At 55.7% G+C, this 54,774-nt stretch carries 57 protein-coding genes and 1 pseudogene (1 of these 58 only partly in view); 23 read left to right on the top strand and 35 right to left on the bottom strand.

What is annotated here, in order from left to right; translation table 11 throughout:
- The 11 genes in view from paaK to paaA are tightly spaced (at most 23 nt apart) and all read right to left on the bottom strand, a layout consistent with a single transcriptional unit that may run on beyond the window.
- Positions 1-1,289, bottom strand: partial view of a phenylacetate--CoA ligase PaaK gene (gene paaK, locus B9Y90_RS06980; protein ID WP_085540718.1) — the 5' portion only. 28 nt of this gene lie to the left of the window's left edge; only the first 1,289 of its 1,317 coding nucleotides appear in the window; it begins with the start codon at positions 1,287-1,289; its stop codon lies off the left edge, out of view.
- A gap of 23 nt (positions 1,290-1,312) precedes the next feature.
- Positions 1,313-2,521, bottom strand: a complete 1,209-nt coding sequence (pcaF, locus tag B9Y90_RS06975) for a 3-oxoadipyl-CoA thiolase (RefSeq protein ID WP_085540717.1) — start codon at positions 2,519-2,521, stop codon at positions 1,313-1,315.
- Complete coding sequence (gene paaI, locus B9Y90_RS06970; RefSeq protein WP_039293238.1) at positions 2,518-2,943, bottom strand: hydroxyphenylacetyl-CoA thioesterase PaaI; 426 nt, start codon at positions 2,941-2,943, stop codon at positions 2,518-2,520. Before paaI ends, pcaF begins: the two co-directional genes overlap by 4 nt.
- Complete coding sequence (locus B9Y90_RS06965) at positions 2,933-4,357, bottom strand: 3-hydroxyacyl-CoA dehydrogenase (RefSeq protein ID WP_085540716.1); 1,425 nt, start codon at positions 4,355-4,357, stop codon at positions 2,933-2,935. Before B9Y90_RS06965 ends, paaI begins: the two co-directional genes overlap by 11 nt.
- 2 nt (positions 4,358-4,359) lie before the next feature.
- A complete protein-coding gene (gene paaG, locus B9Y90_RS06960) occupies positions 4,360-5,148 on the bottom strand; it encodes a 2-(1,2-epoxy-1,2-dihydrophenyl)acetyl-CoA isomerase PaaG (RefSeq protein WP_085540715.1) in 789 nt (262 codons plus the stop codon).
- Positions 5,148-5,915 carry a 2,3-dehydroadipyl-CoA hydratase PaaF gene (paaF, locus tag B9Y90_RS06955; RefSeq protein ID WP_085540714.1) on the bottom strand — a complete coding sequence of 256 codons (768 nt, stop codon included), beginning with the start codon at positions 5,913-5,915 and terminating at the stop codon, positions 5,148-5,150. The genes paaG and paaF overlap by 1 nt, the downstream gene beginning before the upstream one ends.
- Positions 5,915-6,982, bottom strand: a complete 1,068-nt coding sequence (paaE, locus tag B9Y90_RS06950) for a 1,2-phenylacetyl-CoA epoxidase subunit PaaE (protein WP_085540713.1) — start codon at positions 6,980-6,982, stop codon at positions 5,915-5,917. The genes paaF and paaE overlap by 1 nt, the downstream gene beginning before the upstream one ends.
- 7 nt (positions 6,983-6,989) lie before the next feature.
- The gene (gene paaD / locus B9Y90_RS06945) at positions 6,990-7,484 is read right to left on the bottom strand and encodes a 1,2-phenylacetyl-CoA epoxidase subunit PaaD (RefSeq protein ID WP_085540712.1); all 495 of its coding nucleotides are present in this window, start codon (positions 7,482-7,484) and stop codon (positions 6,990-6,992) included.
- A gap of 10 nt (positions 7,485-7,494) precedes the next feature.
- The gene (gene paaC, locus B9Y90_RS06940; protein ID WP_085540711.1) at positions 7,495-8,250 is read right to left on the bottom strand and encodes a 1,2-phenylacetyl-CoA epoxidase subunit PaaC; all 756 of its coding nucleotides are present in this window, start codon (positions 8,248-8,250) and stop codon (positions 7,495-7,497) included.
- Between the two features lie 8 nt (positions 8,251-8,258).
- The gene (gene paaB, locus B9Y90_RS06935) at positions 8,259-8,546 is read right to left on the bottom strand and encodes a 1,2-phenylacetyl-CoA epoxidase subunit PaaB (RefSeq protein ID WP_008461407.1); all 288 of its coding nucleotides are present in this window, start codon (positions 8,544-8,546) and stop codon (positions 8,259-8,261) included.
- 11 nt (positions 8,547-8,557) lie between these two features.
- Complete coding sequence (gene paaA, locus B9Y90_RS06930) at positions 8,558-9,487, bottom strand: 1,2-phenylacetyl-CoA epoxidase subunit PaaA (protein WP_085540710.1); 930 nt, start codon at positions 9,485-9,487, stop codon at positions 8,558-8,560.
- Between the two features lie 284 nt (positions 9,488-9,771).
- Between paaA and paaZ the strand changes: the two genes are divergently transcribed.
- Positions 9,772-11,817: a phenylacetic acid degradation bifunctional protein PaaZ gene (paaZ, locus tag B9Y90_RS06925; protein WP_085540709.1), complete on the top strand. Its 2,046-nt coding sequence runs from the start codon at positions 9,772-9,774 to the stop codon at positions 11,815-11,817.
- Between the two features lie 402 nt (positions 11,818-12,219).
- Positions 12,220-14,493 carry a primary-amine oxidase gene (gene tynA / locus B9Y90_RS06920; protein WP_085540708.1) on the top strand — a complete coding sequence of 758 codons (2,274 nt, stop codon included), beginning with the start codon at positions 12,220-12,222 and terminating at the stop codon, positions 14,491-14,493.
- Between the two features lie 42 nt (positions 14,494-14,535).
- Here the strand turns inward: tynA and B9Y90_RS06915 are convergent, their stop codons facing one another.
- From B9Y90_RS06915 to B9Y90_RS06900, 3 genes and pseudogenes are all read right to left on the bottom strand, one after another.
- Positions 14,536-15,225 carry a class I SAM-dependent methyltransferase gene (locus B9Y90_RS06915; protein WP_085540707.1) on the bottom strand — a complete coding sequence of 230 codons (690 nt, stop codon included), beginning with the start codon at positions 15,223-15,225 and terminating at the stop codon, positions 14,536-14,538.
- 121 nt (positions 15,226-15,346) lie between these two features.
- Positions 15,347-15,637, bottom strand: a pseudogene (locus B9Y90_RS06910) (transposase); the annotation flags it as partial.
- A gap of 906 nt (positions 15,638-16,543) precedes the next feature.
- Complete coding sequence (locus tag B9Y90_RS06900; protein WP_085540706.1) at positions 16,544-18,046, bottom strand: aldehyde dehydrogenase family protein; 1,503 nt, start codon at positions 18,044-18,046, stop codon at positions 16,544-16,546.
- Between the two features lie 189 nt (positions 18,047-18,235).
- On the opposite strand from B9Y90_RS06900, the gene feaR reads away from it, so the two are divergent.
- Entirely contained in the window at positions 18,236-19,150 is a 915-nt protein-coding gene (feaR, locus tag B9Y90_RS06895) for a transcriptional regulator FeaR (RefSeq protein WP_085540705.1), read from the top strand.
- Positions 19,151-19,405: 255 nt separating this feature from the next.
- The gene (locus B9Y90_RS06890; RefSeq protein ID WP_085540704.1) at positions 19,406-20,365 is read left to right on the top strand and encodes an IS110 family RNA-guided transposase; all 960 of its coding nucleotides are present in this window, start codon (positions 19,406-19,408) and stop codon (positions 20,363-20,365) included.
- A gap of 92 nt (positions 20,366-20,457) precedes the next feature.
- On the opposite strand, the gene B9Y90_RS06885 is transcribed toward B9Y90_RS06890, so the two are convergent.
- The 3 genes from B9Y90_RS06885 to B9Y90_RS06875 are packed head-to-tail and all read right to left on the bottom strand — an operon-like array spanning position 20,458 to position 23,629.
- A complete protein-coding gene (locus B9Y90_RS06885; protein WP_085540703.1) occupies positions 20,458-20,781 on the bottom strand; it encodes a YdbL family probable chaperone protein in 324 nt (107 codons plus the stop codon).
- A 14-nt stretch (positions 20,782-20,795) separates the two neighbouring features.
- Positions 20,796-20,987 carry a YnbE family lipoprotein gene (locus tag B9Y90_RS06880; RefSeq protein WP_085540702.1) on the bottom strand — a complete coding sequence of 64 codons (192 nt, stop codon included), beginning with the start codon at positions 20,985-20,987 and terminating at the stop codon, positions 20,796-20,798.
- Positions 20,984-23,629 carry a YdbH family protein gene (locus B9Y90_RS06875; protein WP_085540701.1) on the bottom strand — a complete coding sequence of 882 codons (2,646 nt, stop codon included), beginning with the start codon at positions 23,627-23,629 and terminating at the stop codon, positions 20,984-20,986. Before B9Y90_RS06875 ends, B9Y90_RS06880 begins: the two co-directional genes overlap by 4 nt.
- Positions 23,630-23,841: 212 nt before the next feature.
- Here B9Y90_RS06875 and B9Y90_RS06870 point away from each other — a divergent pair, with 212 nt between their 5' ends.
- The gene (locus B9Y90_RS06870) at positions 23,842-24,831 is read left to right on the top strand and encodes a 2-hydroxyacid dehydrogenase (protein WP_085540700.1); all 990 of its coding nucleotides are present in this window, start codon (positions 23,842-23,844) and stop codon (positions 24,829-24,831) included.
- A gap of 121 nt (positions 24,832-24,952) precedes the next feature.
- On the top strand, positions 24,953-25,384 hold the full coding sequence (gene hslJ / locus B9Y90_RS06865) for a heat shock protein HslJ (protein WP_085540699.1): 432 nt from the start codon (positions 24,953-24,955) through the stop codon (positions 25,382-25,384).
- Here the strand turns inward: hslJ and B9Y90_RS06860 are convergent, their stop codons facing one another.
- Together B9Y90_RS06860 and B9Y90_RS06855 are read right to left on the bottom strand one after the other, a co-directional pair.
- Positions 25,385-25,651 carry a putative hemolysin gene (locus tag B9Y90_RS06860; RefSeq protein WP_008461385.1) on the bottom strand — a complete coding sequence of 89 codons (267 nt, stop codon included), beginning with the start codon at positions 25,649-25,651 and terminating at the stop codon, positions 25,385-25,387.
- A gap of 152 nt (positions 25,652-25,803) precedes the next feature.
- Entirely contained in the window at positions 25,804-26,145 is a 342-nt protein-coding gene (locus B9Y90_RS06855; RefSeq protein WP_254902667.1) for a cupin domain-containing protein, read from the bottom strand.
- 212 nt (positions 26,146-26,357) lie between these two features.
- On the opposite strand from B9Y90_RS06855, the gene nifJ reads away from it, so the two are divergent.
- Positions 26,358-29,885 (top strand): pyruvate:ferredoxin (flavodoxin) oxidoreductase, encoded by a 3,528-nt coding sequence (gene nifJ / locus B9Y90_RS06850; protein ID WP_085540698.1) that lies wholly within the window; start codon positions 26,358-26,360, stop codon positions 29,883-29,885.
- Between the two features lie 154 nt (positions 29,886-30,039).
- Here the strand turns inward: nifJ and B9Y90_RS06845 are convergent, their stop codons facing one another.
- Entirely contained in the window at positions 30,040-30,720 is a 681-nt protein-coding gene (locus B9Y90_RS06845) for an ArsR/SmtB family transcription factor (RefSeq protein WP_085540697.1), read from the bottom strand.
- A 75-nt stretch (positions 30,721-30,795) separates the two neighbouring features.
- On the opposite strand from B9Y90_RS06845, the gene B9Y90_RS06840 reads away from it, so the two are divergent.
- Together B9Y90_RS06840 and B9Y90_RS06835 are read left to right on the top strand one after the other, a co-directional pair.
- A complete protein-coding gene (locus tag B9Y90_RS06840) occupies positions 30,796-31,155 on the top strand; it encodes an antibiotic biosynthesis monooxygenase family protein (RefSeq protein ID WP_085540696.1) in 360 nt (119 codons plus the stop codon).
- On the top strand, positions 31,148-31,891 hold the full coding sequence (locus B9Y90_RS06835; RefSeq protein WP_085540695.1) for a sulfite exporter TauE/SafE family protein: 744 nt from the start codon (positions 31,148-31,150) through the stop codon (positions 31,889-31,891). The genes B9Y90_RS06840 and B9Y90_RS06835 overlap by 8 nt, the downstream gene beginning before the upstream one ends.
- Here the strand turns inward: B9Y90_RS06835 and B9Y90_RS06830 are convergent.
- Positions 31,888-32,277 carry a rhodanese-like domain-containing protein gene (locus B9Y90_RS06830; RefSeq protein WP_085540694.1) on the bottom strand — a complete coding sequence of 130 codons (390 nt, stop codon included), beginning with the start codon at positions 32,275-32,277 and terminating at the stop codon, positions 31,888-31,890. The two genes, B9Y90_RS06835 and B9Y90_RS06830, sit on opposite strands and share 4 nt — an antisense overlap.
- A 65-nt stretch (positions 32,278-32,342) precedes the next feature.
- Between B9Y90_RS06830 and ftrA the strand changes: the two genes are divergently transcribed.
- The 3 genes from ftrA to B9Y90_RS06820 all read left to right on the top strand — a co-directional run bounded on the left by ftrA (position 32,343) and on the right by B9Y90_RS06820 (position 34,116).
- On the top strand, positions 32,343-33,347 hold the full coding sequence (gene ftrA, locus B9Y90_RS06825) for a transcriptional regulator FtrA (RefSeq protein WP_085540693.1): 1,005 nt from the start codon (positions 32,343-32,345) through the stop codon (positions 33,345-33,347).
- 121 nt (positions 33,348-33,468) lie between these two features.
- Positions 33,469-33,564, top strand: a complete 96-nt coding sequence (gene mgtS, locus B9Y90_RS26375) for a protein MgtS (protein ID WP_008459108.1) — start codon at positions 33,469-33,471, stop codon at positions 33,562-33,564.
- 192 nt (positions 33,565-33,756) lie between these two features.
- Complete coding sequence (locus tag B9Y90_RS06820; protein WP_008459111.1) at positions 33,757-34,116, top strand: RcnB family protein; 360 nt, start codon at positions 33,757-33,759, stop codon at positions 34,114-34,116.
- Between the two features lie 45 nt (positions 34,117-34,161).
- Here the strand turns inward: B9Y90_RS06820 and B9Y90_RS06815 are convergent, their stop codons facing one another.
- Positions 34,162-34,419 carry a MafI family immunity protein gene (locus B9Y90_RS06815; RefSeq protein WP_039293162.1) on the bottom strand — a complete coding sequence of 86 codons (258 nt, stop codon included), beginning with the start codon at positions 34,417-34,419 and terminating at the stop codon, positions 34,162-34,164.
- A 147-nt stretch (positions 34,420-34,566) separates the two neighbouring features.
- Positions 34,567-35,469 (bottom strand): alpha/beta hydrolase, encoded by a 903-nt coding sequence (locus B9Y90_RS06810; RefSeq protein ID WP_085540692.1) that lies wholly within the window; start codon positions 35,467-35,469, stop codon positions 34,567-34,569.
- Positions 35,470-35,739: 270 nt separating this feature from the next.
- Between B9Y90_RS06810 and ydfZ the strand changes: the two genes are divergently transcribed.
- The gene (gene ydfZ, locus B9Y90_RS06805) at positions 35,740-35,943 is read left to right on the top strand and encodes a putative selenium delivery protein YdfZ (protein ID WP_039296773.1); all 204 of its coding nucleotides are present in this window, start codon (positions 35,740-35,742) and stop codon (positions 35,941-35,943) included.
- Positions 35,944-35,982: 39 nt separating this feature from the next.
- Here the strand turns inward: ydfZ and B9Y90_RS06800 are convergent, their stop codons facing one another.
- Complete coding sequence (locus B9Y90_RS06800) at positions 35,983-36,273, bottom strand: hypothetical protein (protein ID WP_039293158.1); 291 nt, start codon at positions 36,271-36,273, stop codon at positions 35,983-35,985.
- A 66-nt stretch (positions 36,274-36,339) separates the two neighbouring features.
- Between B9Y90_RS06800 and tam the strand changes: the two genes are divergently transcribed.
- On the top strand, positions 36,340-37,098 hold the full coding sequence (tam, locus tag B9Y90_RS06795) for a trans-aconitate 2-methyltransferase (RefSeq protein WP_085540691.1): 759 nt from the start codon (positions 36,340-36,342) through the stop codon (positions 37,096-37,098).
- Here tam and B9Y90_RS06790 read toward each other — a convergent pair.
- The 3 genes from B9Y90_RS06790 to B9Y90_RS06780 all read right to left on the bottom strand — a co-directional run bounded on the left by B9Y90_RS06790 (position 37,095) and on the right by B9Y90_RS06780 (position 39,999).
- Positions 37,095-38,024, bottom strand: coding sequence for an AraC family transcriptional regulator (locus B9Y90_RS06790; RefSeq protein ID WP_085540690.1), 930 nt, complete (start codon positions 38,022-38,024; stop codon positions 37,095-37,097). The two genes, tam and B9Y90_RS06790, sit on opposite strands and share 4 nt — an antisense overlap.
- 1 nt (position 38,025) lies before the next feature.
- Positions 38,026-39,444 carry an aldehyde dehydrogenase family protein gene (locus tag B9Y90_RS06785; protein WP_085540689.1) on the bottom strand — a complete coding sequence of 473 codons (1,419 nt, stop codon included), beginning with the start codon at positions 39,442-39,444 and terminating at the stop codon, positions 38,026-38,028.
- 99 nt (positions 39,445-39,543) lie between these two features.
- Positions 39,544-39,999, bottom strand: a complete 456-nt coding sequence (locus B9Y90_RS06780) for a multidrug/biocide efflux PACE transporter (RefSeq protein ID WP_085540688.1) — start codon at positions 39,997-39,999, stop codon at positions 39,544-39,546.
- An 88-nt stretch (positions 40,000-40,087) separates the two neighbouring features.
- Here B9Y90_RS06780 and B9Y90_RS06775 point away from each other — a divergent pair, with 88 nt between their 5' ends.
- Positions 40,088-40,951 (top strand): LysR family transcriptional regulator, encoded by an 864-nt coding sequence (locus B9Y90_RS06775; protein WP_085540687.1) that lies wholly within the window; start codon positions 40,088-40,090, stop codon positions 40,949-40,951.
- Between the two features lie 80 nt (positions 40,952-41,031).
- The gene (locus B9Y90_RS06770; protein ID WP_085540686.1) at positions 41,032-41,655 is read left to right on the top strand and encodes a LysE family translocator; all 624 of its coding nucleotides are present in this window, start codon (positions 41,032-41,034) and stop codon (positions 41,653-41,655) included.
- 56 nt (positions 41,656-41,711) lie between these two features.
- Here B9Y90_RS06770 and B9Y90_RS06765 read toward each other — a convergent pair whose 3' ends face one another.
- Positions 41,712-41,900 (bottom strand): YdiH family protein, encoded by a 189-nt coding sequence (locus B9Y90_RS06765; RefSeq protein WP_008459131.1) that lies wholly within the window; start codon positions 41,898-41,900, stop codon positions 41,712-41,714.
- Positions 41,901-42,017: 117 nt separating this feature from the next.
- On the opposite strand from B9Y90_RS06765, the gene B9Y90_RS06760 reads away from it, so the two are divergent.
- Positions 42,018-42,407 (top strand): acyl-CoA thioesterase, encoded by a 390-nt coding sequence (locus tag B9Y90_RS06760; RefSeq protein ID WP_008459134.1) that lies wholly within the window; start codon positions 42,018-42,020, stop codon positions 42,405-42,407.
- Between the two features lie 31 nt (positions 42,408-42,438).
- On the opposite strand, the gene B9Y90_RS06755 is transcribed toward B9Y90_RS06760, so the two are convergent.
- Positions 42,439-42,990, bottom strand: a complete 552-nt coding sequence (locus B9Y90_RS06755; protein WP_085540782.1) for an AAA family ATPase — start codon at positions 42,988-42,990, stop codon at positions 42,439-42,441.
- A gap of 103 nt (positions 42,991-43,093) precedes the next feature.
- Here B9Y90_RS06755 and B9Y90_RS06750 point away from each other — a divergent pair, with 103 nt between their 5' ends.
- Positions 43,094-43,762, top strand: coding sequence for an epoxyqueuosine reductase QueH (locus B9Y90_RS06750; protein ID WP_039302893.1), 669 nt, complete (start codon positions 43,094-43,096; stop codon positions 43,760-43,762).
- Between the two features lie 239 nt (positions 43,763-44,001).
- Here B9Y90_RS06750 and dcp read toward each other — a convergent pair whose 3' ends face one another.
- Positions 44,002-46,050 (bottom strand): peptidyl-dipeptidase Dcp, encoded by a 2,049-nt coding sequence (dcp, locus tag B9Y90_RS06745; protein WP_085540685.1) that lies wholly within the window; start codon positions 46,048-46,050, stop codon positions 44,002-44,004.
- 135 nt (positions 46,051-46,185) lie between these two features.
- Here dcp and ydfG point away from each other — a divergent pair, with 135 nt between their 5' ends.
- A complete protein-coding gene (ydfG, locus tag B9Y90_RS06740; protein ID WP_039302884.1) occupies positions 46,186-46,935 on the top strand; it encodes a bifunctional NADP-dependent 3-hydroxy acid dehydrogenase/3-hydroxypropionate dehydrogenase YdfG in 750 nt (249 codons plus the stop codon).
- Between the two features lie 66 nt (positions 46,936-47,001).
- Here the strand turns inward: ydfG and B9Y90_RS06735 are convergent, their stop codons facing one another.
- A complete protein-coding gene (locus B9Y90_RS06735; protein WP_008459149.1) occupies positions 47,002-47,328 on the bottom strand; it encodes a YnfA family protein in 327 nt (108 codons plus the stop codon).
- Positions 47,329-47,431: 103 nt separating this feature from the next.
- On the opposite strand from B9Y90_RS06735, the gene B9Y90_RS06730 reads away from it, so the two are divergent.
- The 3 genes from B9Y90_RS06730 (at position 47,432) to katG (ending at position 50,892) form a co-directional block, all read left to right on the top strand.
- Positions 47,432-47,830, top strand: coding sequence for a DUF1283 domain-containing protein (locus B9Y90_RS06730; protein ID WP_008459153.1), 399 nt, complete (start codon positions 47,432-47,434; stop codon positions 47,828-47,830).
- 65 nt (positions 47,831-47,895) lie between these two features.
- Positions 47,896-48,453: a spermidine N1-acetyltransferase gene (speG, locus tag B9Y90_RS06725; RefSeq protein WP_085540684.1), complete on the top strand. Its 558-nt coding sequence runs from the start codon at positions 47,896-47,898 to the stop codon at positions 48,451-48,453.
- Positions 48,454-48,717: 264 nt separating this feature from the next.
- Entirely contained in the window at positions 48,718-50,892 is a 2,175-nt protein-coding gene (gene katG, locus B9Y90_RS06720) for a catalase/peroxidase HPI (protein ID WP_085540683.1), read from the top strand.
- 73 nt (positions 50,893-50,965) lie between these two features.
- Here the strand turns inward: katG and B9Y90_RS06715 are convergent, their stop codons facing one another.
- Together B9Y90_RS06715 and B9Y90_RS06710 are read right to left on the bottom strand one after the other, a co-directional pair.
- Complete coding sequence (locus B9Y90_RS06715) at positions 50,966-52,084, bottom strand: S-(hydroxymethyl)glutathione dehydrogenase/class III alcohol dehydrogenase (RefSeq protein ID WP_085540682.1); 1,119 nt, start codon at positions 52,082-52,084, stop codon at positions 50,966-50,968.
- A 28-nt stretch (positions 52,085-52,112) separates the two neighbouring features.
- Complete coding sequence (locus B9Y90_RS06710; protein WP_038472613.1) at positions 52,113-52,388, bottom strand: metal/formaldehyde-sensitive transcriptional repressor; 276 nt, start codon at positions 52,386-52,388, stop codon at positions 52,113-52,115.
- Positions 52,389-52,931: 543 nt separating this feature from the next.
- On the opposite strand from B9Y90_RS06710, the gene B9Y90_RS06705 reads away from it, so the two are divergent.
- Positions 52,932-53,690 carry a hypothetical protein gene (locus tag B9Y90_RS06705; protein WP_085540681.1) on the top strand — a complete coding sequence of 253 codons (759 nt, stop codon included), beginning with the start codon at positions 52,932-52,934 and terminating at the stop codon, positions 53,688-53,690.
- A 218-nt stretch (positions 53,691-53,908) separates the two neighbouring features.
- Here B9Y90_RS06705 and B9Y90_RS06700 read toward each other — a convergent pair whose 3' ends face one another.
- Both B9Y90_RS06700 and B9Y90_RS26370 read right to left on the bottom strand, forming a co-directional pair.
- Positions 53,909-54,259, bottom strand: a complete 351-nt coding sequence (locus B9Y90_RS06700) for a hypothetical protein (protein ID WP_085540680.1) — start codon at positions 54,257-54,259, stop codon at positions 53,909-53,911.
- The gene (locus B9Y90_RS26370) at positions 54,237-54,770 is read right to left on the bottom strand and encodes a hypothetical protein (protein WP_139827358.1); all 534 of its coding nucleotides are present in this window, start codon (positions 54,768-54,770) and stop codon (positions 54,237-54,239) included. Before B9Y90_RS26370 ends, B9Y90_RS06700 begins: the two co-directional genes overlap by 23 nt.
- Positions 54,771-54,774 lie beyond the last annotated feature (4 nt).

The following is a 54,774-nucleotide window of genomic DNA, read 5'->3' as shown; positions in this document are numbered from 1 at the left end:
CAAACCCGGATAGCTTTCCCTTCGGAGCGCGGCAGACTGCCGCAGTTCACAATGGTGATATACGTTGAAATCCCCACCATCGACTTAATGCGGTGCCGCAGTTCGTGGCAAACTGCGCAGCGCTGTTCGTGGCTGAGATACAGGCTACTTTCCTTCAGTTCCACCTTGATCGCCAGGGTATCCAGGTGACCGCGACGATGCACCTCTAGCTGATAATGCGGTGCCAGGTGCTGGAACTTCAGGATCTCCTCTTCCAGCTGGGACGGGAACACATTCACGCCCCGGATAATCAGCATATCGTCTGAACGCCCCGTAATCTGATCCATACGGCGCATGGTACGAGCGCTGCCCGGCAGCAGCCGCGTTAAATCTCGGGTACGGTAGCGGATCACCGGCAGCGCCTCTTTGGTCAGCGTAGTGAACAGCAGTTCGCCTTGCTCGCCGTCGTCCAGCGGGACGCCGCTCTGTGGATCAACGATTTCCGGGTAGAAATGGTCTTCCCAAATCGTCGGGCCATCGCGCGACTCCAGGCATTCCATCGCCACGCCCGGCCCCATCACTTCAGACAGGCCGTAAATGTCCAGCGCGGTAATCCCCAGGCGGCGTTCAATTTCCGCTCGCATGGCTTTGGTCCACGGCTCCGCACCAAAAACGCCAACGCGAAGCGAACAGCCGCTGGCATCGCCGCCCATCTGCCGCTCCAGCTCTTCAATCAGGTTCAGGCACCAGGACGGCGTGACCATAATCATGTCCGGTTTAAAATCACGAATCAGCTGCGCCTGTTTTTCCGTCTGGCCGCCGGACATCGGGATCACGGTCGCCCCGAGGCGTTCTGCGCCGTAGTGCGCCCCCAGCCCGCCGGTAAACAGCCCATAGCCGTAGGAGACATGAATTTTATCTTTTGGCGTTCCGCCTGCGGCACGCAGCGAGCGCGCCACGAGGTTAGCCCAGGTATCAATGTCGTTTTGGGTGTAGCCCACAACCGTAGGTTTACCTGTGGTGCCGGAGGAGGCATGGATGCGAACGACCTGCTCCATCGGCACCGCAAATGTATCGAAAGGATAGTTATCGCGCAGATCCTGCTTGGTGGTGCAAGGGAACAGGCGAATGTCTTTCAGCTCTTTAAAATCGTCAGGGTGTACGCCCACGGCGTCAAATTTGCGCTTGTACATCGGGACGTTGCTGTAGGCATGATTCAGCGTCCATTTCAGGCGCTGCGTTTGCAGGGCCTGGAGTTCATCCAGCGATGCGGTTTCAATCGGTTCCAGCTTAGTTTCAGAGGTTATCATTATTAGGGTACTCGCAGGTTTGACTAGCTCACACGCTCAAGGACCAGGGCAATGCCCTGACCCACACCGATACACATGGTGCAAAGGGCATACCGCCCGCCGCGCCGGTGCAGCTCCAGGCTGGCCGTTAACGCCAGTCTGGCTCCGCTCATCCCCAGCGGGTGTCCTAAGGCAATCGCGCCGCCGTTAGGATTCACATGCGGGGCATCATCCGGAAGCCCCAGTTGGCGAAGCACGCCGAGCGCCTGCGCGGCGAAGGCTTCGTTAAGTTCAATCAGATCCATGTCGTGGATGCTTAGCCCGGTCATTTCCAGCACTTTACGCACTGCCGGTACCGGCCCCAGCCCCATCAGGCGAGGCTCTACGCCCGCCGTCGCCATGGCGACAATGCGCGCCTTAGGCGTCAGGCCGTGCTGCAGCGCAGCAGCTTCGCTGGCGATAATCAGTGCCGCCGCCCCGTCGTTCACGCCGGAAGCATTCCCCGCCGTTACGACGCCGTTCGCACGGAACGGGGTTTTTAGCGCCGCCAGTTGCTCAAGCGTAGTTTCTGCACGCGGGTGTTCGTCTTCCCTTACTTCCGTCACGGCACCTTTGCGGCCGCTTAGCGTGACCGGCACAATCTCTTCAGCCAGAATGCCTTTCTGCTGCGCGAGAGCGGTACGCTGCTGACTGCGAAACGCAAACCGGTCCTGGTCCTCACGGCTTATTTTTAACAATTCCGCTACATTCTCTGCCGTTTCCGGCATGCTGTCAGTACCAAATTGCGCCGCCATGAGCGGGTTCACAAAACGCCAGCCAATGGTGGTGTCAAACATCTCGGCCTGGCGCTGGAACGGCGAGCTGGCCTTGCCCATCACAAACGGCGCACGGGACATGGATTCCACCCCACCTGCCAGCATTAACTGAGCATCGCCGGCTTTGATGGCGCGAGCCGCAAAGCCCACGGCATCCAGCCCGGAGCCGCACAGGCGATTGATCGTGGTGCCCGGTACGCCCTGGGGTAAACCGGCCAGCAGCGTCGCCATGCGCGCCACGTCGCGGTTGTCTTCCCCGGCCTGGTTCGCGCAGCCCAAAATCACGTCATCGACGGCGCTCCAGTCGATATTGGGGTAGCGCGCCAGCAGCGCCTTTAGCGGCAGCGCGGCCAGATCATCCGCACGCACGCTCGAAAGCGCACCACCGTAACGCCCAATCGGGGTGCGTACGCCATCGCAAATAAAAGCCTGACTCATAATTTTTCTCCTGAAACCGTCGTACCTATGCGATGGGCGCGGCCACGAAACAGCGCCAGCGTCTTCTCGTCCTGATTAATGATTTCGATGTCGTAGACGCCGGTCTGCCGCCCCTGCTGGCGCACCCGAGCCACCGCTTTCAGGCGATCGCCGGCCTTGCCGGGGCGCAGAAATTCAATGCTGCAGCCGGAAGCCACCGCCGCCAGCCCCTGGCTGTTGCAGGCGTAGGCAAAGGCGGTATCGGCGAGCGTAAACAGCTGCCCGCCGTGGCAGGTCTGGTGCCCGTTGAGCATGGCCTCGGTGATGGTCATGGTGAGCAGCGCAAAACCGTCACCCATCTCAACCACTTCAATGCCCATCTGTCTGGCGCAGTTGTCCCGCGCGTACATCAGGCGGGCGTTATCCCAGGCGTTAGTGCTCATGTTGGTTCTCCAGCAGCGCGCGCTGGCGCAGTAAAGAGGTCGGGCGGTAGCGTTCTTCGCCGTAATGGCGCTGCAGGTTTTCCAGCAGCGTCAGGATGTTTTGCCAGCCCAGCCTGGCTCCCCAGGCCAGCGGCCCATGCGGATAATTCACGCCGAGCAGCATCGCGGTATCGATGTCGGCTTCCGCAGCCACCCCTTTTTGCAGCGCATCCAGCGCTTCGTTGGCGAGCATCGCCACGGTGCGCCAGGCCAGCATGCCGGGGTAGTCACTGATCACCAGCACTTGTTTGCCCTGCTGTTGGAAGTAATGAATGACCTTCGCCAGCTGCGGCGGCGTGACTGAAGCCGAAGGTGCTAACACTTCCAGCGAAGACTCGGCGAGCTTGTCCCGCAGCACCAAGGGGCGTTTAAGCTCAGCCGACATGGCGGTGGCCGTCATGCCACTGGTTATGGCGACAACGATGCCGTCAATGTCGAGGGTTTTACCGGACTGCGTGACCTGTTTAGCCGCCAGTTCGGCAGGCACTTGAGGTTGATATTCCGGCTGCGCCTCAAGCGGCCAGCGATAAACGCCCTGCCCGGTTTTCTTGCCCAGCCGCTTGCCAAGTACCAGTTCCTGCTGGGCGAGAGAAGGCAGGAAACGGCGCTCCTGCCAGAAGGCGTTAAACACCGAGCAGGTGACGGCGAAGTTGACGTCCTGACCGATCAGATCCGTTAACGCCAGCGGCCCCATCGGGAAGCCCGCCCCGTCGCGTAATACGGCATCAATAGCCGCCGCCGGGGCAACCTGCTCCTCCAGCGCGCGCCAGGCTTCGGCATAAAAAGGCCGTGCCACGCGATTGACTATAAATCCCGGCGTGGAATGGCAGCGCACCGGCTGTTTTCCCCAGCGCAGCGCCAGTTCGCAAAGCCGATCGGCAATCTCTGGGGAGGTTTCCAGGCCGCTGACCACTTCGACCAGTTTCATCACCGGCGCAGGGTTAAAGAAATGCAGGCCGACCACGCGCGCCGGGTGGCTGATGCCGCTGGCGATGGCGGTGATAGAAATGGATGAGGTATTGCTGGAAAAGACGGTATCAGCGGCGCAGACCGCCGCTAAATCGCGGAAGATGGCCTGCTTGACGTCAATTTGTTCGGCGGCGGCCTCAATCACCAGCGCGGCCTGAGTCAAATCAGCCAGCGTTTCCGCTGGATGCAGCCGGGCAAGCGTTGACTGACGAAGAGCCTCGTCAAGTTTGCCTTTCGCTACGCGGGCGCTGAGCGCGGTATCAATCCCGTCAATCGCGCGCTTCGCCGCACCGGGCTGAATGTCGTACAGCCACACCGTATGACCCGCACTGGCAGCCACCTGGGCAATACCTGCGCCCATGGTGCCGCTGCCAATCACCGCAATCACGGCCTCAGGAGTTAACATGCTTATTTCCCCTTAAAGGTGGCCGGGCGCTTCGCCAGAAAAGCCGAAACCCCTTCGCGGTAATCTTCGCTGCGGCCGGCCAGGCGCTGATAGTCGCGCTCCAGGTCGAGCTGGGCATCCAGGGTGTTGGTTTCCGAGGCGTAAAGCGCCTGCTTGATAAGCCCCAGGCCAAAGGTCGGCTGGGTAGCAAAGTGCAAGGCCAGCTGGCGAGCGGTATCGCTGAGCTGTTCGTCGTCCACGACCTGCCAGATCATGCCCCACTCATGTGCCTGCTCCGCGGTTAGCGTGTCGCCGAGCAACGCCAGCCCCATAGCACGCGCCCGCCCGGTCAGACGGGGTAAAAACCAGGTGCCGCCACAGTCGGGCACCAGCCCCAGCTTGCTGAACGACATAATGAATTTTGCTGAGCGCGCAGCGATAACCATGTCGCAGCCCAGCGCCAGCGTGGCTCCGGCTCCGGCAGCCACGCCGTTAACCGCCGCAATCACCGGCTTCGGTAATTTCGCCAGGCGGCGCAGCAACGGGTTGTAGAAAGTTTCAACGGAATAGCCTAAATCGGGTGCATCGCCGCTTGGGTCAACATTGCGGTCGTTGAGGTCCTGCCCCGCGCAGAAGCCGCGCCCTTCGCCCGTGATCAGCAGGCAGCGAATGGTTTCATCTCGCTCGGCCTGGGTGAGGACTTCCGCCAGTTGACGATGCATCTCGTCGTTAAAGCTGTTCAGCCGCTCCGGGCGGTTAAGGGTCAGGGTCATCACCCCGTTTTGCACATCGCTAACAATAAAACTCATGATTAACGTCCTTTGAATTCAGCAGGTCGTTTTTCCAGAAAAGCAGCGATGCCTTCCTGACGATCTTCGGTGGCGGCGAGCAGCGTAAAGAGCTGGCGCTCCTGCAGCAGTCCCTGACTCAGGCCTGTGTTCTGCGCCTGTTGAAGCGCATTTTTGGCGGCCTGCAGCGCCAGCGGCGCATGGCGAGCAATACTGACGGCAAGCTTCTGCGCGTATTCAAGCGTTAAGGCTGCGGGATGCACTTCGGCAACCAGCCCGGCACGTAAAGCCCGATCAGCGTCGATAGCTTCGCCGCTCAGCACCATCCGGTAAGCCAGCGCCTTGCCTACGCTGCGGATAAGCCGCTGCGTGCCGCCCGCGCCTGGCATAATCCCCAGCGTGATTTCCGGCAGGCCGAAGCGCGCGTTATCCCCGGCCACGATGATGTCGCTCAGCAGTGCCAGCTCGCAGCCAGCCCCTAGCGCATAGCCGTTCACGGCGGTGATTAGGGGTTTAGGGAAACGCTCGATGCGCGCCCAAAGCTGTGGCCGGGGATCATTGAGCGTGGCCGGCATATCCCGGCTCGCCATCTCTTTTAGATCTGCCCCGGCAGCAAAAAAACGTTCGTTGCCGGTAATAACGACGGCACCAATGGAGGCGTCCTGCTGTGCGGCTTCTAACGCTTCGGCAATCAACGTCAGCAGCGCGTTGTTGAGCGCATTCCGCGCCTGAGGGCGGTTTAGCGTCAGGGTTAGCGCCCGACCGTTTTGCTGGCTAAGTAGTTCGCTCATCACAATCCCTGCGCATCAAAGTCGAGCACCACGTCGTCGCCCTTTGGCAGCGCCTGGCAGCTCAGCACGTAGCCTGCGGCTAGCTGATCCGGCTCCAGGCTGTAGTTAACGCCCATTTCTACTTCGCCCTGCAGCACTTTGCAGCGGCAGGTCGCGCAGACGCCACCTTTACAGGCATACGGCAGATCTGCGCCCTGGCGTAGCGCTGCGTCGAGAATGCTTTCGTCCCCGGCGGTCAGGGTAATCTGGCGATCCACGCCATCTTGACGCAAGGTGACGGTTTTACCCGCCGCCTGAGCGCGTGAACGAGCACCCGGCGCGATGCCCGGCGTGTTGAAATGTTCGAGGTAAATATCCTGCGGCGCGACGCCCATCTCTTTCAGCGCAGCTTCGCTGGCCTGCATCATGCTTTGCGGGCCGCAGATAAACGTGCGGTCAAAGCCTTTGACGTCCAGCAGGTGGTCGCCAAGCTGCTTCAGTTTTTCGCCATCCAGTCGGCCACTAAGCAGTTCGCTGTCCGATCTTTCCTGGCTGAACAGGTAGATCAGCTGCAGGCGCTGCGGGTAGCGGTCTTTCAGGTCGGCCAGTGCCTGGCGGAACATCATGCTGGCGCTGCTGCGGTTGCCGTAAACCAGCGTCACGCTGCTTTCTGGTTCGGTAGCGAGCGTGGCGCCGATAATGGCCAGCATCGGCGTAATGCCTGAGCCAACGGCGAGCGCCAGATAGTTCCCGCGGGTTTTCGCCTCAGGCTGGTAGCCGAACGTCCCCTGCGGCACCATCACCTCTAGCGACATCCCGGCGACTAAATCGCTGACCGCGTATTGTGAAAAACGGCCACCTTCTATGGCTTTTACCGCCACGCAGATTTCACCGGGATTCTCAGCGCGACAGATGGAATAGCAGCGGCGCAACTCCTCCCCGCCCAAACGGGCTTTCAGCGTCAAATGCTGCCCTGGGCGAAAGCGATACTGCCCGCGCAGCGCGTCCGGCACCGCAAAGGTAATCGCCACCGCCTCTGCGGTTTCGGGTTCGATACGTGCCACTTTCAGGGAATGAAACGTTGTCATGGCATCCTCAAATACATTTAAAGTAATCAAAGGGTTCCCGGCAGCTGTTGCAGCGGTATAGCGCTTTACAGGCCGTGGAGCCGAATTCACTGATGAGAGAAGTGTGTTCGCTCCCGCAGCGTGGGCAAGTTACCTGGCCGGCGACCGTCGCGTGGCAGGCATGCCCTTGCGGTGGGCTGATGCCGTATTCACGCAGCCGGGTTTTAGCCTCCGGCGACATCCAGTCCGTCGTCCAGGCGGGATGCAAAACCTGCCGGATATGCACCGGACTGAGCTGAGCGCCTTCCAGCGCTTCACGGATGGCGGCCAGCAAAAATTCAGTGGCCGGGCAGCCGGAATAGGTTGGCGTAAACCCGATATGCCAGCCATCCGGGCGGTGCTCGACACTGCGTACCATCCCGAGGTCGGTGATGGTCAGCACCGGGATTTCCGGGTCACTGATTTCACTCAGCAGACGCCAGACGTCGCGGACGGCAGCGGGCTGAAGCGTGGCGGTTTGCATCCTCTCCTCCTTACCACTGCTGGTTCGGGTAAGCGCGCTGCAGGTACTGCATTTCAGCCAACAGCGGGCCGAGGTGTTCGGTGTGCAGGCCCTGCTTACCACCAGTGCGGTATGGCGCCTCTGCTGGAGCCTGCAGTGAGGCATCGCTCAGCCCGGCGGTCACTTCTTGCAGCCATTCGGCTTTGAGGCTAAGCGGATCGGCGGCGATGCCCTGCTCCGCCAGCATGGTTTCCAGCTCATCGGCAACGAACATTTCACCGCTGAAGCGCCACAGTTTGTTTAAAGCACTTTGCGTTTTTGTCTGCGAAAGCTCAGTGCCGTTGCCCAGGCGAACTAACCAGCCACGACTGAAACGCAGGTGATAGCGCACTTCTTTAATGGCTTTGGCTGCGATGGCCGCCAGCTGCGGATCTTTGCTTTCCACCAGGCGGCTGAACAGCGAGACGTGCCAGGCATCCAGCAGGTACTGACGCACCAGCGTTTCAGCGAAATCACTGTTGGGCTGTTCCGCCAGCAGCAGATTGCGGTATTCGCGCTCGTCGCGGCCAAAGGCCAGCCTGTCTTCGTCAAGGTGCTCGCCTTCGCGCTCGGCGGCGTAGGTCAGGAAGTTGCGAGCCTGGCCTAGCAGGTCGAGGCCAATGTTGGCCAGCGCAAGGTCAATCTCCAGCTCCGGCGCATGGCCGCACCAGGCGCTCAGGCGCTGGGCCAGCACGAGGCAGGTGTCGCCGAGGCGCAGGCTATAGGTCGCTACAGGATCGAGTGTCATCGGCGGCCTCACATGTGCTCGATGCCGTCAGGCAGCGTGTAAAACGTTGGGTGGCGGTAGACTTTGCTGTCAGCCGGGTCGAAAAATTCCGGACGTTCTTCCGGCTGTGAAGCGACGATTTCGCTCGCCTTCACCACCCAGATGGAACAGCCTTCGCTGCGGCGGGTGTAGGCGTCGCGGGCATTTTCCAGCGCCATCTGGTCGTCGGCCGCGTGCAGGCTGCCAACGTGGCGATGGGACAGCCCTTTTTTATTGCGAATAAAGACTTCGTACAGCGGCCAGTAAATTTTGCTCATTTCATACTCCTTCAGGCGGCGGTGCGGGCCTGTTGTTTTTCGGCATACGCAAGGGCGGCTTCGCGCACCCATGCCCCCTCTTCCCAGGCTTTACGCTTGGCGGCGAGGCGCTCTTCATTGCATAAGCCACGCCCGGCCACCACTTCGTTAAATTCCTGCCAGTCAATTTCGCCAAAGCGGTAATGGCCGGTAGCCTCATCCAGATGCAGATCGGAGTCCGGCACGGTCATCCCCAGCAGCTCAACCTGCGGCACGGTGTTGTCGACAAAGCGCTGACGCAGCTCGTCATTGCCGAAGCGTTTGATTTTCCAGGCGAGACTTTGGGCGCTGTTCGGCGAGTTGTCATCGTTGGGCCCGAACATCATCAGCGCGGGCCACCAGAAGCGGTTAATCGCGTCCTGCAGCATCTGACGCTGTTCGGGGCTGCCGTTCGCCAGCACGGTGCAGGCTTCAAACCCCTGCCGCTGGTGGAAGCTTTCTTCCTTGCAGATTTTCACCATCGCCCGGGCGTAAGGCCCGTAAGAGGTACGGCACAGCGCAACCTGGTTAACGATGGCGGCGCCGTCGACCAGCCAGCCAATCACGCCGATGTCGGCCCAGTTAAGCGTCGGATAGTTAAAGATGGAGGAGTACTTCATCTTGCCGTCGAGCATCTTCTGATAGATATCTTCCCGGGCGCAGCCCAGGGTTTCCGCAGCGCTGTAGAGGTACAACCCGTGCCCGGCTTCATCCTGCACTTTGGCCAGCAGAATGGCCTTGCGGCGCAGGCTGGGGGCGCGTGTTATCCAGTTACCTTCCGGCAGCATGCCGACGATTTCTGAATGCGCATGCTGGCCTATCTGGCGGATCAGCGTTTTGCGGTAAGCCTCCGGCATCCAGTCCTGCGGCTCTATGGCGGTCTCCTGCTGGATGCACTCATCAAAGCGTTCTTGTTCTGTCACGGCATCACCTTATGATTCAATTTAACTCAACACATTACGATATTACGAATCACATTATGATTAAAAGTTACAGATAAGTTAATGAAGATCGCAAAGATTACACCGCACGTTTGTGAGGCTTATCACGATAAATATCATAAACTAGAGACTTATCATTGATATAAATCAAAGACAAAAAGCACACCCCATTACAATGTTAACAATTTATTAAATTACAGCTTGATTTTTATGATTCATAAAATAAAAACTATAAGCATTAAATGCAGCATGTAATGGAGAGTGAGATGCAACAGTTAACCAGCTATCTGTCCGGGACGTGGTTTAGCGGCCAGGGGAAAGAAAGAACCATTTTTCATGCCGTTAACGGCGAACCGCTGTGGCAGGTGACCAGCGAAGGGGCGGATATGGCGGCGGCCAAACGCTTCGCCATTGCGCAAGGCGGCAAAGCGCTGCAGGCAATGACGTTTATTCAGCGCGCCGCAATGTTAAAAGCGGTGGCTAAGCACCTGCTGGCACAGAAAGAAGCGTTTTACGAAGTCTCTTATCAAACCGGCGCCACCCGCGCCGACAGCTGGGTAGACATAGAAGGCGGGATCAGCACGCTGTTTGCCTACGCCGGAATGGGCAACCGCGAGCTGCCTGACGACACGCTGTGGCCTGAAGATGAATTGATTCCGCTGTCCAAACAAGGCGGATTCGCCGCCCGCCACGTCCTCACCTCGAAGTCGGGCGTAGCGCTGCACATCAACGCCTTTAACTTCCCCTGCTGGGGGATGCTCGAAAAACTCGCACCGACCTGGTTGGCCGGGATGCCCGCCATCATCAAACCGGGCACGGCGAGCGCGCAGTTAACTCAGGCGATGGTGAAAGCCATTGTTGAGTCAGGCCTGGTGCCGGACGGGGCGATAAGCCTCATCTGCGGCGGCGTAGGCGATCTGTTCGAGCACCTGGATGAACAGGACGTGGTGACGTTTACCGGTTCGGCCAGCACCGGTCAGAAGTTACGTTGTCACTCAAATATCGTTGCCCGTTCAATTCCCTTTACCATGGAAGCGGATTCGCTTAACTGCTGCGTACTGGCGGAAGATGTCACGCCTGAACACCCTGAATTTGCGCAGTTCGTGCGGGAAGTCGTGCGCGAAATGACCGCCAAAGCCGGGCAAAAATGTACCGCGATTCGACGAATTATCGTGCCGCAGAACCAACTGGGATCGGTGATTGAAGCGCTGAAAGCGAAACTGGAAAAAATACAGCCCGGCGACCCGGCGGTAGAAGGCGTTCGCATGGGGGCGCTGGTCAGCCTTGAACAGCGGGATGACGTGCGGCGTAAAGTTGACCAGCTGATCGCCGCTGGGTGTGATGTCCTGCTGGGCGGCAAAGCCGATACTGCGCAATCAGGCGCTTTCTTCCCACCAACTCTGTTGCTTTGCCAGCAGCCGGACGAAACACCTGTGGTGCACGAACTGGAGGCCTTCGGCCCGGTAGCCACGGTGATGCCTTACCGGGACGCTGAGCATGCCCTGGCGCTGGCGCGCGCCGGTCAGGGTAGCCTGGCGGGTACGCTGGTGACCGCCGATGAGCAAACGGCCCGTCACTTTATTCTCGGCGCGGCTCGGGCTCACGGACGCATTCAGGTACTGAACCAGGAGTCTTCCGTAGAATCAACCGGGCACGGTTCTCCACTGCCGATGCTGGTACACGGCGGCCCAGGTCGCGCGGGTGGCGGTGAGGAACTCGGCGGCCTGCGGGCGGTGAAGCACTATATGCAGCGCACCGCCATTCAGGGCAGCCCGACGATGCTTGCCGCCGTTAGCGGGCAATGGAACTACGGCGCAAAAGTTCATGAGGACGCCGTGCATCCGTTCCGCAAACATTTTGAGGAACTGCGTATCGGGGAAAGCATTCTGACCGCCCGCCGCACCGTCACCGAGGCCGATATCACCAACTTCGCCAACCTGAGCGGCGACCGGTTCTACGCCCATACCGACAAAATTGGCGCGGCGGAGTCATTCTTCGGCGAGCGCGTGGCGCACGGTTATTTTGTGGTGTCCGCAGCTGCCGGGCTGTTTGTTGACCCAGGCGTCGGGCCGGTGATTGCCAACTACGGCATGGAAAACCTGCGCTTTATCGAGCCGGTAAAAATCGACGATACGATTCAGGTGCGCCTGACCTGCAAACGTAAAACCGCCAAGCCGCAGAAAACGGCGGAAGATAAACCGGTTGGCGTGGTGGAATGGGCGGTGGATATCACCAACCAACATCAGCAGATCGTTGCCCGCTACTCAATCCTGACGCTGGTTGCCCGTCTGCATGGTGATTTTGCCTCTTGATGGTTCGGCAAGTCCTTCACCTCTGATATTGCTTTTAGTTTTTTACCCTCACCCTGGAAGGGAGAGGGAACAAACAGCGGCCCCATTGCTGGTTTTCTTTTCCGGAACAAGGAACAAATAGCACATCGTTTGTTTCCTCCTCAGTGAACGGAAATAAACAAATCCCCCCGTAGGTTATTTTCCCCCTCTCCCTCTGGGAGAGGGCCGGGGTGAGGGCTGAATTTAACCCGACGCTCATCGGCCCGGAGCAACAATCCTCCCCAATCCCACATTCTGGCAACCACAGCAAAACGCTTGGCAGGGAGCGCAAGGGAAGCCCCGGCGGAAGTTGTTATGTTGAATCCGACAGTCTTTATCCAGCACGCAAATAACAACACAACGCACTTTTAAGGTGAAAAAGCGATGACAATGAAAACTGGAAAAAAAGCGCTGGCGCTGGCTATTGCGCTCCTGATCTCGGCGGGAACTAACGCCCCCGCTTTTGCCCACGGCGGCGAGGCACATATGGTGCCGATGCAAAAAACGCTGACGGATTTCGGCGCAGACGTCCAGTGGGACGATTACGCGCAGATGTTTACCCTTGTTAAAGACGGTGCCTACGTGAAGGTGAAGCCCAGCGCCACCTCCGCTATCGTTAACGGCAAAACGCTGAAGCTTGAAGTGCCGGTGATCTTTAAAGGCAAAACGGCGTTTATCTCCGAAGGGTTTATCAATGAAGTGTTCCAGTCCGGCCTGGATCAAACCTTTGCGGTCGAGAAAAAGCCGCATCCGCTGAATTCTCTGAGCGCCGACGAAATTAATAAAACGGTGGAGATAATCAAAGGCGCGGCTGACTACAAACCGACTATTCGCTTTACCGAAATCTCACTGCGTGAGCCACCTAAAGAGCAGGTCTGGAAGTTTGTGATGGACGGCACCAGCGTCAGTCAGCCGCGCGAGGCGGACGTCATCATGCTGGACGGCCGCCATATTATCGAAGCCACAGTGGATTTGGCCGCTGGGAAAGTTAAGAGCTGGAAACCTATCGAAGGCGCACAGGGTATGGTGCTGCTGGACGATTTTGCCAGCGTGCAGTCCATTATCAACAACAGCAAAGAATTCGCTGAAGCGGTGAAAAAACGCGGTATCAGCGATCCGTCAAAAGTGGTTACTACCCCGCTAACCGTCGGCTATTTCGACGGCAAGGATGGCCTGAAGCAGGATCAGCGCCTGCTGAAAGTGGTGAGCTATCTTGACGTTGGCGATGGCAACTACTGGGCACATCCGATTGAAAACCTGGTCGCGGTGGTGGATCTCGAGCAGAAAAAAATCATCAAAATTGAGGAAGGCCCGGTCATTCCTGTGCCAATGACGCCCCGCCCTTATGATGGCCGCGACCGGCAGGCCGCCAACCTCAAGCCGCTGGATATCATTGAGCCGGAAGGGAAAAACTACACCATCACCGGCGACACGATTCACTGGCAAAACTGGGATTTTCACCTGCGCCTGAATTCACGCGTTGGCCCGATTATTTCCACCGTGACCTACAACGACAACGGCACTAAACGGAAAATCATGTATGAAGGATCGCTCGGCGGGATGATTGTGCCGTATGGCGACCCGGATATTGGCTGGTATTTTAAAGCTTATCTGGACGCCGGGGATTACGGCATGGGCACGCTCACGTCTCCTATCGTGCGCGGCAAAGATGCACCGGCTAACGCCGTCCTGCTGGACGAAACCCTGGCCGATTACACCGGTAAACCCACCACTATTCCGCGAGCTATCGCCATTTTCGAGCGCTACGCCGGGCCGGAATACAAACATCAGGAAATGGGGCAACCGAACGTCAGCAGCGAACGTCGCGAGCTGGTGATCCGCTGGATAAGTACCGTCGGCAACTACGACTACATCTTTGACTGGGTCTTCCACCAGAATGGCACCATCGGTATTGATGCGGGCGCAACCGGGATTGAGGCGGTAAAAGGCGTGAAAGCTAAGACCATGCACGATGCCACCGCGAAAGAAGATACCCGCTACGGGACGCTGATCGACCACAATATTGTCGGAACGACGCATCAACATATTTATAACTTCCGTTTGGATCTCGACGTGGACGGCGAAAACAACAGTCTGACCGCGATTGACCCGGTGGTGAAACCAAATACCAGCGGCGGCCCGCGCACCAGCACCATGCAAACGAATGAATACGCGATCAAAAACGAGCAGGACGCCGCGCAGAAATTTGACCCTGGCACTGTCCGCCTGCTAAGCAACCCGAACAAAGAAAACCGTATGGGTAACCCGGTCTCCTACCAGCTGATTCCTTACGCGGGCGGTACTCATCCTGTCGCAACCGGCGCGAAGTTTGCCCCGGATGAATGGATTTACCATCGCCTGAGTTTTATGGATAAGCAGCTGTGGGTGACACGCTACAACCCGGATGAGCGCTATTCCGAAGGGAAATACCCGAACCGCTCCGCGCACGACACCGGTTTAGGGGCTTACAACAAAGACAATCAGTCGCTTGAAAACACGGATAACGTTGTCTGGTTAACCACCGGCACCACGCATATCGCCCGCGCCGAAGAATGGCCCATCATGCCGACCGAGTGGGTTCACGCTCTGCTGAAACCGTGGAACTTCTTTAATGAAACGCCAACACTTGTGAAGTCAGAGGAAATGACCAGTAAATAAAGGGTTCACGGCGCGCGGCTTCAGCGCGCCGTTTATTTAAGGCTAAGGCTTGATTGCCTGCCAGGCGTGAATGAGCAGCGACTGGAAAAAGGGTTGCGCGCTGGCAAACCCGGCTTCGCGCAGCAGCACCCCGGTTTGGCGAGGCGGCAACAACAGCAACCGCTGGTTGAGTTCAGCTTTCACTTCAGAAATATCTCTCGGGCGTTGGGTATAAGCCTGCTGCAGCGCAACCCAATGCTTTAATTGCCCGTCAAAATCAGGATCCGCCATATCTCCCGCGATTTCAGCGGTAATCAGCTGCCCTGCAGGTTTTAGCCTGTCAGCGATATGCTGATAGATACCCCCTCGCTGAGGATGCTGGATAAAATGCGCCACCAGCAAACAGAGCGCTGCATCAAAAGTCTCCTGCTCAGGCACGTCAACGACGTGACCTTCAATCAGCGTGCAGCGGTCGCTCAGCCCTTCCCGCTCAAGTTTTTCTGCGCAGACAGCCAGCATATCGGGGGAAGGATCGACCCCGGTAAAGCGCCACTCGGGATACAGCTTTGCCAGCCGGACGATTTCGGTGCCGGTCCCTACGCCAACACAAAGCACTTTCGCCTCGGCCGGAAGATCCCGAAGAAGTAAAGACAGCAAGGCATGCAGGTTGTTAGACATGTCTTTCAGACGTTCGCTGCTGGCATCGTACTGGCGGGAAAACTCTGCATTAAAAATATCATTTGTGCCGTTCATGATTTCACCTCCTGTGGTGCGCTGCGGGTAAACATCACCATGGTGGAAAAATGGGCCAGAGCGCCCCTTTAGCGACTCATGTAACTTACGATATCACATGAAAGGTGAGTGTAGAAAGACTTTGTTTCCGGGCCTGTGGGCTGGTTTTCAGTTCAACAAGCTCGTCACCACGTCCCAGCTTACGTACGACTTCATATTGTGTGTGTTTTTTCAGCGGCAGTAGCCAGTGCCGTTTTTCTCCGGACGTCTGCCAGTGATGAAGCAGTCCCAGGGAGTAAAATCCTTTATCGAACAGAGTGATACTCTCATCCGGTGTTCTCTCTGCCAGCTGCGCTGCCAGTCGCATTTCGCTGACGTTCTCGCTGTCAAAGGCGCTGGCGTTGATCAGATGACTGCTCAGCTCCATCAGGCAGACTATCAACCCCTGCCGCGCCTTTGTTTTCCATCACCCGCTGATACGCCAGCATCAGGTTTTCTCTCGTTATCACCGTTTCCATCGTCAACAGCACTTCCGCTTTCGTTTGCCCGCTGGCCGCCGTGTTGATTTCAGCACCATCAGACAGCCCCGACAGATTCGTCCGTCTCCTCCGCCTGTGGCCGCAGTGGCCTGCGCTTGTGCTGCATTAATCATCATCGGGTTCCTGCGTCCTAATCACGGTTAATCATGTTCAGCCCTTCATGCTGTCGGTTTTACAGCACTACTACGGCGTCGGCTGACTTCTGCTGCTCAATCCCGGCCCCTCACGGCACCGGTAGCACACTGGCAGAACGGCAGATCTCCCGGGATAATTCACGCGACTTTCCTGCTTATATCTGTCGGCTGTACGTCGTAGTGTTCCGTGCAAGTATTGGGCTTTGACGATAATGGCCGCCTTACCCCACTACGCCGCCTTAACCGCTTCCTGTTCGTCAGACCAGCATTTTGCTTCCGGCTTCCTTCAGATTCCCCTCACGGTGGACGCCCTTGCCTTCCGCTAACACTTCCCCTTGCCGGGTGTGTGGAGGACTTTCACCTCTTAGTCGTTCTTTGACTACCACAGCCAGAGAACAGCGCCTGCCACGGCGCTGCGCACCATGCCCGGCGCACCATTTAAAAAGGGTCCATGATAAACATGAACCCTTTTTACACCAGCCACCGGATCGGTCAACCGATCTTTAAACGATCGGCATTAGGGAAGACCCGGTCTGAAGGTAGTAACATTTCTTATCAAGAGTAATGGTCAAGATCGGAAAACGATCTTCCCTCGCGGGAGGGAACCAGCAGATTACCAGCCGCGACTTATTCCGGAGCGTGATAAGTACCGAAATGTGCCAACGTTTAATAACGCACGCAGACGGTTTTGGTCTCGGTGTAGGCATCAAGCCAGTCCGGACCAAAATCACGCCCTGTGCCCGACTGCTTCATGCCGCCAAACGGCATATTCGCGTCGATCAGCGTATGGCTATTCACCCAGACCGTGCCCGCCTGTATCCGCCCGGTGTATTGCATCGCCGCCTGCAGGTTGTTGGTCCACAGGCTTGCCGTCAGCCCGTAGTCGCTGTCATTGGCCTGTCGCAAGGCTTCTTCCGCATCCGCCACGCGCACGAGGTTAACCACCGGGCCAAAGACCTCTTCTCTGGCAAGGCGCAGCGAAGCGGCAGGGTTCACCACCAGCGTCGGGGCAATATAGTACCCGCTGCCCTGCGGGCCTTGATTGCCGGAGATAATCTCCGCATGTTGTGCTTGCGCCTGCGCCAGGTACTCGGCCACTTTTTCCTGCTGCACTTTGGATACCAGCGGGTTGATGTGGGCCGCGGGATCCATACCCGCCCCCACCTGCAGGGACTTAACCGCTTGCTCAAAGCCGCTCACCAGCGTGTCGAACAGCGGCGCTTCGATATAGATCCGCGAACTGGCAGCGCACACCTGCCCCTGGTTAAGGAAACTGCCCGCCATTAAACCTTCAATGACCATCGCCGGGTCAGCGTCTTTCAGAACGATGGCCGGGTTTTTCCCCCCCAGTTCCAGCGTGACGCGCGTTAACCTGTCCGCCGCAGATTTGGCAATGCCTTTGCCCGTCGCCGTTGAACCGGTGAAGCTGACTTTGGCAATCAGTGGATGTTCGGTCAGGGCTTTACCACAGCCGGAGCCGCTGCCGGTGACAACGTTAAATACGCCATCCGGCACGCCGGCTTCTGTCGCCAGTTCTGCCATACGCAGCAGTGTCAGCGGCGTGGTTTCTGAGGGTTTGATGACAATCGAGCACCCTGCCGCCAGCGCCGGCATGACTTTCCACATGCCAATCAGCAGCGGGAAGTTCCACGGCACTATCCCGGCCACGACCCCAACCGGTTCTTTACGCGTCCAGGCCTGATAACGCGCACCTTCCGGCATGGGGATTGAGACATCCAGCGTCCGGCCGCTGATTTTGGTCGTCAGGCCAGCGGTATAACGCATCCAGTTCAGCGTACAGCCCACTTCAAATGCACGAGAGATGTTGATGGACTTGCCCTGCTCCAGGGTCTCAAGCTGCGCAAGTTCTTCCATGTTTTGCTCAAGCAGGTCGGCAAACCGCAGCAGGATCCGCTCCCGCCCGGCAGGCAGCATGTTTGCCCATACACCACTGCTGAAGGCACGCCATGCAGACGTTACCGCGCGATCCACATCCGAAGCGCTGGCGTCGGCGCTGCTAGAAATTTGCTGCCCATCCGCCGGGTTAAAGACCGGCAGGCGCCCCTCGCCGTCTGATGTCTGCCAGCGGCCATCAATGTACAGCCCGTGTGAGCGCTGAAGAAACTGGCGCACACTGCCCAGCACGCTTACCGCTTCTGGCTCAGTCATAGCATCTCCTTATCAAGGTCATTATCGTGTAGCCCACCTTCATTCTAGGCGCTATGTTGAGGTTAGGGTTTTCTGCGGCTGACATTCGCTTTGCTGGCTGTGACACGCTACACAAATGTCGATGATGATTCTTTTTTTGAATCGCATTTACCTATAGTTATGGCTTCTGGCGGCAATAAGTGAGGATATATGGCGGAAAAACAGCACGGCGAGCGATTCGAAAAGTGGCTTGATCAGGTGAATCGCGCATGTGGTCGCTTCTCAGGTGTGGCGCTGGAGCAAGGATTTTACGGCAGCCTGAGAGAGCATCTTGCCCATGCTATCAAGCTCAGCGTGGTGGAGATTAACCAGGCACGTCTGCTGAGAACAAACCGTGAAGTCGCCCAAAGCAACGACGCCTGGTTCTATACCGTCTTCCAGTTGGAGGGCAAAGCCGTGATGGAGCAAGGCGAAAATCAGGCCGTTCTCGGCCAGGGAGATATCACTCTTATCGACGCCTCACGCCCCAGCTGTTTTACCTATACCCACGGCGCGAAGCAGGTTTCACTGTTACTGCCCCGCCATCTGCTGGAGCAGCACCTGCGGATGGGTGAAATTCCCTGTGCGCAAAGACTCCCTGCCGATATGCCCATGGTTCGCCTCAGCCAGGGTTTGCTGCGCGAAAGTATGGGCAGCGACAGTTTGACCGGCGGAGAAAGTGAAGCCACGCTGGAGGCGATAGCCTGCCTGCTTGCCCCGGCGCTCATCCGGCACAGCCTGCCGACCTCAAAGCGCGACCGCCATCTGCAGAAAGTTATGACGCTGATTGATGAGCATATTCAGTCTGAAACGCTGCGACCGGAGTGGATCGCCGCCGAGTCCGGGATGTCAGTGCGCAGTCTTTACCGCCTGTTTGCCGATAAAGGCCTGGTTGTCGCGCAATACATTAAAAACCGTCGGCTTGATCTCTGCGCCCAGGCACTGCGCACGGCCAACCATAGCGAGAAGCTGGCGGGGATTGGTTACAACTGGGGATTTGCCGATCACAGCCATTTTTCAACGGCGTTTAAGGGCAGGTTTGGCGTGTCGCCGGGGGAGTATCGCAAGCGTTTTCAGTCTGCCTGAAAGGTACTTAATGCAACCCTCACCCCAGCCCTTATGTCTTGATCTTCCCCACCAGTGCGGGGAAGATCCCCGACTGATCATCGGGAGGTTGCCGGTGAGCATCACCCAGCCCTGGTGCCTCTGAGCCCGCGGGAGAGATTATGCCCCGGCAACCTTATTCCCTGTCGCCTCAAGACCGAACGGTATCCTGTGCCGCTGAGCACCCACACATAAGGATGGTCTGGCAATATTATTCATAAGGTTATGGAGAATCAGATGACACTCATTCCTGTCGGCGTTGATATTGCTAAGCTAAAATTTGATGTCGCTGTCCTGCTGCCTAATCAGAAATACAAAACTAAAAAGTTTGCTAACACGCCCGCGGGATGTCGTGAGTTTATTCACTGGCTGGCCCGCTTTGGGGAGTGTCATGTCTGTATGGAAGCGACCGGCAGCTACAGCACGGAGCTCGCCACGGCACTGTCTGATGGTGGCTATTGCGTCAGTCTGGAAAACCCTGCCCGCATTCATGCCTTCAGCAATACCGAACTGACGCGAAACAAAACGGATAAAAGCGATGCGGCTCTGATAGCACGGTATTGTGCCCTGCATCAGCCAGCCCAATGGCATCCGGCCCCTCTCAGCCAGCGACAGCTGACCGCACTTGTGCGTCATCTTAAAAATCTTGAAGAGATGCGTCAGATGGAAGAGAACAGGCTGGAGGCCGCAGATGAGGTCATAACAGGTTCGTTAAAAGAACACATCGCCACGCTGGACGAACTGATAAAAGAAACAAAAAAGAAAATCAGGCAGCACATTGATGATGATCCGGACCTGAGGAAAGACAAAGCGCTGCTGGAGAGTATCCCGGGGGTGGGCGATGTACTGAGTACGAGTCTTCTGGCCTTCGCGGGAAACCTGAGGCGATTTAGCAGCAGTAAGGCTCTGGTGGCTTACGCAGGCCTGAACCCACGGCGTTGTGAATCCGGGATGTGGAAGGGAAAGAGCAGATTGTCCAAAGTGGGGAGCAGTGAGCTGCGTAGCGTGCTGTATATGCCCGCGGTGGTGGCGGGAAGGTGTAATGAAGTGGTGAAAGACCTGATGACCCGGATGGGGAGCAGAGGGAAGACAGGAAAAGAACACGTATGTGCAGGAATGAGAAAGCTGCTGCAACTGGCTTATGGTGTGGTGAAATCAGGGCGGGAATTTAACGCTGAAATACCGCTTGCCGGATAGCCGACAAGACGGTATCTCTCCCAGAGTGAGAGGGGGAAAACAACCGATGGGGAATCTTGTTCACGCCCTCTCGCAGAGAGAGAAGGACAAAGCTATTTCTTCATCCACTGCCCGTTCAGCCCACGCACGTATTCCCCGGCAGGCGCTCTGTCCACCAGTTTCTGTCCCGCCAGGCGAGCAACGTCATCGAGTGAGACATTGTTGGTGTCTGCCAGTTGCTGATAGTGCTGCGCGCGGCCTTCATTGATGCTCTTCACCAGCGCCAGCGTTTCCGGATCCTGCTTGATCGGCGCCAGGTAGCCGCTTAGTGTTTCACCCACCCGCCCCTGCTCACGCGCTTCGTTTAACGTCAAAGCCATCGCGGAGGTACTGAAGAACAGGCCGGCCAGCAGCGCGCCTTTAATAATAGAGTTCATCGCCGTTCCCCTTCTCAGAACAGATCGCTACGGTTTTTAAGCAGGCTTTCGACGTCTTTATCCACCTTGATATGAATTTCGTGTTCAATTTTGACGTTCATATTGATGGTGATCGGCTCTTTAGGGGCAGCCACTTCAATGCGCGGCGTGCAGCCTGCCAGCATCAGCGCCGCTGGGGCCAACAGTAGAGCGGTAAAATCATTCATTTGGATTCCTCACAGGCTTCGCCGGGTTGGGTGCAGCGAGCCTTTGGTAACGCGGCGTTCTCTTCCAGCCAGGTTTGTAAATTATCGCCAAAGCGCAAACTGCGCCACAGAGTAAACAGGTTTTCCTGATGGGTATAGTTGAGATTGACGGTGTTGGTCTTGCCTTCGACGTGGCTGATGCCGGTCACGCTGGAGCGCATCCTGACGACGCCGAGGTTGTCGAGGTCAATCTGGGTCCAGGACCGCGAGATTTCCATGTAGCGCAGCCAGTTGATTGCCGCACCCGCGGCCATATTGTTGTCCACAATGGCGTCCGCCATGTCTTTGTCCATGCGGAACGTCATCGGGCCAGGGTTGGTCAGCCAGCCATCTTTGATAATCCACTGCGGGTGATTGAGCCACAGCGGCAGCGCGCCGTTGAAGCGTCCAGACATACTGAACTGTTTGGGGTTAATGGCGGTAACAAGCTGGCTGGAGGACAGCCCCTGCAGCCGTAAGAGTGCCGCGTCCCGCTGCGGCATGCGCAATTGCTGCATGGAGATCTTGCCGCCCAGCACATCCGCATTGACGTTGGTCAGCAGCAGCGGTTGTTGCTCACTCCAGGGGTACCAGCCTTCCAGATCGGCGGTAATATTTTGTGCCGCTATCTGGTTGCGAACCTCAGCAATGCGCAGCGTGACTGGCCCACGTGTGCCAAGATGCCAGGTCGAATCACTAAAGCGGAATGGCAACACAAAGTCGACGCCGTTGATCTGGTTATCCGGCATCCACACGCTGCCGCTTTTGACCACGCCATGGCCCCCGGCTTCAAAGCCTTGTCCAGCCGCTGCGGAGAAGGCCACCTGGGCGTAGAGATCGCCCCCTTTGAGATCCATTTTCCAGTCGGCAGGCAGCAGCGGCTGGAATACGGTGAGCGTTTGTTTTGGCCACCACGCATTCCCCCTCAGGCGCTCCCCGTCCCAGCGCCCAACCACACGCACCGGGCCAATCTTCCCGGCGTGTAAATTACCTTTGAACAAGAAAGAGGTCGGGTTTTGCCCGTCGACGCTGAATTTAAGCGTCGATGGCGGCAAAGTGCTGCCGCCGCTGAAGGTTGTTGCCCCTGCGTCGAGCGAGAAATCGCCGGTGAAAGCCTCTTTTTGTTCATTTCGCTCCCAGCGCAGCGGGTTGTCCAGGCTAAGCCGGGGTTTCGACATCAGCATTGAGCCGTACTCAAGTTTGTCGAAACCGGTGGATAACGAACTCAGTTCGATGGCGCTGTCACGCCATTCGCCCATGCCGCGAACGTCCCATTTCGCCTGCATCGGTATGAAACTGCCTTTGCCCCAGTAGCGCCATTGCCACAGCCCGGCGTCCGGCAGGAAGTCATTGGCTTTCCCGTCCAGATGCAGTTCCACGGCCCCCATTTCATTGTCGTGGGCACGTAAGATAGCCTGCAGCCTGCCGTCGATGCCTTTACTGGAAACACGAACGCCCGCCAGCGGCCAGCGCACATCATCAATATTCAATGTTTCAATCAGGCGGCCGCGAGATCGCAGCAGCGCGCCTGGATGGAACAACAGCGTCGGGTCGGTCAGGGCACCCGTCAGTTCGCCGGGCAGCGCTGCATAGAAAATCAGTTGGTCCTGTTTCGCCTCTCCGGTGAGCTGCAGCGGCAAGGCGCTGTCGGTCAGGCTGAGTTTGCCGGGGCCAATATTCAGCACGGCGTTGCCTTTCCCGGCTTCACCCTGAGTCAACACATTCAGCCGCCCGGTGAAGATGGCGTTATCCAGTCCGGCCTGCCAGTTATCCACTTTCAGCGACACCCCGCCGCCCAGCGGGAAACCTTCATAAGGCCAGCGCCACTGCCCGGCGTTGATCTCAAGGGCATTTTCGCTCAGGCGCCACGGAATGTTCAGCAGCGGCGCCTCGTCACCTGATAATTTTTTCACCGTCAGCATGCCTGCGTTGGTATGCCAGTTCAGGGCCACGTTCAGCCTGTCCGGTTCTTGCGGAATTTGCACCTGTGTGGCCACTTGCCCATCCGTCGGCAGGCCATCCGGCACCAGCGGGAGCGTTAGATCACCCACCAGCTCAAGCGGCGGCAGCCCTTCGAAGGCCCCGACTTTTAGATCGCTAATTTTCAGGTTTTGCCCTTTAAGCGTGGCGGAAAGCGTGAGCAATTTCCCCTGATAATAGAGCTGCTGCTGCTGCGGGGTCAGAGAAAGATGCAGCGCGCCAGCATATTGCAGCCAGGGCGTGACGTTAAACTGGTCGATAGTCAACCAGGTGTTCGGCAGCATTTTCTGCCATTCTTCAAGGGTACGTGGCGCGGCAGGAGGCACATCATCGGCGGGGATCTTGCTGATGCAGTCCGGGTTGAGATTAAGCTCCGCGAGATGAAGCCGCCAGCGGCTTGGATGGCTGAGGCTCGCATCCTTTAAGCTTGCGAGTTCACACTCCCCGGCAAGATAGCGAAGATCGGGAATCACAATCGCCCCGTTGTGCAAACGCGGGCTGGCCTCCATCGCGATACGAGTCCCCTGCGGCAACCAGATACCGGCGAGCGTCGGCAGCCAGTGGGCCACCGTGAGCAACAGCGACAGCGGCAGCAGAATCAACGCAAGTATCAGCGCAAGCGCGGCTTTATATTTACCCTTCATGGGTGGTTAATATCCTGATTCAGCGACAATTTAAGCCGAAATATGTCATTATTCTGGCACGATTCAGGCCGGGCGTGAAGGCGGCGGCTGTAGTAAGCATAGTCTGCCCGGAAAGTGAAATAGTCACCTGCCGTTAAAATTTCAGTTTATAAATTGTATGATTATTTTAAGCATGATAGTTTTGGAACCAACCCTTTCTGGAGATAAGTCTTATGAAACTTGCGGTTTATAGCACAAAACAGTACGACAAAAAGTATCTGGAGCAGGTTAACCAGGAGTATGGCTTTGATCTTGAATTTTTTGACTTCCTGCTAAGCGAAAAAACGGCCAAAACCGCCAACGGCTGCGACGGCGTGTGTATTTTCGTTAATGATGATGGTAGTCGCCCGGTGCTGGAAGAGCTAAAAAAACACGGCGTTAAGTTTATCGCGCTACGCTGTGCTGGCTTTAACAACGTCGATTTAGACGCCGCGAAAGAGCTTGGTATGCCGGTAGTTCGCGTTCCCGCCTATTCACCGGAAGCCGTTGCCGAGCACGCTATCGGGATGATGATGTGCCTTAACCGTCGCATTCATCGCGCCTACCAGCGCACTCGTGACGCCAACTTCTCGCTCGAAGGCTTAACCGGTTTTACCATGCACGGCAAAACGGCAGGCGTGATCGGCACCGGGAAAATCGGCGTTGCCGCGCTGCGTATCCTGAAAGGATTTGGCCTGCGCCTGCTGGCATTTGATCCGTATCCGAGTGCAGCGGCACTGGATTTAGGCGTGGAATATGTTGACCTCGAAACGCTGTTTGCACAGTCCGACATCATTTCGCTGCACTGCCCGCTGACGCCGGAAAACTATCACCTGCTGAACCAGTCCGCCTTTGATCAAATGAAAGATGGTGTGATGGTCATCAACACCAGCCGTGGTGGACTGATTGATTCTCAGGCGGCGATTGACGCTCTGAAACATCAGAAAATCGGCGCGCTCGGCATGGACGTGTACGAGAACGAACGCGATCTGTTCTTTGAAGATAAGTCTAACGACGTGATTCAGGACGACGTGTTCCGCCGCCTTTCCGCCTGCCACAACGTGCTGTTTACCGGCCACCAGGCATTTCTGACGGCAGAAGCTCTGATCAGCATTTCCGAAACGACGCTTGAAAACCTGCGCCAGCTGGAAAAAGGCGAGCCTTGCCCGAACCAGTTGAATTGATTTTTCGCCCGTCTCTCGCAGGAGGCGGGCTGATTTTAAGAATATCCTTACTGATTCATGCGCCACATCCTGCGAAAGTGGCGCGCTTTCATTGATGACACATAAACCTTAGGGAGAAGAGATGAAAAAGTTTGCTTCACTGATGCTGGCAAGCGTTGTACTGGCGGGCTGTGCCCAACCGGCGGATAAAGGCAGTGTGACTGCACAAGATTTGCAGCACCATCGCTTTGTGCTGGAGAGCGTAGACGGCAAGCCTCTGGACGTGAAAAACAGCAAGCGCGCGCCTGAGGTGAGCTTCGGTGAAAACATGCATATTTCTGGCGCAATGTGTAACCGCTTTATGGGCCAGGCGACTCTCGAGAACAATACGCTGAAGGTGAAAGGTCTGGGCATGACGATGATGCTTTGCGTTGAACCGCAGCTGAACGACCTGGATCACCGCATTAATGACATGCTGACCAGCGGAGCCAAGGTTTCTCTGGCTAACCAACAGTTGGTGCTGAAGAGCGGCCAGCATACGCTGACGTACAAACTGGCCGATCTCGTTAATTAATCAGTAGCTGCCACAAGTGCCAGCGGCAAGCGAGTTTTCGTTACAGCGCTTGCCGTTCGGCATAGCACACATGCCAATTGCGCTGCCGTCGAGTTGACGCGCAACGCTCATCGTACCGCCAATCATCGCACAGTTCGCTTCGCCCTGGCTGGACATCGCCGCCCTGAGGCCTGGAGGGACGTGGGCCGCAGTGGCCTGTTGAGGGGGTTCATTACTGCAAGCTGATAATAACAGTGCGGCACAACCGGCTAAAAACGCAGCGCGCATGGCTTCTCTCTCCCGTCTGAATATGCAAAACCTTTGCATAATGGCGCATGGCTCCCGCTGCGTCGAGAGCATAACGCAATAAAATGTGTTGGTTTTTGTGGCTTACATCACCTTTCAAAGCAAAACATCGGAGTTTTCCGATCGGCTCGCGCTCAGCTCTGCTCTTCATCGATAAGTAACAGCGTGCCGTGGCTGCCAGGCAGTACGCGATGTACTGCCTCTTTAGGGACAAGATAATAATCTCCGGCGTCGAGCGTGAAGGTTTTCTCATTCACCACGAGCGTCATCTGCCCTTCAATCACCACCAGTAACTCCGCAAACCCGGCATGGGACTCATTCGGTATTCCCTCTCCCCCCATTTTGATCAGCTTAATGTTGGCTCGCCCGACTTGCCCAAGCAGCCGCGAACGCCAGACATCCGATAATGTTTCCGCAAGCGTTGGTAACGATCCTGTAGACATTTGTTCGCCTTCTTCTGAGAAAACGATATCCATACCGCATCGCGCCTGCGTTACAAATTCTTAATCACCATAAGATATTCAGGTAACACATTTCACTCACCCTTCACGTCAGGCCTGGATCAATTTGTGCACTCGGAGGCTCAGCAACTTCAAGCAGATAGATGGACGTACTATAATTGGGGGTTATTACGGGACTCAAGGCAGGCAGGCGAGTCCCTTTATTTTGCGCAATGTAAGGGTGTCTTATGATCACTATCGACGGCAACGGCGCAGTCGCCTCCGTGGCGTTTCGTGCCAGCGAAGTAATTGCCATCTATCCCATTACTCCCAGCTCGACAATGGCGGAACAGGCCGATGCCTGGTCAGGCGATGGCAGGAAGAACGTGTGGGGAGATGTCCCTCGTGTAGTCGAGATGCAGTCTGAAGCCGGAGCCATTGGCGCAGTGCACGGCGCACTGCAAACCGGCGCGCTTTCCACGTCGTTTACGTCATCGCAGGGCTTGCTGCTGATGATCCCAACGCTGTACAAGCTTGCGGGCCAGTTGACGCCATTTGTTCTCCACGTTGCCGCGCGCACCGTGGCCACCCATGCACTTTCCATTTTTGGCGATCACTCAGACGTGATGGCCGTGCGCCAGACCGGCTGCGCCATGCTGTGCGCAAGCAGCGTCCAGGAAGCACAAGACTTCGCGCTGATTTCCCACATTGCGACCCTGAAAAGCCGCGTGCCGTTTATTCACTTCTTCGACGGCTTCCGCACCTCGCACGAAATCAACAAAATTGTGCCGCTGGCGGACGATACCCTTCGCAGCCTGCTGCCGCAAAAAGAGATCGATGAACACCGCGCCCGCGCGCTAAACCCGGAACATCCGGTGATTCGCGGGACTTCGGCCACCCCGGATACTTACTTCCAGTCCCGTGAAGCGACCAACCCGTGGTACAACGCGGTTTACGCTCACGTTGAACAGGCGATGAACGACTTTGCCGCCACCACCGGCCGCAGCTATCGCCCGTTTGAGTATTACGGCCACCCGGAAGCGGAACGCGTGGTTATCGTGATGGGCTCCGCCGTCGGCACCTGTGAAGAAGTTGTCGATGAATTGCTGACCCGTGGCGAGAAAGTTGGCGTGCTGAAAGTCCGCCTGTACCGTCCCTTCTCCGCCGAACATTTGCTGGAAGTTCTGCCGCAAACCGCGCGCCAGGTGGCGGTGCTTGATCGCACCAAAGAGCCAGGTGCTCTTGCTGAACCGCTGTATCTCGACGTGATGACCGCGCTTGCCGAAGCAGTGAGCCGCGGCGATCGTGAAGCGTTGCCTCGTGTGATTGGTGGCCGCTACGGGTTGTCATCCAAAGAGTTCGGCCCTGAATGCGTGCTGGCTATCTTCAACGAGCTACGCGAAGCCAAACCGCGCCCGCGCTTCACCGTGGGCATTTACGACGATGTGACCAACCTGTCGCTGCCGTTGCCGGAAAACACCCTGCCGAACCGCGCCAAACTCGAAGCGCTGTTTTATGGTCTGGGCAGCGATGGCAGCGTTTCTGCGACCAAAAACAACATCAAAATTATCGGTAACTCCACGCCGTGGTTTACCCAGGGTTATTTCGTTTATGACTCCAAAAAGGCCGGGGGGCTGACGGTTTCTCACCTGCGCGTGAGCGAACAGCCGATCAACTCCACCTACCTGATTGAGAAAGCCGATTTTGTTGGCTGCCACCAGTTGCAGTTTATCGACAAGTACCAGATGGCTGAGCGCCTGAAGCCCGGCGGTATTTTCCTGCTGAACACGCCTTACGCCGCCGACGAGGTGTGGAGCCGCCTGCCGCAGGAAGTTCAGGCGGTGCTCAACCAGAAACAGGCTCGCCTGTACGTCATTAATGCGGCGAAGATCGCCCGTGAGTGTCATCTTGGCGCCCGCATCAACACCGTGATGCAGATGGCGTTCTTCCACCTGACGCAGATCCTGCCTGGCGACACCGCGCTGGCAGAGTTGCAGGGCGCGATTGCCAAAAGCTACAGCAGCAAAGGGACGGAAATCGTCGAGCGTAACTGGCAGGCGCTGGCGCTGGCTCGTGACTCCCTCGCCGAAGTGCCTCTGCAAGACGTTAACCCGGCAAGCGCGATGCGTCCGCCGGTCGTTTCCGACGCTGCGCCTGATTTTGTAAAAACCGTCACCGCCGCGATGCTCGCTGGCCTGGGCGATGCCCTGCCGGTTTCCGCTCTGCCGCCGGACGGAACCTGGCCGATGGGCACCACCCGCTGGGAAAAACGCAACATCGCCGAAGAGATTCCTATCTGGAAGCCGGATATTTGTACCCAGTGCAACCACTGCGTCGCCGCCTGCCCGCATTCGGCTATTCGTGCCAAAGTGGTTCAGCCTGAAGCAATGGAAGGCGCCCCGGAAGCCCTGCAGTCGCTGGACGTGAAGTCCCGGGATATGCGCGGCCAGAAATACGTCCTGCAGGTCGCCCCGGAAGATTGCACCGGCTGTAACCTTTGCGTAGAAGTCTGCCCGGCAAAAGATCGCCAGAACCCGGAAATCAAGGCCATTAATATGCTGTCTCGCCTTGAACACGTTGAAGAAGAGAAAGAGAACTATGACTTCTTCCTCGCGCTGCCGGAAATCGACCGTACCAGCCTGGAACGTATCGACATTCGTACTTCGCAACTGCTCACGCCGCTGTTTGAGTACTCTGGGGCCTGCTCCGGCTGCGGCGAAACGCCGTACATTAAAATCCTCACCCAGCTCTTCGGTGACCGGATGCTCATTGCGAACGCCACGGGCTGTTCGTCTATTTACGGCGGTAACCTGCCGTCCACCCCGTACACCACCGACGCCAACGGCCGCGGGCCGGCCTGGGCCAACTCGCTGTTTGAGGATAACGCCGAATTTGGGCTGGGCTTCCGCCTGACGGTGGATCAGCACCGCGCCCGCGTCATGCGTTTACTCGGCCAGTTTGCCGATAAACTTCCTGCCGAGCTTAATGAGCAGCTTCACGCGGAAGCGACGCCGGAAGTTCGCCGCGAACAGGTTGCCGAGCTGCGTAAACATCTGGCGGACATTGACGATGCCGATGCCCGTCAGCTGGTGACCGATGCCGACGCGCTGGTGGAGAAATCTATCTGGCTGATTGGCGGTGACGGTTGGGCCTATGACATTGGTTTTGGTGGCCTCGACCACGTGCTGAGCCTGACCGAAAACGTCAACATTTTGGTGCTGGATACGCAGTGTTACTCCAACACTGGCGGCCAGGCGTCTAAAGCCACGCCGCTGGGTGCCGTCACCAAGTTTGGCGAGCACGGCAAGCGCAAAGCGCGTAAAGACCTGGGCGTCAGCATGATGATGTACGGCCATGTTTACGTCGCGCAGATCTCACTGGGGGCACAGCTTAACCAGACGATGAAAGCCATTCAGGAAGCGGAGGCTTATCCTGGCCCGTCACTGATCATCGCCTACAGCCCTTGCGAAGAGCACGGTTACGATCTGGCGCTGAGCCACGACCAGATGCGTCAGCTGACCGCCACCGGCTTCTGGCCGCTCTACCGCTTCGACCCGCGCCGCGCGGACGAAGGCAAACTGCCGCTGACGCTGGATTCCCGTCCACCGTCTGATGCGCTGGCCGATACGCTAATGAAGGAGCAGCGTTTCCGCCGCCTGAACGCCCAGCAGCCGGAAGTCGCCGAGCAGCTGTGGATAGATGCCGCCGCCGATTTGCAGAAGCGGTATGACTTCCTGGCACAATTGGCGGGTAAAGCGGAAAAGGTTAGCGAGTAACCGGGAGGATCACCCTCACCCCGGCCCTCTCCCTGAAAAGGGAGAAGGGGAAAACAAACAGTGGCGCATTTTTTATCCCCTCTTCCTTTCAGGGAGAGGGGCAAAACCAAAAACTGTAGTGCCTTGAATAAAAACACTAGTGCCAGGCACGCTGTCAGAACACCACCCCAAACATCCCTGCTAACTTGCGCTTACCGCTCTCGGACACATGAAGCTCTCGGCTGACTAAATCCCGCCGCATCCACCCTTTCTGCTCGCAGGTGTGCAGTAACGCTTTCCCTAACTGCCCCCCCAGATGTTCGCGTCTTTCACTCCAGTCCAGGCAGCCGCAGGCATAGCGGCGACGTGATGCACTGTGTTCTATGTTTACCCCCAGGAGCTGCAGTTGCTCTTTGCCGTGGGCAGTAACGGAATACTCTTCACCTTCCAGCCAGTTAAGGCGAAATAATGCGTCATGCAGTGCCACCGCAATTTCCCCTGCCATATGGTCGTAGCAGGTTCTGGCATAACGAAGATTACCGGGTGTTTTAGTGCGCATAACCGCGTCATCACGCCCCACTAATCCCATTAACCCTTCCAGTGCCCCGGCAATTTGGCTGCTGTACAGCCGGTAATAGCGGTGTCGCCCCTGCTGCACGCAGGTAATTAGCGACTGCTCCATTAACTTTGCCAGATGGCTGCTGGCCGTGGACGGGGCCACATTCGCCATAATGCTCAGTTCGGTTGCCGTCCAGGCCCGGCCATCCATTAACGCGCACAGCATGCTGGCCCGGGTTTTGTCCGCAATGGCGGCGGCAACGGCGGCAAGTCGGGTTTCGAGAAAATCTGTTTCCATATTTCGATGCTCAGCGAAGCGTCCTGTGTGGCGATGGATTAGGGTTAGCACGACAGAATAATAAGGAGCAACCTGATGATCGCCGTAATCTTTGAAGTCCTGCCTGCAGAAGGACACTATAGCCGCTATCTTGAACTGGCGGCAGAGCTAAAACCTCTGCTTGCCGATATTGATGGGTTTATTTCCATTGAACGTTTTCAAAGCCTTAGCGAACCGGGAAAAATCCTGTCGCTTTCGTTCTGGTGCGATGAGGCCGCCGTGCTGCACTGGCGCAATCAGGAATTACACCGCAATGTTCAGCATCAGGGACGTGACTCGGTATTCAACGATTACCGGCTCAGGGTGGCGGGTGTGATCCGGGATTATGGCATGTTTGATCGCGAACAGGCTCCGCTGGACAGTCGTGACGCACACAAGGAAAGCCCCCATGCATGATCTCAGCCTGAGTCTGGCCATTGCCGCCACTTTTGTGCTTGCTGGTACCGTGAAGGGCGTAACGGGCATGGGCCTGCCGACCGTTGCCATGGGGATTTTAGGGTCACTGATCTCTCCGGTTGTGGCTGCTGGCATGCTGCTTTTACCCTCTTTTCTGACCAATATTTTCCAGCTTTATGAAGGGGGCAACCTGGCTGAATTGCTCAAACGCCTGTGGCCGATGATGCTAACCATTGTGCTGGGCACCCTCGCCAGCAGTAGCCTGTTGGCTTCGGGCAGCAGCCATGCAACCACCGTGGCGCTGGGCATTGCCCTGATCGTTTATGCGTTATGGACGTTGTTTGCCAGGCCACTTTATGTTCCCGCCCACCACGAACGCTGGCTTTCGCCGCTGATCGGTTTCCTTACTGGTTTATTGACCGGCGGAACAGGCGTGTTTGTGATCCCCGCCGTGCCCTATATTCAGTCGCTGGGGCTTGAGCGCGATGAGCTGGTACAGGCGCTCGGGCTGTCCTTTACCTTCTCGACACTTGCACTCGCCGCCGGGCTCTGGTGGCACGGTGCGCTGCAGGAAATCGCCATCAGCACGTCAGTCATGGCGGTGGTTGCCGCGCTTATCGGTTTGTTTGCCGGCCAGCGTATTCGCAAACGCATCAGCCCATTGGCCTTTAAGCGCGGCTTCCTGATCTGCCTGGTTCTGCTTGGCGGCGACATGGTGCTCCGCGCATTAATTTAGGCGAAAGGCAGACCTTCATCTTCCCAGCCGGTTATGCCGCCGGGCATAACCTTCACTAACTTGCCGAGCTGTGCAAGTTTTAATGCCGCACGGTCGGCGCCGTTGCAGTGCGGCCCGGCACAGTACACCACAAACAGCGTGTCGTCGGGCCATTCGTCCATGCGGGATTCAGTGATGAACCTGTGTGGCAAATGAATAGCCCCCGGCAGGTGCCGCCGGGCAAATGTTTCATCGGACCCCACCACGTGCAGCAGCACAAAATCAAGATCGCCGCTCTGGATCGCCGCGTTGACGTCGGCACAGTCGGTTTCAAGCGACAGTTTTTGCAAGTAATAGGCGGCGACAGTTTCTGGATCAGCCGCTGGGTAATCAGTCACGTAGCTCATGTTTATCTCCTTTTGGTGTGCGCTTTGATTCTGACGCCGCGACGGATGCTTGACAGCAGGCACGAATGACAATTAGCGTAAATATCATGACAAAATTAGCCGCCCTGCCTAAAAATCCTCTCGTTGTCGCGCTGGCTTACGATGGCCTTTGCACGTTCGAATTCGGTGTGGCCGTAGAAATTTTCGGCCTGCCGCGCCCCGAGCTGGGCGAGAGCTGGTATCGCTTTACCGTCGCCGGCATTGAGCCAGGCGAGCTGCGGGGGATGGGCGGTATTCGTCTGGCGGTGGATGGCGGGCTGGATTTGCTGGCTGAAGCCAGTTTGATTGTTGTTCCTGGCTGGCGTGGGATCGATCAACCCGTGCCAGAATCGCTTATTGAGGCATTGCGTGCGGCACATGCGGGCGGCGCACGCCTGATGTCCATTTGCTCCGGCGTGTTTGTGCTGGCGGCAACAGGCCTGCTTGATGGCCAGCGGGCAACCACCCACTGGCGCTATACCGAAGCGCTACAGGCGCGTTATCCGAAGATCGAAGTGATCCCTGACGTGCTTTATCTGGATAACGGGAATATTTTGACCTCGGCGGGCAGCGCGGCGGGGATTGACCTTGGCTTGCATATGGTGCGCCGGGATTTTGGTGCCGCCGCAGCAAACAGCGTAGCCCGGCGCTTAGTCGTGCAGCCTCATCGCGAGGGAGGCCAGACGCAGTTTATCGAACAAGCCGTCCCCGTGGAGTACGAAGGCGAACGCTTTGCGCCGCTGTTTGATTATCTGCAACGCCATTTAAGCGAGCGGCACTCCGTAGCACGCCTGGCCGCCTTTGTCGGCATGAGCCCGAGGACTTTTTTACGCCGCTTCGAAGCCGCCACGGGCATCACGCCCGCCGCCTGGCTGCTGCAAACCCGCCTTAAACGCTGCCGGGAACTGTTGGAAAACAGCACCCTGCCGATAGAACATATTGCTGAAAAAACCGGGTTTGGCTCGGCGGCGACGCTGCGCCATCACTTCCGGAAACATCTTCGGACGTCACCCGGCACATACAGAAACTCATTTACTTCACAAAACGAATAATTTACCAGCGGTTAGGGATTGTTTAAGTTGTGTACGGTATGATAGCTCCACTCATCTGAGTAAACCCTTTTTTATCACGCGAGGTATTTCTATAGAAATGCAGTAATCTGGAGGATTAACTATGTTAGGGAACATGAACGTATTTATGGCAGTACTGGGATTCATCTTATTTTCCGGTTTCCTTGCCGCCTGGTTTAGCCACAAATGGGATGACTAATGAACGGTGACCTTCCCCCGCCTACGACGCCTCTCGCGAAATAAACTTTCCGGGAGGCGTTTTCATTTCTGCTCCAGCACGGTGGAGGATTTGCTAACAAAAAAATACAGCGCGTAATGAGTAAATCGGCACAATTTGTTGTCTTCCTATACGGAATCAACAAAAGCAGACTGGATTCACTCTGGAGAATTTATGCGCAAGTCAACAAAAGTAGCGGTATTAACAGCGGTATGGCTCGCGGGCGCGCTGCCCTCTCTGGCCTTTGCCTATTCAGGGGACAAGCAACTAAAAGCGACGGCACCGGGCACGTCGGCACAGTCCTATGAACTGAAAGAATTCTCCTCAGATTTCAAAATGTACAAGATCGGCGACATTGCGCCAGACATCTATCGTACCGAACCCTATAACATCAAAAGCTGGCAGCTTCGCCACCTTCCTGCGCCACAGGCCGGTAGCCACTGGACTTACATGGGCGGCAACTATGTCTTAATTACCGACGCCGAAGGAAAGATCCTTCAGGCAATGGCGGGTGATATATTTTATCAGCACTAAGGATAATCCAACCCTGAGGCTGGATATCCCTAACACCGAAAGGGTTTAATTTAATAAATTTCTCAGGGGATCGATTTCAGCATATTGATTATCGATCTCCAGTAGCCCCGCAATATCCAATACCTGCCTGTACTCATCAGGGCTAATACGCACCTGATAATTTGCGATATGTCCACACAGCGTTTCAAAAGCCAGTACATTTTCTGAAAAATCGATATATTCCAGCGCAAAGTCAATGAGTGACGAATCGAGCCGGTTTTTAAGAGCCTCACCAAAGGTTTTGATTTTTTCGTTGATATCCATATTGACCACGTAAAGTTAATTGTTATTTGCGTGCCATCATTGGGAATGGGAAACGGCATCCTGCCGAAATACATCCCTATGGATATCGGATTGCGGAGAAAATTCTTGAGGGGCTACGTAATACTTATTTTAAATACCGATCCAGCACTAACTTTTCGCCAACCATTTCGCGTAATGCTCGGGCCATTTCATGGTTGGCGTGCCAGGTTTACCCATGCCAAAACCGTGGCCACCGCTACTGTAGCGATGCATTTCAACCGGAACATGCTGCTGCTCACAGGCCGCAGCCATAATCAGCGTATTTTGCGGGTCGGAAATGGGGTCGTCTTCTGCCTGCACCAGGAAGAACGGCGGCGAATGTGGGGTGACATAATTCTGCACGGACCAGGCGGCATTCTCGGCTGATGAAGCATCCTTCCCGACCAGAATTTTATGGGTAGAGGTGTGCTCATAAGGTTTTTCCAGCGTAATCACCGGGTAAATTAACGCCGCGCTGTCGGCAAAGGCGGGTTTATCGTCTAAACGATCCTGCTTTGGATACGAACGAAAATCGGGGCGCGTGGCGGCCAGGCCAAGCAAATGCCCGCCGGCAGAAAAGCCCAGCACGCTGACGTTATGTTCACGATCGCGTACGATTCTCAAGGCGCGCTGTGCGTCCTGCAAGGCAACCGAATTGCCGTCAGCCCAGCCTTCCGACGGTAAACGGTAACTCAGCACATAAGCCGTGTACCCTCGTGCCACCAGCCATTCTGCCGCCGGCCACGCTTCTGACCCCATTTCAATGCGTTTATATCCCCCGCCCGCAGCCACCAGCACGGCATGCCCATTAGGTGATTCGGGTTCAATCACGGTCAGAATGGGGATCGCAATATTGCTTTGCGCTCCGCGCGCCGAAGTCTGAATACTCCCTGTCGGCCCACCGCCGCCGGGAGGTGTGCCGTTCCACAGCGGAATAACCGTGCGTTTCACGCCCGATGCAGCAAAAGAAACGCCCGCTTTAGCCGCGAGTAAACCAGCAGTAACACAGATAATAAAATGGCGACGATCCATAGTAAGCTCCTGACAACACAGGTTAATCACTATGCCAAAAGAGTGTGTCTAAAGTCATATTCTAAACCAGTAATACGTAACCAGCCGTTTCGCTTGAGTTAATTATGGAGAAATACCACATCCTGGAAATCAGGCCGTCCACTTTACTGGCCGCAAAATAATTACCAATTCATCATACAATTTGATTTTGATTAATGAATTCTGCCTCACATCGGCCTTAAATAGTCTCCGGTCAAACTGTTTCATTCGTTAAGAGGAGTGCTCAACATGATGATGACCTGGGATCGCAACCGTAATGCCATTACTACCGGCAGCCGAGTTTTGATTAACGGCACAGGCAAAACCGGGCTGATTAAAGCCATTCACGGTGAAGGTAAGAATGCCGAGCAGATTCGCCGCAGCAAATGCGTGGAAGTGGAAGGTTGTGAAGGGCAATTTGAACCGACGGAATTATTCCGCCTGGGCTTACATTAATTGCTAAAAATTACCCGGCCTGCCGCCGGGTAACTGATGTTATTTGCGCAGCGCCCTGACCTGCGAAAATCCGTGTTCAAACACGCTGTCAGCGGCACAGATAATCACGATAACGTCACCACCGGAGGCTTCATCCAGCAAACGCGCCAGCTCGGCATCCAGCTCACGGTTCATTTTCGGCATCGCAAGGTGCATTTCCCCCGGATAATCCTCGTCTTCGTCAGGCGGCATGTCTTCGATGCGGCTGCCCTTCACCACATAAATCAGCAGGTCATTGTCGTTATGGGTGAGCTCTAGTCTCAAATATTTGCCAACCGGATGTTTAGCCATGCGTTACCTTCAATAGCGTATAAAATAATTTGTCGGCAATGTTAGCAAAGCAACGAGGATAAAACGATGCAGGACTGGAACCCCGCGCTCTATTTGCAGTTTGAAGCTGAACGTACCCGCCCGGCCGCTGAGTTGGTTGCCCGAATTAACCACCCTGGCGCAAACACTTTTACCGATTTGGGCTGCGGCCCTGGCAACTCCACTGCGCTGCTGCGTAATCTGGCGCCAAAGGCCACGATCACCGGGCTGGACAACTCTCCCGCGATGCTCGCCAAAGCCGGCGCCGCGTTACCCGACTGCCGCTTTGAAGAGGCGGATATCGCTACCTGGCAGCCCGCTGTAAAACAGGATGTGATATTCGCCAACGCTTCTCTACAGTGGATAGCCAACCATAAGCAGGTCTTCCCGCATCTCGCCGCGCAACTGGCAGACGGCGGCGTGCTGGCGGTGCAAATGCCCGATAACTGGCAGGAACCCACGCATACCCTGATGCGCCAGGTGGCAGATGAACTGGGGATCTCACGTTCGAGCCGCGAAGCCTTGCTGACGGCTCAGGAGTATTACGATCTGTTGGCCGAAAGCGGCTGCACGGTGGATATCTGGCGCACGACGTATTTCCACGTCATGCCGTCCGCCCGCGCGATCATTGAATGGTTAAGCTCAACAGGTTTGCGGCCTTATCTGAACGGGCTGGACGCCATTCAGCAAGAAGCGTTTCTTGAGCGCTACCACCAGTTGCTGCAGCGTGCCTACCGCAAGCAGCATGACGGGAACGTGCTGATGCCGTTCCCCCGCCTGTTTATTGTGGCGCGGAAAACGGCCTAAAACGAAGTGCCCTGCTGGCGCAGGGCATCAATGTCCTGCAGCGGCGATGCACCAAATGCCCGGCGGTATTCACGGTTAAACTGGGAGGGAGAGTCATACCCCACTTTCCAGGCAACGCTGGCCACATCGCCTTCGCAGCTCAATAAACGGCGGCGGGCCTCCAGCAGGCGAAGCTGTTTCTGGTATTGAAGCGGGCTCATGATCGTCAGGGCTTTGAAGCGGTGATGCAGGCTGGAAGCGCTCATGCCGACGCGCTTCGCCAGCTCATCAATGACCAGTGGCTCGGCGTAATTCTGTTTGATCCAGTTAATGGCTTCCCCCACGCCTTTGCCCTGCGCCCAGCCCAGCGCCTGCTTCCAGAATGAAGCCCCTGCGGGAGCGATGACCAGCCGGTAAAGTATTTCTTGCTTGATGAGCGGTGCGAGGGCATGCAGATGCTGCGGGCTGTCCAGCAGCGTGACCAGGCGCAGAAAAGCGGCCTGGAGCTCTTCTTCTGCGGCGGCGACCCAGGCCCCGGTTTTCTCCCCGTTGCCGTCCGGCAGCACCACGTTCATGTCCATGATCAGGTCGGCAATTTCTTTCCCATCGAGGTCGATACGCACGCCGTAGTAAGGCTCTGCTTCGCTGGCACGGGTCACCTGCCCGGACACCGGCATATCCACGGCGGCCAGTGAATAGCTGCCTGGGCCATATTCCGTGACATTGTCACCGATCAGCATTTTTTTGCTACCCTGCAGCACCATGCACATGGACGGGGAAAGCATTCCGCGATTGAGCAATGTCGGCTGTTCGATACGAATAAAGCTGAGCCACGGCAGCGCGCAGCTCAGCTCTTTCACCCCGCCGCTGCCCGCCGGGTAACGACGGGCGACACGCTGTTGCAATTCTTCAATAATGCGGCCCGAAGGCCGCTCGGTTTGTTGCATATTACTGCCCCATGATGGCTTTGGGTTCAAGATACGCTTCCAGCCCGTAAGTGCCAAATTCGCGGCCAAGACCAGACTGTTTAAAACCGCCGAACGGCGCGAGCGGTTCATCATAAACGCCGTTGACGAACACGCGCCCCGCGATAAGCTGGCTGGCAACGGCAGCCGTGCGTTCTGCGTTTTTACCGCTGACGTAAGCCTGCAGGCCGTAAACCGTATCGTTGGCAATTTGCACCGCTTCGGCGTCATCACGGTAGGTAATGACCGACAGCACCGGGCCAAAAATTTCCTGCTGGGCGATGGTCATATCATTGCGCACGTTCACAAATACCGTCGGTTTGACAAAATAACCGCTTTCCAGTCCTTCCGGACGCCCTTCTCCTCCGCTAAGCAGCTCCGCACCTTCGGCAATCCCGCTACGAATATACTCCTGCACGCGCTGATACTGGCGGGCGGTCACGGCGGCTCCGATGTTTGTTTTCGGATCCCGTGGGTTGCCTGGTACCAGAATAGGCAGATATTTGAGGATTTGCGCTTTGACCTCTTCCAGCTTGCTTTCTGGCACCAGCAGTCGTGTCCCTGCGATACAGGCCTGGCCGCTGTTCCAGCTCATCACCTGCAGCGCCAAAGGAATGGCGGTGTCGAGTTCGGCATCGTCCAGCAGAACGTTGGCAGATTTGCCGCCCAGTTCAAGGGTTACGCGCTTCATGGTGGCCGCCCCATCGCGGGCAATCGTTTTGCCCACCGCCGTTGAGCCAGTGAACGATATTTTAGCCACGTCCGGATGACGCGTAATTTCCGCTCCAACCACGTTACCCAGGCCGGTAACGATATTAATCACGCCGTCAGGCAGCCCGGCTGCGTGCAAGCATTCTGTGATGATCGCCGTTTGCCGGGCGCTGAGTTCGCTGGGCTTAATAACCGCCGTGCTGCCGGAGGCAATCACCATCGACAGTTTGCCGGCGATAAAGCCGTAGTTCGCGTTCCACGGGGTAATGAGTCCCACCACGCCCAGCGGCTCCATGACGACTTTCGCCATTCCCGCCTGGGTTTCAAAGGCATAGTCTTTCAGCAGATCGATAGCCTGCAGGAAGCTGTTGTACGAGCGAGCCACGGTGCTTTGGGCGAAAGCGACCGGGCAACCGTATTCGTCCACCATGGTCTCAACCAGCTCTTCTTCACGCGCTTTCACTGCGTCGTGCAGCAGTTGCAGCCAAATCATTCTTTGTTCACGGCTTGATAGGCGCATTTGCGGAAAAGCGGCTTTTGCGGCGGCGATGGCAAGGCGGGTGTCTTCTTCGTCTGCCAGGCGAACCTGAGCGACAGGTTGCTCGCTGACGGGATGAATCAAGGTCAGCACCTCAGTGCCGTGGGGCGTGACGTGCTGACCGTTAATATAGAGGGTGTCGATAGTTTTCATTTTTGCGCTCCAGGGGGTGTGTTTGACGCTTAAAGTGTCGTCCAACACGGCCGTTTTCCTGTAGCGCAATCCTGTTTGATGCTTGCACAATCCTGCAAATCAGGACTGTTTTTTCATCTCTGTGTTGCCCGCGTTCTGAAAACGTTTGGCGCGCAACCAGTCGTAGCACCAGTTATAAGCCACGGTGTACGGCAGGAAGAACAGGAAGAAACCAATCTCTACCATTAGCGCTTGAAGCAGCGTGACATTCAGCATCCACGCCGCGAGCGGCAGGCCAATCAGAATAAAGCCCCCTTCAAAGCCCAGCGCATGGGCAACGCGCAGCCCCATGCCACGTTTGCGTGACGGCGGGTAAAATTTATCAAACCCGGCGTTGTAAATAATGTTCCATACCATCGCGACGGTGGACAGCATGATGGCCAGTGCGCCCATCTGGAACAGCGGTTTGTTCATCAGCCAGGCGGCGGTTGGCGCACAGATACCGATGGCGATGGCCTCGAAGCCGACGGCATGCACAATGCGCTCAGACAGGCTTCTGTTGTTTTGCGATTTCATTTTGATGACTCCTTTTTCACAAGGTCGCCATTATCATCGTAATTATTGATATGATATAGCTAACAGCCATCGATAAAAGCGATAGTTTATGCGTTACTCCCCGGAATCACTGGAAGCCTTTTTGCAGGCCGTTGAAACGGGTTCTTTTTCTGCCGCCGCACGTAAGCTGAAAAAGAGCCAGTCCACCATCAGCAGCGCCATTGCCAACCTGGAGGCCGATCTCGGCGTTACCCTGTTTGACCGCCACGCCAGGCAGCCCACGCTCACCCCGCACGGGCAGCGGGTTTTGCCCTATGTGCAGGCGATTTTTGCCGCCAGCGAGCGGCTGGATGAAGTTTCCGTCCGGCTGGCGGACAACGTCGAACCGCGCTTAACGTTTGTGCTTTCCGACATGTGGCAAACCGCCCACCACGAGTCGATCCTGCAGCAGTTTTCCGAGCGTTATCCGGACATCGAATTTGAATGCATCATTGCCGAAGATGAAGACGTGATTGATAGCCTGCAGATTGGCCGGGCCCACGTCGGCGTCCTGCGCGTGCAGGAAAGTTACCCGCCGGATATCACCGTCGCTCGCCTTCAGGTTGGTGCAGAAATGACCATTTTTATTCATCGCGATCACCCGCTGGCGAAGCAGACAGAGGTGCGGATGGATGAGCTACATACCGTGCGGCAGCTGGTGCTTAAAACCTTTGTGCGCCCCGGCAAGGTCGCCGCGCACGGCCCCATCTGGTCGTCCCCGTCTTTATTGCTACTGCTTGAAATGGCGGAACAGGGTTTTGGCTGGGGGATTTTGCCGAGCTGGCTGGTTAACCAGTTTGGGCACGGCGTGCTTAAGCCGCTGAAAGTGGAAGGCTGGCCGCAAAATCTTGAGGTGGATGTCGCCTGGTCGAACAAAACGCCGCCCGGCCCGGCTGGCCGCTGGATGATTGACCGGCTGCGCGAGCGGCGGTAATAAATCGGCACACACTTGCGGTTGTCACCCCGATCGCTTTCAGGTTAAAAAACTGTTTTCCCACCAACAGGATCCCGTAGATGAGCGCCATCACCACTCTTTTTGCTATTACCGCTACCGTTACGCTGGGCGCTATGAGCCCTGGCCCAAGTTTTGTTTATGTCGCACAGAATGCCGTGGCCCGTTCCCGCGCGCATGGCCTGGTGACCGCGCTGGGGACTGGCGTCGGGGCGGCGGCGTTTTCACTGATGGCGCTGCTGGGTCTGCAGGCTTTTCTGCTGGCGGTGCCGGTGGCTTATACCGGGATCAAGATAGCCGGGGGGCTTTATCTGCTGTGGCTGGCGTATAAGATCATCAAACACTCGCGCGAGCCGCTGCACGTGGGCGCCGTGGGGAAAAGCGATAAAAGCATGATGGCCACCTTCCGCGACGGGCTGTTCACCCAATTGAGCAACCCGAAAACCGCCGTCGTGTTTGCCAGTATTTTTACCGCGCTGCTGCCGCGCGAGATCCCGGCCTTTTACTACGTTGCGCTGCCGGTGCTGTGCTTTGTGATTGATGCGGGATGGTATTCGATTGTCACGCTGGTGCTTTCTTCAGAGAAACCGCGCAATGCCTACCTGCGTTTTAAAACCGTGATTGACCGCTTAGCGGGCGGCGTGATGGGGATTTTGGGGCTGAAACTGATTTTCTTCTCACGCTAAAAAGCAGAAAGCCACCCTTGGGGTGGCTCTTGTGCTCGACGGCTGACAGAGAGGGATCAGTGAATCCCCAACCGGTGCGCATGGAAAATTTCTTCACGCAGTTCAAGGTGGGTTAATCCCAGCAGATCGGCAAACTCCAGCTTGAGCTGCTGCAGGCGGATCAGGAATTGTGCGGGGGTTAACTGCTCTTGTTCACGACGAAGAAATTCAAACGCTAAGGTGGTTGGGGTTATCTCGGTGTCCATGGTAATCCTCTGTTTGGTTGTGAAATCGACACTATTGTACCACCAATAAGCTGTGCAAAAAACAGCCAGAACAGGATTTCTGGCGCTTAACTTACCTAACACCATCAGGACTGAAACATGTTTTCTAAGCATTATGAAGTGGATGAAAGCCATATTGATTTTCAGGGCGTAGTCGACGGCCTGTACTATCCGTTTTACATGGAGTGGACGCGTCACGCGTACATGCGCGAGGCGCTGGGCATTGATATCGAGGAAGAGTTCCGCCAGGGCAAGCTCTACATGGTGCTGGAGTACTCTCTGCGTTTTCGTAAGAGCCTGCAGAAAGGCGACAACGTTGAGGTCACTTGCCAGCTTGAGCGCAATGAGAAACGCAACCGCGTGAACTTCGCCCAGCAGATCAAAGTTGACGGCGTGGTTTATGCCGAAGCGACGTTTGTCGCCACCTGCCTGGCCAATGGCCGCCCTTCCATGCCGGAAGCCGTGCTGAACGCACTGGAACAGCTCTAACGTCGATTAGCGAAGGGCAATGCGCTCTTCGCTAACGCTTCTCCAGCGCCTGGAGGATAAAATCTGTTCTCCATTCCACGCTCCCTGCCGGCAAGGTAATGATTCGATAACCTAGTTTGCTGTAGGTTTCCGCCATAATCTCGGCAGTCTGTACCGCCTCTTCCCAGCTCTGCTTTCTTTCTGTATCCCTGGCATAAATAACTTCCCAGGGCGGCGCCAGGAAAATATCAGGATGGTAGGGAAACCGTTTAACAGCCTCCGTCAAATGTCGCGGAATGGGGAGCTGCATTAGAGTGAGATAGCCTAGTATGTCCGGCACGCCGCGATCGTAGAAACAATAACGTTGTTTTTCGTCTGCCCCATGCCAGGAACGCATATCCCAGCCAAGCATCTGCTCAGCAAATGCCGCAGGATCCAGCCAGGGTAAGGCATGACCGCCAATTTGCTGCTGGTGCTGAATAACGCTCCTCCCGGCCTCCGGCTGACAGTAAAAGCCCCGGCGCTCCAGCGCATTAATCACGGTACTTTTCCCCGAACCAGGCCCGCCGGTAATCACCACGCGTTTCACCTGAATGCTGTTCATAAACCTCCCAAACATTAGTATCTTTACTGATTTATGGTGATTCCTCGCCCCCGTTCCTGCTACCCTCTGGCAAAAAAGTGAATAAGATTTAGGATCACCTGCGATGCAAGAATTTACCCGGCCAGTTTTACAGCTGCCAAACAACGAAAAGAAACTCCTGCTGCACTCCTGCTGCGCGCCCTGCTCGGGCGAAGTTATGGAGGCTATACACGCGTCCGGTATCGAATACACCGTGTTCTTCTACAACCCAAACATTCACCCGCAGAAAGAGTATTTGCTGCGCAAGGATGAAAACATTCGCTTTGCGGAACAGCACGGCGTGCCGTTTGTGGATGCGGATTACGATACCGATAACTGGTTTGAGCGTGCGAAAGGTATGGAGTGGGAGCCGGAGCGTGGGGTCAGATGCACCATGTGCTTTGATATGCGTTTCGAGCGTACCGCACTTTACGCGCATGAGCACGGATTTAATGTCATCAGCAGCTCGCTGGGTATTTCCCGCTGGAAAAACATGCAGCAGATTAACGATTGTGGGCACCGCGCCGCCGCACCTTATGAAGGTATGAGCTACTGGGATTACAACTGGCGCAAACAGGGCGGCTCCGCGCGCATGATTGAAATCAGCAAGCGCGAACAGTTCTACCAGCAGGAATACTGCGGCTGTGTCTATTCCCTGCGCGACACCAACCTGCACCGGAAAGCCAATAACCGTCCGATGATTAAAATCGGCAAGCTTTTCTATGGGAAAGACGACGAGTCAACGGAAGCGTAAAGCGAAAGGTGAAAATCCGGGAGCCTGCCGACATCGATCAGGCCCCGTAATCGTTCAAAATAACCCAGAAGTACCCTGCTTTTTCCCGAGCAGGTTTGCAATTTATAGCCAGCAACCTTGTACATTGCACGGATATATTCTGTTTGATTTTTAAGGCACTTAACGCAAATCAGGGCTTTGCAGTTTGCGTTAAGTGCGATTTCACTGCGGCTACACTAGTGAGAGCGCTTTCTTCACAGTTATTGCTCCGCCAGCCCTCGGTTTTTCAGCATCGGTTCGCTGTGCGGATCGTGCCCTCGCCAGTCTCGGTATAACGCTTCCAGATCGCTGCTGTTGCCCCGCGAAAGAATGGCCTCCCGGAAGCGCTGGCCGTTTTCGGCGCTGAGTCCGCCCTGCTCCACAAACCACTGATAGCCGTCATCCGCCAGCATTTGCGTCCAGATGTAGGCATAATACCCCGCCGCGTAACCGCCGCCAAAAATATGGGCAAAATAGCTGCTGCGGTAGCGAGGCGGGACTTCAGCCAGATTGATATGCTCTTTTTCCAGCGCTTCGGCTTCGAAACGCGTCACGTCTTCAATGGCCGTGTCTGGCGCCAGGCTGTGCCAGTTCATGTCCAGCAGCGCCGCCGCCAGCAGCTCGGTCATGTCGTAGCCTTTGTTGAACTGTGCGGCTCGGAACAACTTGCTGCGCAGCGACTCCGGCATTGGCTCGCCGGACTGATGATGCCGGGCATAATTGGCAAAGACCTCGGGCTGGCTTGCCCAGTGCTCGTTAATTTGCGAAGGGAATTCCACAAAATCTCGCGGCGTGTTGGTCCCCGAAAGACTCGCATAACGCTGCGTAGCAAACAGGCCGTGCAGCGTGTGGCCGAACTCGTGGAACAGCGTTATAACATCGTCCCAGGAAATCAATGCCGCCTCGCCGCTGGCCGGTTTGGTGTAGTTACAAACGTTGTAGATCACCGGCATGGCGTCAAACAGAGTGGATTGCTCGACAAAGTTCCCCATCCACGCCCCGCCGCCTTTGCTGTCGCGGGCGAAGAAATCACCGTAGAACAGCGCCATGCCGCGCCCGTCGTTATCAAAAATCTCCCAGGTACGCACATCCGGGTGGTAAGTCGGGATATCAAAGCGTTCCACAAAACGCAGCCCGAAGAGCTGGCTGGCGGCCCAAAATACGCCGTTGGTCAGCACGCCATTCAGTTCAAAATACGGCTTAATCTGCCCTTCATCGAGATCGTACTTCGCGCTACGCACCTGTTCGGCGTAAAACTGCCAGTCCCATGCCGTGGCCTGGAAGCCGCCGTTTTGGGCATCAATCACGTCCTGAATATCTTTCAGCTCGCGACGTGCGCGCCCGGTTGCCGCAGGGACAATATTCCGCATAAAGCGCAGCGCGGCATCAGGGGTTTTCGCCATCTGGTCGGCCATTTTCCATGCCGCATAGTTTTCAAAGCCCAAAAGCTGAGCTTGTGCAGCCCTCAGCGTCGCCAGACGAGCGACGATGGCGCGGGTATCGTTCGCATCGTTACGCTGAGAACGCATCCAGCCAGCCTCAAAGAGTGCTTCTCGCGTGGCGCGGTTGCTCAGGCTTTGTAAAGCAGGCTGTTGGGTGAAATTCAGCAACGGAAGTAGCCATTTCCCCTGAAGGCCTTTGTCAGCCGCTGCTTGAGCCGCTGCTGCAATTTCCGCGCTGGTCAGGCCCTGAAGCGCCTCAGCGTGGTCAACCACCAGGCCACCGGCTTTGTCCGCCGCATGAAGACGATTGTTGAACTGGCTGGTGAGCTGGGCGCTCTCTTTATTCAGAGCTTTCAGCTGCGTTTTATCCTGCTGGCTTAACGTGGCACCCGCCAGCTTGAATGACTGCCAGGTCACTTCCACCAACCGCAGGGATTCCGCATCCAGGGTAAGATCGTGGCGCTGCTGATAAACGCTATTCAGCCGGGCGAATAAGGTGTCGTTAAGGCGAATTTCATCGGCAAGTTCAGCCAGTTCGGTGGAGAACTCTTCATCAAGCTGCTGGAGGAAATCGTTGGTGTGCGCCGAAGTCATGGCGTAGAAAATGGTGGTCACGCGGCCCAGCATCGCACCGGTTTTCTCCAGCGCGAGGTAGGTATTTTCAAACGTCGGCTCAGCCGGATTACCGGCAATGGCGGCAACTTCTTCACGCTTGATGCGCTTACCTTCATCGAAAGCCGGTCGGTAATGGTCGTTAATTATCTCATCAAAATGCGGGGCCTGATAAGGCAATAAACTCGGCTGGAAAAACGGGTTGCTCTGCAACATCCTCTACTCCCGGTGACCTGAAATGTGGGTTAGTTATAGCGCATTTAACCTCGTTTCTTAAAAGAAAAACTAAGATTACCGAAGCCCGTTAGCGTGCTAAGGTAGTGCCGGACAAAAGCGTTGAGGAACAGAGAGATGATTGTACTGGTTACGGGTGCTACCGCGGGCTTTGGTGAAAGCATTACCCGCCGTTTCGTTAAAAATGGCCATAAGGTTATTGCCACCGGCCGCCGTCAGGAACGCCTGCTCGAACTGAAAGAAGAGCTGGGTGACAACCTGTTTACGCTGCAGCTGGATGTACGCAATCGCGCGGCAATTGAAGAAGCGCTCGCTTCTCTGCCGGCCGAATGGCAACAGATTGATATCCTGGTCAACAACGCCGGGCTGGCGCTGGGCATGGAGCCGGCGCATAAAGCCAACGTCGATGACTGGGAAAACATGATCGACACCAACAACAAAGGCCTGGTTTACATGACTCGCGCCGTGCTGCCGGGCATGGTCGAACGCAATCGCGGCCACATTATTAACATCGGCTCTACGGCGGGCAGCTGGCCTTACGCCGGTGGCAACGTCTACGGGGCGACCAAAGCCTTTGTGCGTCAGTTCAGCTTGAACCTGCGTACCGACCTGCATAAAACGGCCGTTCGCGTGACCGATATCGAACCAGGCATGGTAGGCGGCACCGAGTTTTCCAACGTTCGCTTTAAAGGCGACGACGACAAAGCAGGTAAAACCTACGAAAACGCCAACGCGCTGACGCCGGAAGACGTTACCGAGGCCGTCTGGTGGGTGGCGACGTTGCCAAAACACGTCAATATCAACACGCTGGAAATGATGCCGGTCAGCCAGACATTTGCCGGGCTCAGTGTTCACCGCGAAGGATAAGTGTCGCGGAAGTCATGCTGAAACGGGGCCTTTGCAGCCCCGTTTTTTCATCTTATTACGTAGCGATCAGGCTCGGCCCCAACCGGCAACGATGATAAGCATCCCACAGAAGGCAATCGCCGCCCCGGTCCAGTCGTAAACGCTGAGTTTCACACCGTCCACCACGCGTAGCCACAGCAGCGCCGTCACAACATAAACCCCGCCGTAGGCAGCATAGACCCGCCCGCTGGCCGCTGGATGCAGCGTCAGGAGCCAGACAAAAATCGCCAGTGACAGCGCCGCGGGAAGCAGCAGCAGCGGCGATCCGTTGCGTTTTAGCCACAGCCAGGGCAGAAAGCAGCCAATAATCTCCGCCAACGCGGTGGCAAAAAATAGCAGTGTTGTTTTGATCATATTGTCTTTTCTTCAGTAATAATGATGCCCACTAACTCTGGCATTAGGCACGAATCAAGCCCAATGATATGATTAGTTTTATTAAACTAAAAAGGAAATCTCAATGAACTCAATCCTTCGTAAGTCTTTGTCATGGATGCCGTTAGCCTTGCTGGGAGCTGCATTCATGGTTTCTATGCCAACACAGGCCGATACTAACGTGATCGTTGTTCCGGGCGGAACGAACGGCGTCGGTGGTCAGGAAAACTCCCTGACCCGCCAGCGCGCAGCGGAAGAAAAAGAGCAGTGGAATGACACCCGTACCCTGCGCCAGAAGATCAACCGCCATAACGAAAAAGTGTTCGACCGTGAGTCGGCGCGCGGGGACAAAGACTGGGCCAAACAAGATGCCGCCCAGGACACCTTCGACAAATGCCAGCAGAGCGCCAACGTAAACGCCTACTGGGAGCCGAACACCCTGCGCTGCCTGGATCGCCGCACCGGCCGTGCGATTAATCCATAATAGCTCCCGCCCCAAACGAGGCTTCTGCTCAAGAAGCCTCACCATCATCAGCGCAAGGATTTGCTATGAGTAACGAACTGCCTATTCGCCTTCGCCCGCTTGAGCGCGAAGATCTCCGCTTCGTCCACCAACTGGACAATAACGCCAGCGTCATGCGCTACTGGTTTGAAGAGCCTTACGAAGCGTTTGTGGAGCTTTCTGACCTGTATGACAAACATATTCACGATCAGAGCGAGCGCCGCTTTGCCATCGACTGCAACGGCGTGAACGCCGGGCTGGTTGAGCTGGTCGAAATCGACCACATTCACCGCCGGGCTGAGTTCCAGATAATTATTACGCCAGAGTTCCAGGGCAAGGGGCTCGCCTCTCGCGCGGCCAAACTGGCCATGGATTACGGTTTTACCGTGCTCAATCTCTACAAGCTTTACCTGATTGTCGATAAAGAGAATGAAAAAGCGGTACATATCTACAAAAAACTGGGCTTTATCGTGGAAGGCGAGCTGATCCACGAATTCTTCATTAACGGCCAGTACCGCGACGCCATTCGGATGTGCATTTTCCAGCAGCAGTTCCTGGCGCAGAAAACCCCGGAAAAAACCCTGCTGAAGCCGACGGCTCAGTAACCGCGTTTCACAGATGAATGCCACCCTGCGTGTGCGTTCATCTGCCTCTCCCCTGCTTCTCCTGCCAACCTTCTTGCCGCTTCGTCTATTTTCCAGACGATCAGACGGGTTTTTCCTGCAAACCACCCAATCAGAACTAAAATAATAGGGCTGTAAAATTTTGCGTTTAAAAGGCAACGGCTATCAAATTCGTAGGCCCATCCAGATATTAATTATTGATCGTACAGATTATCGTTATCGGGCATACATATAACGGAGAGCAAAATGAGCAATTCTACTGACTTACACGGTGCTTCCTCAGCAAGCGCAGGAAAGTGCCCATTTAACCACGGCCAGAGCACGGACATTGCGGGCGAGGGAACCAGCAACCAGGACTGGTGGCCGCACCAGCTGCGCGTCGACCTGTTGAATCAACACTCCAACCGCTCCAACCCGCTGGATGAAAACTTCAGCTACCGCAAAGAATTTAGCAAACTCGATTATTACGCCCTGAAAGGCGACATCAAAGCGCTGTTAACGGATTCTCAATCCTGGTGGCCTGCCGACTGGGGCAGCTATATCGGTCTCTTTATCCGTATGGCATGGCACAGTGCAGGTACCTATCGCTCCCGCGACGGTCGCGGTGGCTCCGGACGCGGTCAACAGCGTTTTGCGCCTCTTAACTCCTGGCCGGATAACGTCAGCCTCGATAAATCCCGCCGCCTGCTTTGGCCCATTAAACAAAAATATGGCCAGCAGATTTCCTGGGCTGACCTGATTATTCTCGCCGGCAACGTGGCGCTGGAAAATGCAGGCTTCCGCACCTTCGGTTTTGGTGCCGGTCGTGAAGACGTCTGGGAACCCGATCTCGACGTAAACTGGGGGGCAGAGAAAGAGTGGCTTGAGCACCGCCACCCGGAATCCCTGGCACAAGCCCCGCTCGGTGCAACCGAAATGGGTCTGATTTACGTCAACCCGGAAGGCCCTGAGCACAGCGGCGATCCGCTTTCCGCAGCGCCTGCTATTCGCGCCACCTTCGGCAACATGGGGATGGACGACGAAGAGATTGTCGCGCTGATTGCCGGAGGCCACACGCTCGGCAAAACCCACGGTTCTGCAGCCGCCACCCACGTTGGCGCAGACCCGGAAGCTGCTCCGCTTGAAGCGCAGGGGCTTGGCTGGGCAAACAGCTACAAAAGCGGCGCAGGTGCAGATGCCATTACCTCCGGCCTCGAAGTAGTCTGGACACAAACGCCAACCCAGTGGAGCAACTATTTCTTCGAAAACCTGTTCGGCTACGACTGGGTACAAACTCGCAGCCCGGCAGGCGCCATTCAGTTTGAGGCGACCAACGGCCCGGATATTATTCCTGACCCGTTTGATCCGTCCAAAAAACGCAAACCAACGATGCTGGTGACCGACCTGACGCTGCGCTTCGACCCAGAGTTCGAGAAAATTTCTCGTCGCTTCCTGAACGATCCGCAGGCCTTCAACGAAGCCTTCGCCCGTGCCTGGTATAAACTGACGCACCGCGATATGGGGCCAAAAGCGCGCTACATCGGCCCGGAAGTGCCAAAAGAAGATCTGATTTGGCAGGATCCGTTGCCGAAAGCCACCCACGCGCCCTCCAGCGCCGATATCGATGCGCTGAAAAAAGCCATTGCCGATTCCGGGCTGTCCGTCAGCGAGCTGGTCTCGGTGGCCTGGGCATCAGCCTCTACCTTCCGCGGCGGTGACAAACGCGGCGGCGCCAACGGGGCACGACTGGCTCTCGCCCCGCAGCGCGGCTGGGAAGTGAACGCCGTGGCGGCCCGTGCTCTGCCTGTACTCGAAGCGATTCAAAAGGCATCCGGTAAAGCATCACTTGCGGACATCATTGTATTGGCCGGTGTGGTAGGTATTGAGAAAGCCAGCCACAGCAAGGTGCCGTTTACCCCTGGACGCGTGGACGCCACTCAGGATCAGACCGACATCGAATCTTTCGAGCTGCTTAAACCGGCCGCCGATGGCTTCAGAAACTATCGCCGCATTGCGAACGCCACCTCAACCGAAGCGTTGCTGATCGACAAGGCGCAGCAGTTGACGCTGACCGCACCTGAGCTGACAGTCTTAATCGGTGGCTTGCGTGCGCTGGGTGTTAACTATGATGAAAGCCAGCATGGCGTGCTGACTTCTCGTCCGGGTGAGCTGACGAATGATTTCTTTGTCAATCTGCTGGATATGCGTACCGAGTGGACAGCCGCTGACGCAGGTTCCGAAGTGTTCGAAGGCCGCGATCGCCTCAGCGGGGAAGTGAAGTACACCGGCACCCGTGCCGATCTGGTCTTTGGCTCTAACGCGGTACTGCGCTCCCTGGCGGAAGTTTACGCCAGCCAGGATGCCAAAGAGAAATTCGTCAAAGACTTTATCGCCGCGTGGACGAAGGTGATGAATCTCGACCGTTTCGACCTGCAGCAGTAAAACAAAAGGGAGGCTTTAGCCTCCCCTGATTTAGCGTTATACGGGAAGGCATTATGCCTTCCCTTTTTATGGCTTACTCTTCGCCGAAATGGATCACGGTACGAATCGATTTGCCTTCATGCATCAGGTCAAACGCTTCGTTAATCTTGTCCAGCGGCATACGGTGAGTAATGAACGGATCAAGATTAATTTTGCCCGCCATCGCGTCTTCTACCATGCCCGGCAGCTGAGTGCGGCCTTTAACGCCACCGAACGCTGAACCGCGCCAGACGCGACCTGTCACCAGCTGGAATGGACGAGTTTTAATTTCCTGACCGGCCCCGGCCACGCCGATAATCACGCTTTCGCCCCAGCCTTTGTGGCAGCATTCCAGCGCGGAACGCATCACGTTCACATTGCCGATGCATTCAAAGCTGTAATCCACGCCGCCGTCGGTCAGCTCAACAATGACGTCCTGAATCGGCTTCTCGTGATCTTTCGGGTTAATACAGTCGATAGCGCCCATTTCACGCGCGAGGGTGAATTTCTCCGGGTTGGTATCAACGGCAATGATTCGCCCGGCCTTAGCCTGCACCGCGCCCTGAATCACCGCCAGGCCGATCCCGCCGAGGCCAAATACCGCCACGGTATCACCCTCTTTCACTTTCGCCGTGTTGTGCACCGCGCCGATTCCGGTGGTCACGCCGCAGCCGAGCAGACACACTTTATCCAGTGGTGCCTGTGGGTTGACCTTAGCCAGAGAGATCTCCGCCACCACGGTGTATTCACTGAAAGTGCTGGTGCCCATGTAGTGATAAATTGGCTCGCCATTGTAAGAGAAACGGGTCGTGCCATCCGGCATCAGCCCTTTACCTTGCGTGGCGCGAACGGCCTGGCAGAGGTTGGTTTTGCCGGATTTACAGAACTTACACTCGCGACATTCTGCGGTGTAGAGCGGAATAACGTGATCGCCCGGTTTCAGGCTGGTCACGCCCTCGCCCACTTCCACCACAATGCCGCCGCCTTCGTGGCCCAGCACCGCCGGGAATACGCCTTCCGGGTCATCGCCGGACAGCGTGAAAGCATCGGTATGGCAAACACCGGTGTGGGTGATTTTCACCAGCACTTCACCTTTTTGCGGTGGCGCAACGTCGATTTCAACAATTTCTAAAGGTTTACCCGGCCCAAAGGCCACCGCAGCACGTGATTTCATTGTTTTGTTCCTTTTGGTGAGGGTGTTTTTATTTTAGATAAGAGCGCAGCAAATTCCCGACTTCCGCCATCCGCAGCGCACGCTGCTCCTCGGACGTGTCGCCGGAGACCAGCTCGTCTTTAAGGTGAATTTCCATCATTTCGCCCATCAGGCCGTTGGCCGCCCCACGAACGGCCGCGATCTGCTGCAAAATAGCGAGACATGGATCGCCGTTTTCCAGCGCGCGCTCAAGCGCCTCAGCCTGGCCGCGAATACGCCTGACGCGGGTCAAAATACGTTTTTTGTCTTCTGGAGAGTGTGGCATAACCGCTCCTTAGGTACTGTAGGGGGGTATAGTACTGTATTTTTTAGGTTATTGATAATCTTATATTTTATATAATTATCAACCACTTAAAAAAACCCCAAACAGACACCTGGGGACATATACAGTCATTGACATGCCCCCCAAATCTGCCCCCAAACGCGATTTCGCCCCCAAAATTGGCCCTAAATAGGGTGTGAAAAGGCACTATTTTGACAGGAAATTGACACCGGGATGATTTTTTCGATAAGTACAGTGCGATTCCGGATAGCAGTATAGTCATATGCCGCGCCGGAACCTGTGCTGTCATTGGTTCGAATCCGACGATAATAAAATGGGGGATAATTGCCGCCTCATAGTAAATACGATCGATTCGATTTATACTGGCGAGCTATATCTGGGCGGTGATACTCATCATTATTGTCTGGATAGAATTCCACAAACAAACCTATATGAAATAAACACAACCAGAGAACAGAAAAAAAATTTCTACCAATAGTAGGGGAATGGCACTATCAGTAGATAGCCGGCTGGACTCAGCCAGCTATGCCCGGATTATTTGTTGAACCACAAATCCAATATGTATGGCAGTTTCTCCGACTTAGAAATACCGATAATAATACCAGTACAATACGCCGACCTGGATACAACCAAGCCTTACTGAAGATAAAACCCGAAATGAAAAATGTATGCAATAAACTATTTGCCATGGGCACCATTCTCGAAAATTACACTGGGATAAAGAAACTCACTATGTTAAGGAAGTTGAATTTATCTGCAGGTGCTGCCTGCGTAATGCTTGGTTTGCTGACTGGCTGCACCGAAGGGGTACCCAAGTACAAAGAGCCTCCGGTAGCTACGGTCGCGGTCAAAAATAACCAAGCCCGCATAGTATTCCGCTCGGCTGGCATGCCCATGACAGTGAATTATGCAGTTAATTCTTCAACGCCGACCAGCGAAGGTTTTACACCTATTGGCCGAGTCTTCCATAGCGGGCGAGAGGTGCTTTTGCCCTGGATTGCCACTATGACTGAAAATGCTCGTAAAACAATTTCCGATGAGCAGTTGCAGATTGAGAAAACCGTCGATGCAGAGCACCGTATTCGGATCAGGGGTATGTCTGCCTGGTCTGATTATGACCAACACATTCATACCTCTGGTTCATGTGGCCCCCTCTTCTCTCAATTCATCCCCGAGGGTGGCAGTACCTACCTGGTGGAGTTCCGCTTTAAGGGAACCGATAGTTGCTCACAACAAGTCTACAAAATAGGCGCCGGTGAAGAACGGTTACCGGTGTCCTCTTAATAGGCGGTAAATTGGAGCCTTTGAGCAGGAGCTGCTAACAAAGAAACTGGCTAACAAAAGCATTAAAAATGCATGTTCTCACGTTGCTACGTGAAAAATACAGTGACTTTAGACCCACATTAGCCGCAGAAAACTTCAGATAGTGTCGTACTGTATGCTTATTGTCTCACGGGGACCCCGCATCCTGGGATCCCTTTTTAAGAACTGCCCATAGTAGCTTAAAGAATCGTGATATCGACTTTATCTACGATATCCAACGTTAGCCCTTTGACATACTCTCCAGACTCTCCATTTGCGAAGAACAACTCATCAATGTAAATGAACATTTCATACGCCCCTGCGGTGATGTTAGCGGGTATCTGGCACTCTACATTTATATCCACAGGCGCATTCGCCTTGTTGTAGAAGTCAGGGGTTTTGCTAATATTATATGTTTTACCATTAACATCCTTCAGTAAGACATTTAGCGTATATACAAATATAGGTTCCTCTGGATCATCCTGATCCAACGTAATTGCAGATGATAGTTCAAATTTTTCGTCTGGATTAAATATTGTTTTTTGTTTCAATGGATTTTGTCAAGCGAAAATAATCATATCTATTCCATGTAGAAAGATGAACAGACACAGGATTAATAACGGATTCATCCATAACTGCAGGCATTAAAAAATCTGAATCAGGAAAATTACCAGTTCTGTTTATGAAAGCCACCAACACTTTTACATCCATGTCTCTATAAATTGACGGGGTTTTGACACCCAATGACATGCTATATTCACCAGGTTCAGGAGTGGACATATTGGTGTTTCTGTTTCTTAAGATGTTCCCATCTTTATCAACAATTAATATAGCAGGCCCCGTAATCACCGGACTGTTTTCTAATATCTTTAAATTAATATTTACATTATAGTAAAAATCGACTAATCGAAAGGCTGATACGTCAATCGTTTCAGTTAGTATTATCTTGTTGTCAACATTCCATTCGGGATTTAAAATTTCAATTTCTTTCGAATATGTAGTCCCAGTGCTGTCAGGGAGAGATGATGTTGCCGTAGCGTTAATATCATTTTTATCAGACATGCAA

Origin of the sequence: Cedecea sp. NFIX57 (genome assembly GCF_900177785.1) — a bacterium.
Classification (GTDB): Bacteria; Pseudomonadota; Gammaproteobacteria; order Enterobacterales; family Enterobacteriaceae; genus Cedecea; species Cedecea neteri_C.
This window is presented reverse-complemented; position numbering and strand designations above follow the sequence as displayed.

Bases quoted from the DNA above. Each gene is read 5' to 3' on its own strand.
- tam (WP_085540691.1), top strand. From the start codon at position 36,340: ATGCAGGACTGGAACCCCGCGCTCTATTTGCAGTTTGAAGCTGAACGT.
- B9Y90_RS06880 (WP_085540702.1), bottom strand. From the start codon at position 20,987: ATGAATGATTTTACCGCTCTACTGTTGGCCCCAGCGGCGCTGATGCTG.
- B9Y90_RS06890 (WP_085540704.1), top strand. From the start codon at position 19,406: ATGACACTCATTCCTGTCGGCGTTGATATTGCTAAGCTAAAATTTGAT.
- B9Y90_RS06840 (WP_085540696.1), top strand. From the start codon at position 30,796: ATGATCGCCGTAATCTTTGAAGTCCTGCCTGCAGAAGGACACTATAGC.
- feaR (WP_085540705.1), top strand. From the start codon at position 18,236: ATGGCGGAAAAACAGCACGGCGAGCGATTCGAAAAGTGGCTTGATCAG.
- B9Y90_RS06830 (WP_085540694.1), bottom strand. From the start codon at position 32,277: ATGAGCTACGTGACTGATTACCCAGCGGCTGATCCAGAAACTGTCGCC.
- B9Y90_RS06860 (WP_008461385.1), bottom strand. From the start codon at position 25,651: ATGCGCGCTGCGTTTTTAGCCGGTTGTGCCGCACTGTTATTATCAGCT.
- B9Y90_RS06765 (WP_008459131.1), bottom strand. From the start codon at position 41,900: ATGGACACCGAGATAACCCCAACCACCTTAGCGTTTGAATTTCTTCGT.
- B9Y90_RS06845 (WP_085540697.1), bottom strand. From the start codon at position 30,720: ATGGAAACAGATTTTCTCGAAACCCGACTTGCCGCCGTTGCCGCCGCC.
- ydfG (WP_039302884.1), top strand. From the start codon at position 46,186: ATGATTGTACTGGTTACGGGTGCTACCGCGGGCTTTGGTGAAAGCATT.
- B9Y90_RS06780 (WP_085540688.1), bottom strand. From the start codon at position 39,999: ATGAAATCGCAAAACAACAGAAGCCTGTCTGAGCGCATTGTGCATGCC.
- B9Y90_RS06810 (WP_085540692.1), bottom strand. From the start codon at position 35,469: ATGGATCGTCGCCATTTTATTATCTGTGTTACTGCTGGTTTACTCGCG.
- B9Y90_RS06900 (WP_085540706.1), bottom strand. From the start codon at position 18,046: ATGACTGAGCCAGAAGCGGTAAGCGTGCTGGGCAGTGTGCGCCAGTTT.
- B9Y90_RS06785 (WP_085540689.1), bottom strand. From the start codon at position 39,444: ATGAAAACTATCGACACCCTCTATATTAACGGTCAGCACGTCACGCCC.
- mgtS (WP_008459108.1), top strand. From the start codon at position 33,469: ATGTTAGGGAACATGAACGTATTTATGGCAGTACTGGGATTCATCTTA.
- B9Y90_RS06965 (WP_085540716.1), bottom strand. From the start codon at position 4,357: ATGTTAACTCCTGAGGCCGTGATTGCGGTGATTGGCAGCGGCACCATG.
- paaZ (WP_085540709.1), top strand. From the start codon at position 9,772: ATGCAACAGTTAACCAGCTATCTGTCCGGGACGTGGTTTAGCGGCCAG.
- speG (WP_085540684.1), top strand. From the start codon at position 47,896: ATGAGTAACGAACTGCCTATTCGCCTTCGCCCGCTTGAGCGCGAAGAT.
- B9Y90_RS06815 (WP_039293162.1), bottom strand. From the start codon at position 34,419: ATGGATATCAACGAAAAAATCAAAACCTTTGGTGAGGCTCTTAAAAAC.
- katG (WP_085540683.1), top strand. From the start codon at position 48,718: ATGAGCAATTCTACTGACTTACACGGTGCTTCCTCAGCAAGCGCAGGA.
- dcp (WP_085540685.1), bottom strand. From the start codon at position 46,050: ATGTTGCAGAGCAACCCGTTTTTCCAGCCGAGTTTATTGCCTTATCAG.
- B9Y90_RS06800 (WP_039293158.1), bottom strand. From the start codon at position 36,273: ATGGCTAAACATCCGGTTGGCAAATATTTGAGACTAGAGCTCACCCAT.
- paaD (WP_085540712.1), bottom strand. From the start codon at position 7,484: ATGCAAACCGCCACGCTTCAGCCCGCTGCCGTCCGCGACGTCTGGCGT.
- B9Y90_RS06735 (WP_008459149.1), bottom strand. From the start codon at position 47,328: ATGATCAAAACAACACTGCTATTTTTTGCCACCGCGTTGGCGGAGATT.
- B9Y90_RS06855 (WP_254902667.1), bottom strand. From the start codon at position 26,145: ATGGATATCGTTTTCTCAGAAGAAGGCGAACAAATGTCTACAGGATCG.
- B9Y90_RS06775 (WP_085540687.1), top strand. From the start codon at position 40,088: ATGCGTTACTCCCCGGAATCACTGGAAGCCTTTTTGCAGGCCGTTGAA.
- hslJ (WP_085540699.1), top strand. From the start codon at position 24,953: ATGAAAAAGTTTGCTTCACTGATGCTGGCAAGCGTTGTACTGGCGGGC.
- paaC (WP_085540711.1), bottom strand. From the start codon at position 8,250: ATGACACTCGATCCTGTAGCGACCTATAGCCTGCGCCTCGGCGACACC.
- B9Y90_RS06715 (WP_085540682.1), bottom strand. From the start codon at position 52,084: ATGAAATCACGTGCTGCGGTGGCCTTTGGGCCGGGTAAACCTTTAGAA.
- B9Y90_RS06755 (WP_085540782.1), bottom strand. From the start codon at position 42,990: ATGAACAGCATTCAGGTGAAACGCGTGGTGATTACCGGCGGGCCTGGT.
- B9Y90_RS06750 (WP_039302893.1), top strand. From the start codon at position 43,094: ATGCAAGAATTTACCCGGCCAGTTTTACAGCTGCCAAACAACGAAAAG.
- paaF (WP_085540714.1), bottom strand. From the start codon at position 5,915: ATGAGCGAACTACTTAGCCAGCAAAACGGTCGGGCGCTAACCCTGACG.
- paaB (WP_008461407.1), bottom strand. From the start codon at position 8,546: ATGAGCAAAATTTACTGGCCGCTGTACGAAGTCTTTATTCGCAATAAA.
- B9Y90_RS06730 (WP_008459153.1), top strand. From the start codon at position 47,432: ATGAACTCAATCCTTCGTAAGTCTTTGTCATGGATGCCGTTAGCCTTG.
- tynA (WP_085540708.1), top strand. From the start codon at position 12,220: ATGACAATGAAAACTGGAAAAAAAGCGCTGGCGCTGGCTATTGCGCTC.
- B9Y90_RS06875 (WP_085540701.1), bottom strand. From the start codon at position 23,629: ATGAAGGGTAAATATAAAGCCGCGCTTGCGCTGATACTTGCGTTGATT.
- B9Y90_RS06870 (WP_085540700.1), top strand. From the start codon at position 23,842: ATGAAACTTGCGGTTTATAGCACAAAACAGTACGACAAAAAGTATCTG.
- paaE (WP_085540713.1), bottom strand. From the start codon at position 6,982: ATGACAACGTTTCATTCCCTGAAAGTGGCACGTATCGAACCCGAAACC.
- pcaF (WP_085540717.1), bottom strand. From the start codon at position 2,521: ATGAGTCAGGCTTTTATTTGCGATGGCGTACGCACCCCGATTGGGCGT.
- B9Y90_RS06915 (WP_085540707.1), bottom strand. From the start codon at position 15,225: ATGAACGGCACAAATGATATTTTTAATGCAGAGTTTTCCCGCCAGTAC.
- B9Y90_RS06835 (WP_085540695.1), top strand. From the start codon at position 31,148: ATGCATGATCTCAGCCTGAGTCTGGCCATTGCCGCCACTTTTGTGCTT.
- B9Y90_RS06710 (WP_038472613.1), bottom strand. From the start codon at position 52,388: ATGCCACACTCTCCAGAAGACAAAAAACGTATTTTGACCCGCGTCAGG.
- ydfZ (WP_039296773.1), top strand. From the start codon at position 35,740: ATGATGACCTGGGATCGCAACCGTAATGCCATTACTACCGGCAGCCGA.
- B9Y90_RS06770 (WP_085540686.1), top strand. From the start codon at position 41,032: ATGAGCGCCATCACCACTCTTTTTGCTATTACCGCTACCGTTACGCTG.
- B9Y90_RS06705 (WP_085540681.1), top strand. From the start codon at position 52,932: ATGCCCGGATTATTTGTTGAACCACAAATCCAATATGTATGGCAGTTT.
- nifJ (WP_085540698.1), top strand. From the start codon at position 26,358: ATGATCACTATCGACGGCAACGGCGCAGTCGCCTCCGTGGCGTTTCGT.
- B9Y90_RS06885 (WP_085540703.1), bottom strand. From the start codon at position 20,781: ATGAACTCTATTATTAAAGGCGCGCTGCTGGCCGGCCTGTTCTTCAGT.
- B9Y90_RS26370 (WP_139827358.1), bottom strand. From the start codon at position 54,770: ATGTCTGATAAAAATGATATTAACGCTACGGCAACATCATCTCTCCCT.
- paaI (WP_039293238.1), bottom strand. From the start codon at position 2,943: ATGAGCACTAACGCCTGGGATAACGCCCGCCTGATGTACGCGCGGGAC.
- B9Y90_RS06820 (WP_008459111.1), top strand. From the start codon at position 33,757: ATGCGCAAGTCAACAAAAGTAGCGGTATTAACAGCGGTATGGCTCGCG.
- B9Y90_RS06760 (WP_008459134.1), top strand. From the start codon at position 42,018: ATGTTTTCTAAGCATTATGAAGTGGATGAAAGCCATATTGATTTTCAG.
- B9Y90_RS06790 (WP_085540690.1), bottom strand. From the start codon at position 38,024: ATGCAACAAACCGAGCGGCCTTCGGGCCGCATTATTGAAGAATTGCAA.
- ftrA (WP_085540693.1), top strand. From the start codon at position 32,343: ATGACAATTAGCGTAAATATCATGACAAAATTAGCCGCCCTGCCTAAA.